Source organism: Amycolatopsis sp. NPDC004625, assembly GCF_040609695.1.
Lineage (GTDB): Bacteria > Actinomycetota > Actinomycetes > Mycobacteriales > Pseudonocardiaceae > Amycolatopsis.
This window is the reverse complement of record NZ_JBEXKX010000003.1, coordinates 56142-111420: the sequence shown is the minus strand read 5'-3', so window position 1 is coordinate 111420 and position 55279 is coordinate 56142. Positions and strand designations below refer to the sequence as shown.

Below are 55279 nucleotides of genomic sequence, written 5' to 3'. Positions count from 1 at the left end.
TCGCGCCCGAGCTGACCACCAACGTGCTGCGCGCGACCCTGCACCCCGACGGCATGGCCCCGCACATCCTCAACCTGGGGGAGTGGCGCGCCCACCTGCTCGGCCGGCTGCGGCGGCAGGTCGGCCAGACCGCGGACGCCGGGCTCGCCGAACTCCTCGACGAGCTGCGCGGGTATCCCTGCGACCAGCCGGTGCCCGAGGTCGAGGTGCCCGGGCCGGGGGACATCTTCGTGCCGTTGAAGTTCCGCCACGAGGGCACCGACCTGGCGTTCTTCAGCACGGTCGCGACGTTCGGCACCCCGCTGGACGTCACCGTGGCCGAGCTGGTCATCGAGTCGTTCTTCCCGGCCGACCCGGCGACGGCGGCGTACCTGCGCGAGCGGGCCGTCGCGGTGGGATGATGGGGGTCCGCGCAGCATCCGAAGTGAGGATCACCGGTTGATGGCCGTCCCGCCTTCGCTCGCCCTGTCCGACGGAGTCCGCATCCCGCAGCTGCTGTTCGGCGTCGCGGGCCTGTCCGCGGCCGAAACCGGCCGGGCCGTCCGCATCGCCCTCGACACCGGGTACCGCGGCCTCGACACCACGCCCGGCACCGAGGCGGCGGTCGGCGCGGTGCTCGAGGCGGCGGACGTGCCGCGCGAGGAGCTGTTCGTCAGCGTGCACGTGCCCGCGCAGGGCTACGACACCGCCCGCCGGGCCGCCGACCAGGCGCTGGCGGCGCTGCAGCTCGAGCGCGTCGACCTGTGCCTGCTGGACGGCACGAAGGGCGCGTTCACCGACACCTGGCGCGCGCTGAGCCGGCTGCGCGCCGACGGCCGGGCCCGCGTGGTCGGCGTGGCCGGGTTCGGCGTCGCCGAGCTGCGCCGGCTGATCGACGCGACCGGCTCGGTCCCGGCGGTGAACCAGGTCGAGCTGCACCCGTGGCTGCAGCAGCTCCCGCTGCGCGAGTTCCACGCCGAGCGCGGCATCGTGACGGCGGCGGCCAGCCCGGCGGCGAACACGGCGCTGCTGTCCGACGAGACGGTGACGGCCCTCGCGGCGAAGTACGGCAAGACCCCGGCGCAGATCGTGCTCCGCTGGCACCTGCAGAACGACACGATCGCCGTGGCGGCCTCGGCCACGACGACCCGGATCCGCGAAAACTTCGGCATCTTCGACTTCGAGCTGGCCGACGACGACATCGCCGTGGTGGCCGAGCTCGACAACGGGACGCGCGTCTAGGCGGACTTGATCCCGGCGGCGGCGAAGTCGGCCTGCTGCGCGGGCTGCTCCAGGTACTCGCGGAACGTCTGCGCGGCGCGCAGCGCGGTGTCGTCGATGCCCGGGCCGGCGAGCCCGATGAACGGGTAGTCCGCCGAGCGCGCGTTCGCCACCGACTGGGCGGGCGAGCCGATCATCTCCGGCTTCTTGGTGGTCAGCTCGCTCACCCAGTACGACGACTCGGGCAGCCAGGCGGCCGGCAGCCCGCCGATGGAGTCGAGGCTGGCCCGGCCGACCAGCGCGTCGAGCACCTGCGCGGAGGGCTTGGGTTCGATCGCGATGCGCACGCACTTGCCGTGCACGACGGTGGCGGCCTGGTTCCACCGATCGGCGGCCGCGGTGAGCGGCTTCTGCACACTGGGCGTGACGACGATCCGCATCTGCGCGGTACCGCCGTCACAGCTGGCGGCCTGCGCCTCGGCGCGGCTGTTGAGCTCGTTGTCGGCCCAGTTCCAGCCGACGATGCCGAGCCCGATCAGGACGGCGAGCACCAGGCAGGCGATCGGCCAGGTGGCGATCCGCCGCCGCGGCGCTTTCTTGCCGACGATCCGGTGCGAGCCGGTGACGTCGCCCTTGCCGAGGACGCGGTGCGAGCCGGTGCCCTCGCTGCGGGCGGCGCGCTGCGGCCCGGTGCTGTCGGTGCGGCCGGCGCGCTGCGGGCCGGTGGAGTCGGTGCGCTCGGCGGTCTTGAGGGCGACGGTGTCGCCGGCGCCGGGAGCGTCATCCTGCCGGGTGATGACCTCGGTCCGTTCGGCGGCGGATTCGGGCTGCCGGGCGGCGGCCCGCTTGCCGCGCCGCCCGGGGCGTTCGGGACGCTCGGGCGCTTCGGTGCCGACGGCGGGGTAGGCGGTGGTGACCTCGGTGCTGGACACCGCGGGGGCGCTTTGCCGACCCCGGCGGCCGGACCGGGCGGCGGTGTTTCCACCACTAGGCGCCTCGGTGACGGCGGGGTAGGCGCCGGAGGCTTCACCTCGGCGGCCGGAACGGGTGGCGGTGTCGGCGCTCGCGGTGGCGTAGGCACCAGTGGTGTCCCCGCGGCGACCGGTGGCGGCGGGGTGCGAGCCGGAAGCCTCACCTCGACGGCCACCACCCGGCACCTCGGCAACGGGATAAGCCCCCGAAGCCTCACCCCGGCGAGAGCCGCGAGGTGCGGCGGGCTCGACCGGAGACGGACCGGCACCCTCGACACGCCGAGGAGCCCGCGTCACCGGCGGCTGAGCCGCAACCGGATGGCCGCCCGAAGGCCGGCCGCGGTCCGGCACCGGATAAGCCCCGGATGCCTCCCCTCGACGGCCGGCCGGCTGCGGGCCGCTGGGCTCGGGCGGCGGGAACCCCGGTGCCTCGGCGCCCTCCGTGAAGAAAGCCGAACCGGATGACTCGCGGGAGTTGCCGGCCGCGCGGCCCGCGATCCCGAAGGCGTCGGAGATGGAGCTGCGCCCCGGGGTGCGGAAGGCGCCGGAGGCCTCGCTGCGGCCCTCACGCGGCGTGCTTTCCTGAGGGTGCGGCACCGGCTCCTCGTCCCGGTAGTGTCGCCCCATCCGTCATCCTTTCGGGGTGAGCGCATGCCAAGCACGCGCTGCTATGCAATCAAACCGTTATCACCCTAACAGGTGAGTATCGGTGAGAGAATAATCTGACTCACAGTGGGCCGCGCTCAGGGTGCTGCGCTGACCAGGCGATGGCAATGCGCAATCAGGCGATGACGCAGCGGCGCCGCCCGGCGGGCGAACTCCCCTTGGGCACGGGCGTATTCGGCCCTTCCCGCGGCCGTTTCGATCCGCACCGGCGGGTAGCCGAGGCCGGCCAGGTCGTACGGGCTCGCCCGCATGTCCAGCGTCCGGATCTCGACCGCCAGCTCGAAGCAGTCCGCCACCAGTTCGGCCGGCACGTACGGGTGGAGCTTGTACGTCCATTTGAACAGATCCATGTTCGCGTGCAGGCACCCCGGCTGCTCGAATGCGATCTGCGTCTCGCGGGCCGGCGTCAGCTCGTTCAACGGCCGCGCGGAGTCGGTGAAGAAGCGGAACGCGTCGAAGTGCCCGCAGCGGATGTCCAGCGCCTCGACGACCGCGTCGGTGCCGGCCGAGCCCAGCCGCAGCGGCACCTGGTTGTGCCGGACCGAATCCGGCGGCTCGCGGTAGACCATCGCCCACTCGTGCAGCCCGAAGCAGCTCAGCCGGGGCGTGCGCGACGCCGTCGCGGTCAGCAGGCCGAGGACGAACTCGGCCGTCCGCACCTTGCCCGCGCCGAACCCGGCGGGGTCCAGAACCACGCCGTCCGGCGTCTCGACGTACCCCTTGCGGTCCAGGAAACGCCGCGCCTCGGGCCCGGCGAGGGCGACGCCGGGCCCGGGCTGCCACCGTTCGAGGTGCGACGGCCGGTACGAGTAGTAGGTGAACAGGAAGTCCAGCACCGGGTGCTTCTCGCCGCGCGAGCGCCGCTCCTGGTGCGGGCCGGTCCACCGGTGCATCCGTGAGACGTGCGCCGCCTCCCGGGCCAGCCATTCCGGCTCGGCCAGCACCTCGACGCCCGTCATGCGCCCACGTGGGTGCCGTCGCGCACCGTGCCCACGTATTCCTCCACCAGGTCCTCGAGCGCGACGACGCCGACCGCGTTGCCGCTCGCGTCGAGCGCCCGCGCGAGGTGGCTGCGCTCCTTGCGCATCGCCGAAAGGGCGACGTCGAGCCGTGCGTCGGCGCGCAGCTCGGTGAGCGCACGCGTCTTCGACGCCGGCACCGTCGTCGCCGGGTCCTGCCCGGCCAGGTCGAGGATGTCCTTGACGTGGATGTAGCCGGTCAGGCGCCCGTCGTCGGTGCACACCGGGAACCGCGAGAACCCGGTGGACGACACGGCCCGCTCGACCTCGCCGACCGTCGGCCCGCAGGGGAGCGTGGTCAGCTCGGCGGTGGGCACCAGCACGTCCGCGACCGTCTTCTGCACCGACGACAGCGTCTGGGCGAGCCGCTGGTGCTCGGACTGGTCGAGCAGGCCCTCGCGCCGCGATTCGCTCAGCAACTCGGCCAGCTCGTCGGAGGTGTAGGCCGTCTCGAGCTCGTCCTTCGGCTCGATGCGGACCGCGCGCAGCAGCGAGTTCGCCACGAAGTTCAGCAGCCAGATGAACGGGTTGGCCACCTTCACCCAGGCGACGTGCGCCGGCACCAGCCACAGGGCCAGCCGCTCGGGCTCGGCGATGGCGAGGTTCTTCGGCACCATCTCGCCGATCAGCACGTGCGCCACGGTGATGAACGCCAGCGCGATGGCGAACGAGATCGGGTGCAGCAGCGCTTCGGGCAGGCCCACCGCGTCGAACGCGGCCGACAGCCGGTGCGCGACGGCGGGCTCGCCGAGGCGGCCGAGCAGCAGCGAGCAGATGGTGATGCCCAGCTGCGCGCCGGCGAGCATCAGCGACACGTGCCTGCTCGCGTTGATGACGATCTTCGCGCGGGTCTTGCCCTGCTCCAGCAGCGCTTCGAGCCTGTCCCGCCGCGAGGAGATCAACGTGAACTCCGCGCCGACGAAGAAGGCGTTGGCCAGCAGCAGGACGACGACGAGGGCGATGTTCAGCCAGTCGCTCACGAGGCCACCTCCGCTTCCGGCGCGGTGCGGACCGGGGCGACCTCGACCTCGGCGATCCGGCGCTTGTCCATCGTGGTCACGGTGAGCAGCCAGCCGTCGACCTCGGTCGCGTCACCCTCGGCGGGGATCTTGCCCAGCCGTTCGAGGATCAGCCCGGCGATGGTTTCGTAGTCGCCGTCGGGCATCCGGAACCCGGTGACACCGGTGACCTCGTCGGCGCGCAGCTGCCCGGACACCAGCCAGCTGTCCGCGCCGACCTGCTGGGACGCCGGGGCCTCACGCTCGTCGTGCTCGTCGCGGACGTCGCCGATGATCTCCTCGACGACGTCCTCCAGGGTCACCAGCCCGGCCGTGCCGCCGTACTCGTCGACGACGATGGCCAGCTGGAAACGCGAGTCGCGCAGGCGCAGCAGCAGGTCGTCGCCGGGCAGGGACTCGGGCACGGTCGGCACCGGCCGCATGACCGAGCCGATCGGCACGGCCGCGCGGTCGGCGGCGGGCACGGCGAAGGCTTGCTTGACGTGCACGGCGCCGCGGACGTCGTCGAGGTCCTCGGCGTGCACCGGGAAGCGCGAGAACCCGGTGCGGCGGGAGATCTCGATGAGGTCCTCGACGGTGTCGTCGACGGCCAGCGATTCGAGCTGCACGCGCGGGGTCATGAGCTCTTCGGCGGTGCGCTCGCCGAACCGCAGCGAGCGGTCGAGCAGCTCGGCGGTGGACGTGTCGAGCGTGCCGCTTTCGGCGCTGGACCGCACGATCGAGCCCAGCTCCTGCGGCGAGCGCGCGGACCGCAGCTCTTCCTGCGGTTCGACGCCGAACTTGCGCACGAGGAAGTTCGCGCTGTTGTTCATCAGGGTGATGAGCCAGCGGAACAGCGCGGAGAACCGCGAGTGGTAGCCGGCGACCGCGCGCGCGGTCGGCAGCGGACGGGCGATCGCGAGGTTCTTCGGCACCATCTCGCCGAGGATCATCGACAGCGACGTGGCGATGACCAGCGCGAGCACGATCGCCGCGCCCCCGGCGAACCCGGCCGGCAGCCCGACCGCGGTGAGCAGCGGCCGGACGAGCTCGCCGATCAGCGGCTCGGCCAGGTAACCGGTGATCAGCGTGGTGAGCGTGATCGCGACCTGGGCGCCGGAGAGCTGGAAGGACAGCGTCCGGTGCGCCTTCTGCACGGTCAGCGCGCGGCGGTCGCCGACCTGGCGGACGTTGGCCTCGACGGTGCTGCGTTCCAGCGCGGTGAGCGAGAACTCGGCGGCCACGGCGAGGCCGGTGCCGACGGTCAGCAGCACGAAGAGGAGGACGCCGAGCACGGCGAAGAGGATCTGGGTCATTCCGCACCCGCCTCGGTGGCGGGGGACGAACCTATCGGACAGCCGGGTCGGTCACCCGGCCCGGTACTGTCACCGGGTGACTGCGCTGCGCGCACGAAACGGTCACTCCTAGCAAGAAATCGGCGTGTACTGCGGATATGGGGACAATCTTAACGTGTCTTTCGCGTCCGGCGCTGGCGCGCGGGGTGTGTCGGAGCGCTCATCCGGCGCCGGGCCGGTGCCGGCGCACCGTTTCTTCGACGAGATCGAGCACCGGACCCAGCCCGGCGGCGGGCAGTCCCATGGCCAGATGGGAGACGAGTCCTTCGAGGACGAGCTCGAGGAAGGCGGTGAGGACGTCGACGTCGACGTCGTCCCGCAGGTTCCCGGCCTCCCGCTGCCGCAGCAGGCGCAGCCGGGTGGCGGTGGTCAGCTGTTCGGAGCGCTCGGCCCACCGGGCCCGGAACTCCGGGTCGGTGCGCAGCCGCCGGCTGACCTCCAGCCGCGTCCCCAGCCAGTCGGCGGGGTGGTCCCCGCCGGCGAGCAGGTCGCGCATGACCTGGACGAGCCCCTGTTCGGCGACGACGTCGGCCATCCGCAGGGCATCGTCCTCGGCGAGGGCGAGGAAGAGCGACTCCTTGTCGCGGAAGTGGTGGAAGATGGCCCCCCGCGAGAGACCGGTGGCTTCCTCCAGGCGCCGGACTGTGGCACCTTCATAGCCGTAGCGCGCGAAGCAGACGCGCGAGCCGTCGAGGATCTGGCGCCGGCGTGCGTCGAGGTGATCCTGGCTTACGCGTGGCATCCTGAAATCCTGGCACCGAGGACCGGCTTCTCGCAATCCGTACGTACGTACTGTGACCCGGAGTGTGCGGGAACCGGGTCCCTGTCCCCACCGTCCGAACGTTGCGGCGTTTCGCTGACACGAAGTGAGACGGTTGGCTAAGGTTTGCCCCATCACGGTGGGTGAGCTGAGGGGAAGGTGCGGCGTGATCATCGGTGAGGCGGGTCAGGCGGTCCAGGCGGTCTGGGGTGGCGACATCCTGGGCGAGGGCGGCCGCGTCTACGGCGGCGGTGGCGGCGGGGGCGGCCGGTTCGAAATGGACCCCGAGGAGCTCGCTTCGGTGATCGGCCAGTGGGAAGCGGAACTGGACAAGATCGCCGACGACCGGGACAAGATCAACTACATCATCGGCCTGATCACGTCGCCCGGGAAGGACCAGGTCAGCAGCGGATACGTCTCGACGACCATGGACTCCCTCGCGGCGCTGCAGACGCAGAACGACTCGATGCTCAAGTACGTGCAGGGCTACGTCAAGAAGCTGAAGGAAGCGCAGACGAAGACCGTCGCCACCGATCACGGGCTGGCCGACCCGTTCCGGACGGTGTGACCGTGCGTCTGCCCGTTCGTGTCGCGGCCGGAGTCACGGCCGGAGTCCTGCTGCTCGCGGGATGTTCTCCCGAACGCACCGGAACCGCTTCACCTGCCCCGAGCAGCCCGGCGTCCTCCGCTCCCTCGGCCGGCTCCGGCGCGCCGAAGGTGGCGGCTCCGCTCGACGTGTCGAAGTACACGGCGAAGCCGTGCGATGTCGTACCCGGTTCGGTGCTGTCCTCCCTGCGCTTCACCGATCCCGGTACTCCGCAGCTGCAGGACAACGGGTTCGGGGCGGCCGGGCCGGGATGCAGCTGGAAGATCTCCGGCGAAGGCGTCGGCATGCAGGTCATCATCGGCACCGGCAACCGCGACCGTGGAACGGGTGGCCTGGCCGGGCTGTACGCGGCGCACGAGAGCGGTCAGTTCCCGTTCCTGGAGCCGGCGGCCGACGTGGACGGCTACCCGGCGGCCTACGTCGACAAGCGCGACCGGCGCCCGAACGGCAACTGCAGCCTCTACTTCGGTGCCGCCGACGACCTGGCGATAGGCGTGTTCGCCGGTGGCTACGAAGGGCAGCAGGACTCCTGTCCGGCGGCCCAGCAGGTGGCGGCCGCCATCATCACCACACTCAAGGGGGCGTGACGAGTGGATGGCAAGCAGATCTACGACAACTTCAGGCAGGGCGACACCTCCGGGCTCCGTGAAGCCGCGGGGAAGGTGACCGAGCTGTCGTCGGCCTACATGTCCCGCGCCCAGGGCATCAAGTCGCTGCAGGACCGGATGAAGGAGACCTGGACGGGGAACGCGGCCGACGCCGCCAACGCCGGTGCCGGGCCGCTCGAGCAGGCCTTCGCCGAGACAGCGGCCCCGCTGGACATGACCCAGGTTTCCGTCGGCACCCAGGCCGACATCTTCGACCACTCGAGCAACGCCGTCGTCGAGGTGCCGCCCAAGCCCGAGAAACCCAATCCCTGGACCACCGGCCTGAAGGCCGCCATCCCGATCGCCGGGCCGTTCATGGCCAAGGACGACATCGACAACTACCAGGAGGGAATGGCCAAGTACAACGCGGCGAACGAGACCAACGTCCGCGTGATGGACCAGTACAGCAACGTCACCAGCGGCACGCGGGCCTCTCTTCCGACCGACTACGGCGTGCTCGAGTCCGACGGCGCCACTATCGCCGTGAACACCCCGGACGGTCCCGGCCGGATCGGCGAACCCACCGACCGCGGCAAGTGGCTGCCCGGCAATCCCGGTGGCGGCGACGACCACACCTCGACCACCGGCTTCGACCCCGGGCGGACCGGCGGCGGGGACAAGCCCGGCGGGACCGGAGGCACCGGCGGCACGGGCGGGACCGGGGGCACAGGAGGCGGCACCGGAGGAACGGGCGGCACCGGAGGCACCGGCGGAGGCGACGACACCCACACCACCGGCTCCGGCCGCCCGACCGTCCCCACCATCCCGACCCGGCCGGGCCAGGCCACCGACCAGCCCGGTAAGACGCCGCCGGGCACCGGGGGGATCGACTTCTACCCCAGCACCACCGGCGGTGGGCAGAACTACGGCCAGAACGCCTTCAACCCCAACGACCCGAACGCCACCACCGGCGGTCGCGGCCCCACCAGCGGCAACGCCGGCGGCCGGCTGCTGGACCCCACCGGCCGAGGCGGGACCGGCACCGGCGCAGGCACGGGCGCGGGAACCGGCGGTGGCAGCGGGGCCGGCGAGCGCGGGCTCGGCGGCGGCCGCGGCTCCGGCATGGGCAGCCTCGGGAACGCCGCCGCCGCGGAGGCGGCCGCCGCGCGGTCGGCCGCGGCCGGGCGCGGTGGCCCGATGGGCCCCATGGGCGCCGGCGGGCGTCGCGGCGAAGGCGACGAAGACGAGGAACACCAGCGGCCGGACTTCCTGATCGAGGCGGATCCGGATGCGATCTTCGGCACCGACCAGCGGACCAGTCCGCCGGTCATCGGGGAATAGGGCGAACGGGCAGGTGGACGTGGCAACAGGCCGGGTGGACGTTCCGGTCGAGGCGCTGGCCGCGCTGGCCGACCGCGAACAGGTCGGCCAGCTGCACCCCACCCTGCGTCCGGAGCCCCGGTGGCTTTCGGACGCCGAGCGGGAGGAAGCCGACAAGCGGGTCGACGCCGCGCTCGCCGAGGCCGGGCTGGTCGACGTCCGCGGGCGGGTCACCGTCGACTTCCTCGACTGGCTTCCGCTGCTGGTCAGCCCGGCGCGCGAGTACTACGGCTGGGTCGGCGCGGACGGCCGGACCTACGGTGTGCTCGCCGCCGCGAAGGGGCTGCAGGCCGTCCTGGCCGTCTCCGACGGGACCCACGTCGGGGTGCGGGAAATCGACCGGAACCGGCTCGCCGAGTCGCTCGTCGAGCAGCTGCCGCCGGTCGGGCCCGGCGGGGGACACCCGCGGACCGTCCGGGTGGCCGACCTGACCGAGGCCGCCCGCCGCGGGCAGTCGGCCTACCCGCTGGACCCGGCCATCGCCGACGTCGTCAGCCTCGTGCAGCGGCCGGTCTCGGGCAGCGGGGAGCTCTACGCCGGCCGCCGTGACGACGTCGGCCGGCACACCTGCCTGCCGCAGCCCCTCCACTACGCCGACACCGACTGGGGCCGCTACCTGAGCTACACGTCCGGCTCGGGGGACGACGCCGTCATCCACATCGGCCCGGCCGGCCCACGGGAACTCGCCGAAACGCTGGCCGAACTGGCCGGCACCCTCGGCTGACGCGCGAACACCCGGTAATCTGACAGCGCTGTTGCATTCCGGGTGGAAGGACGCGCCGATGCTGTACCCCGAGATCGAACCGTACGCACACGGCAGGCTCGACGTCGGCGACGGGCACGAGATCTACTGGGAGACCTGCGGGAACCCCGACGGCAAGCCCGCGCTCGTCGTGCACGGCGGCCCCGGTTCCGGCTGCTCGGCGAACGTCCGCCGGTTCTTCGACCCGGCGCGCTACCGGATCGTCCTGACCGACCAGCGCGGCTGCGGCCGCAGCACCCCGCACGCCGGCGCCCCGGTCGCCGACCTCTCCGCCAACACCACCGACCACCTGGTCGCGGACTTCGAACGGCTCCGCACCCACCTCGGTATCGAACAGTGGCTGCTGTTCGGCGGTTCCTGGGGCTCGGTGCTCAGCCTGACCTACGCCCTGCGCCACACCGGCCGCGTCAGCGAACTGGTCCTGATGGGCCTCGCAACCGACCGCTTCGTCGAGATCGAAATGCTGATCCGCGGCCTCGGCGCGTACTTCCCCGAAGGCTTCGCGAAGTTCCGCCAAGGCGTACCGGAGGCCGAACGCGACGGCGACCTGTCCGCGGCCTACCACCGCCTCCTGATGGACCCGGATCCCGCGGTCCACCGGAAGGCGGCCGACGGCTGGTGCGCGTGGGAGGACGCGATGCTCCCCGGCGTGCCGCCGTCCGACGTCTTCGCGGACCCGGCCTACCGGCTCTGCTTCGCCCGGCTCGTCACGCACTACTTCAGCAACCGCGCGTTCCTCCCGGACGGCGAAATCCTGAGCCGGGCCGGCGAGCTCGCCGGCATCCCGGCCGTGCTGGCACAGGGCGTGCTCGACACGAACAACCTCGTCGGCACGCCCTGGCTGCTGCACCACGCCTGGCCGGGCAGCGAACTGGTGATGCTGGACGACGTCGGGCACACGGTGTCGGCCGCGTCGATGCAGGACGTCCTGATCGGCGCGACCGACCGCTTCGCGCTCAGGGGATGAGCAGCGCCGGCTCGCCCTCCGGGGCGAGCGCGGCCTCGGCGCGCCGGGCCCGGGTGGTCTCGGCCAGCCGCAGCCCGGTGACGCGCAGGGGGAGCCGGTCCATGTTCCACTCGGCCAGCAGGAGGGCCACCTTCGCCTGCATTTCGGTGCGCAGCCGCAGGAACGAGTCGGCCGGGTCCGCGCCGACCTCGCCCAGCAGCAGCCACCACGCCCAGGCCGCGGCGCCCGCGTTGGCGACGAAGTCGGGCACGACCGCGACCCCGCGGGCCGACAGCGCCGCCTCCGCTTCCGGCGTCGTCGCCGCGTTCGCCGCCTCGACGACGACCTTCGCCTTGACCGCGCTCTCGTTCTCCGGCCGCAGCGCGTAGGAGATCGCCGCCGGCACGAAGATGTCCGCGTCGATCCCGACGATCGTCTCGCGCGGCAAGGACCTGACCCCGGCGGGCAGCCGGGACCGGTCGACCTCGCCGAAGCGGTCCCGCAGGTCCAGCAGCGCCGGGACGTCGAGTCCGGCGGGGTCGAACAGCGTGCCCGCGGCGTCGGCCACCGCGACCACCTTCATCCCCGCTTCGTGCAGGTACCAGGCCGCGCCGCCGCCCATGGTGCCGATGCCCTGGATCGCCACGGTCGTGCCGCGCACGTCCCAGTCCCACGCCGCCGCGACGCCCAGGCACGCCTGCGCCACGCCGTAGCCGCCGACGACGTCGCCGAGCAGCAGCCCGCCGGGCACCGGGGCGTTCAGCCCGGCCTGCACGCGGCGCAGGGTGCGCGCCGGGTCGGCCGAACGGCGGATCGCCGCGTGGTACGACTGCTCCAGCCCGAGCTCGGCGAACACCGAGTCGATCAGGTGCTGGGGCACGCCGAGGTCCTCGGCGGTCACCCAGTGCGCGTCCAGCCACGGCCGCAGGAACGCGCAGAAGCGCTTGAGCACGTCGAACGCGCGCGGGTCCTTGGGGTCGAAGTCGATGCCGCCCTTGGCCCCGCCGACCGGCAGGTTGAACGTCGCGGTCTTGTTCGCCATGCCCCGGGCGAGGTCCTCGACCTCGGTCATCGTGCAGCCGGCCCGCATCCGGGTGCCGCCGGTGGCGACGCCGGAGACCAGGCTGTGCACGACCAGGTAGCCGGGCGCGCCGGTAACGGGATCGGTCCACGTGAGCCGCATCAGGGGCTGGGCGGGGGTCATCGGGCCACTCACCTCCAGGGAAGTCCGGGGGCGGTCCTCGTGACCGCCATCACGAGCGTGCGCCCGGGAGGGCCCGCCCGTCCATTTAACGCTGCTGCACGATCTCGTTTAAGTTTTATGTATGGAGCTTTCGTTGCACCGCTTGCGGATGCTGCGCGAGCTGCACCGCCGGGGCACCGTCACGGCGGCGGCCGCGGCACTGCACTACACCGCTTCGGCGGTGTCGCAGCAGCTCGCGCAGCTCGAACGGGACGTGGGTGCGAAGCTGTTCGAACGGCTCGGCCGGCGCGTCCAGCTGACCGAGCTGGGCACCCTGCTCACCGAGCACGCCGAGGAGATCCTCGGTTCGGTGGAACGCGCGACGCTCGCCCTGGAGGAGGCCCAGGAGTCGCGCACGGTCCGGCTGACCGCCGGGGTGTGGGCGTCGGTGGCCTCCGGCCTGCTGCCCACCGCCCTGACCGCGCTGGCCGGCGCGCACCCCGGCATCGAGGTCCGCACCCGCGAACTGGCGCCGGAGGACACCGCCGAGGCGGTCCGCGACGGCAGCCTCGACCTGTCGTTTGTCATCGACTACTCCGATGCGCCGACGCCCTGGGACGCCGGGCTCGAGCGGGCCGTCGTGGCCGTCGAACGGCTGCACGCGGCCGTACCTCGGGGTGCCGTGCCGTCGGGGTCGGCGTCCCTGGACGACCTCGCCGAGCACCCGTGGATCCTGGCCGGCGCCAAGTCCCACTTCGGCCGGGCGATGCGCACGGCCTGCCAGCGCCACGGCTTCACCCCGAAGATCAACCACGAGGTCGAAGAGCAGTCGACGGCGATGGCGATGGTGGGCGCCGGGCTGGGCATCACCCTCGTCTCCGACCTCGGCCTCCGGCAGCTGCGGCCGCCGGGGATCGACGTCGTCACCCTGACCACGCCGCTGCTGCGGACGGTGTCGATCGCCTACCGGCGGACCGCGTTCCGGCGGCCCGCGCTGCACCTCGTCATCGACGCCGTGCGAGCTTCCGCGGCCGAGCTCGGATTGGGTACCGAAGCCGCTTTGCCCTGATCAGGGACTTCTTACAGGGTGGTGAACCCCTCCTACAGCGCAAGATCCGCCCTGATTTTGTCGTACCCCGCGTGTAGCGTCCGAAGGCGAGAAGTTCCACCCCACAGGAACAGGAACGGACATGACAGAGATGTCCACGGTGCACGATTTTCCCGAAAAGTCGGGTAGTGCGTCGAACCGCACCGCGCGGGTCCTGGCGGACCGCGCGGCCGGCGAGGCGTACGTCGCATCGGTGTGTTTCAAGCACGGGCCACCCCGCCTGACCGGCGTGGAGCTGGAGTTCACCGTGCACCATGCCGGCGACCCGGCCAGACCCCTCGATCCCGACGTCCTCGCCGCGGCGCTGGGTCCGCACACCCCGCGGACACTCCGCCCCGGCAGCCCCGCCACCCCGCTCCCGGCCGGCTCACCCGTGAGCCTCGAACCCGGGTGCCAGGTCGAGATTTCCGCTCTTCCCCAGGCCTCCCTGCGTGAGCTCGACGCAGTCGTGACGGCCGACCTCCACCACCTGCGCGACCGCCTCGCCCGCCACGGCCTGGAACTGGGCGAAACGGGCATCGACGCCCATCGTGCGCCGCGCCGGATCCTGCACACCCCGCGGTACGCGGCCATGGAACGCCGGTTCGCGCCGATCGGTCCCGGCGGTCTCACGATGATGTGCAGCACCGCGGGCCTGCAGGTGTGCATCGACGCGGGGGAGCCCGAGCACTACGCCGCGCGGTGGGCCGCCGCGCACGCGATGGGCCCGCCGCTGCTCGCCCTCTTCGCCAATTCCCGCGTCCACGCCGGACGGGACACGGGACACGCCTCGGCCCGCTGGCTGGCGGTGCACGACACGGAAGCGGTGCGGACCCGCACGGCCGCCGTGGCGGGCGACCCGGCCGCGGAGTGGGCCGGGCGCCTGATGGACGTCCCCCTGATGGTGCTGCCCCGCGGCGACCGGCCGTGGGACGCCCCGGAGGGGCTGACGTTCGCCGACTGGATCGACGGCCGGGGCGCGGCCGCGCTGCTGCCGAAGCCGACCGAGGCGGACCTCGACTACCACCTGACCACGATGTTCACCCCGGTCCGGCCGCAGGGGTACCTGGAGATCCGGTACCTCGACGCGCAACCGCCGGACGCGTGGCTGGCCCCGGTGGCGCTGGTGTCGGCGCTGCTGGCCCGGCCGTCCACAGTGGACAAGGTGCGCGCGGTCTGCGCCCCGGTCGCGGACCGGTGGACCACCGCGGCGCGCCGCGGCTTGGCCGACCCGGAGCTGGCGGCCGCGGCCGCGGCCCTGGCCGACCTCGGGTGCGCCGAGCTGGGCGTGACCGGGCTGGCGGCGGAGTCGATCACCGGGATCAGCGAGAGCGTGCAGGGGCGCGCGTACGGATCGAGGAGCGAAGCATGAGCACGGAAGCACTGCACGACCTGAGCGCGCAGGACCTGCGCGCGCGGGCGGCGGAGGCGCTGACCCGGGCCCGGGCGCGCAGCGTCGCGCTGACCGACGCGGTCGACGACGAGGACCTCGTCCGCCAGCACTCGAAACTGATGTCGCCGCTGGTCTGGGACCTGGCGCACATCGGCGTGCAGGAAGAGTTGTGGCTGGTCCGCGACGTCGGCGGCCGGGAGCCGCTGCGGCCGGACATCGACGACATCTACGACGCCTTCCAGCACGCCCGCGCCGACCGGCCGGAGCTGCCGCTGCTCGGGCCGGCCGAGGCCCGCGCGTACGTCAAGCAGGTCCGCGAGAAGGCGTTCGACGTGCTGGAACACGCGCCGATGGAAGGGCGGCGGCTGACCGAGCAGGCGTTCGCCTTCGGCATGATCACCCAGCACGAGCAGCAGCACGACGAGACGATGCTGGCCACCCACCAGCTGCGCAAGGGCGACCCGGTGCTGCACGCGCCGGAGCCACCGCCCGCGCGGTCCGGGGCGCTGCCGCGTGAGGTCCTGGTGCCGGGGGGTGCCTTCACGATGGGCACGTCGGCCGAGCCGTGGGCCCTGGACAACGAGCGCCCGGCGCACGAGCTCGCCGTCGAGGCGTTCTGGCTGGACACCGTGCCGGTGACGTGCGGCGCCTACGTCGAGTTCCTGGACGGCGGCGGCTACGACGACCGGCAGTGGTGGAGCCCGGCGGGGTGGGCGTACCGGCAGGACCACGGCATCACCGCGCCGCGGTTCTGGAAGCGGGAGCAGGACGGCTGGTGGCGGACCCGCTTCGGTGCCTACGAGCGCATTCCCGCCGACGAGCCGGTCGTGCACGTCTCCTACCACGAGGCCGAGGCGTACGCGGCCTGGGCCGGGCGGCGGTTGCCGACCGAGGCGGAGTGGGAGAAGGCGGCCCGGTTCGACCCGGCGACCGGCCGGTCGCGCCGGTTCCCCTGGGGCGACGAGGAGCCGTCGGCCGAGCACGCCAACCTCGGCCAGCGGCACCTGCGCCCGGCGCCCGCGGGCGCGTACCCGGCCGGCGCGTCGCCGACCGGGGTGCACCAGCTGATCGGCGACGTCTGGGAGTGGACTTCGACCGATTTCCACGGCTACCCGGGCTTCGCGCCCTTCCCGTACCGCGAGTACTCGGAGGTGTTCTTCGGCACCGAGTACAAGGTGTTGCGCGGCGGGTCGTTCGGCACCGACTCCGCGGCGATCCGGGGCACGTTCCGCAACTGGGACTACCCGATCCGGCGGCAGATCTTCGCCGGCTTCCGCACGGCCCGCGACGCGGCCCCCGGCGAGGTGGGGTAGGCGCATGTGCCGCCACATCGGCTACCTCGGCGAGCCGCGCCCGCCCGCCGAGGCGCTCTTCCGCGCCCCGCATTCCCTGCTGGTGCAGTCCTACGCCCCGGCGGACATGCGGGGCGGCGGCTCGGTCAACGCCGACGGGTTCGGGCTGGGCTGGTACCCCGGCCCGGGCTCGCCGCCGCTGCGCCACCGCCGTTCGACTCCACTGTGGACGGACGAGACGCTGCCGCCGCTGGCCGCGTCGGTGACCTCGGGCGCGTTCGTCGCCGCGGTCCGCAACGGCACCACCGGCCTGCCGGTGACCGAGGCGGCCGCGGCGCCGTTCACCGCCGGGCCCTGGCTGTTCAGCCACAACGGCGTCGTCCGCGGCTACCCGGACTCGCTGGCCGAACTGGCCAAGACCCTGCCGGTCACCGAACTGCTCACGCTGGAGGCACCGACGGATTCGGTGGTGCTCTGGGCCCTGCTGCGGGCCCGGCTGTCCACGGGCGAGGACCCGCTGACGGCGGTGGCGGAGCTGACGCTCGCCGTCGAAGCGGCCGCGCCCGGCTCCCGGCTCAACTTCCTGCTCACCGACGGCGAGACGCTGATCGGCACGACCTGGACGCACGCGCTGTCCGTGCTGGAGACCCCGGCCGGGGTGCTGCTGGCGTCCGAACCGCTCGACGGCGACCCGCGCTGGCGGCCTGTCCCCGACCACCACGCCGTGCGCGCCACCGCGGCCGGCGTCGACCTGCTTCCCCTGACCCAGGAGACCTCATGACCGAAGTCGATCTCGACCACCACCGCTCCGGCGACGCCGTCACCGCGGAACTGCGCGCGGACGTCGTCGCCGGGCTCACCGCGGCGCAGAAGTGGCTGCCGCCCAAGTGGTTCTACGACGCCGACGGCAGCGAACTGTTCGAGAAGATCACCCAGCTGCCGGAGTACTACCCGACCCGCAGCGAGCGCGAGGTGCTGGCCGCGCACGCCGCCGACGTCGCGGAGCTGACCGGCGCGCACACGCTCGTCGAGCTCGGCTCGGGGTCGAGCGAGAAGACGCGGCTGCTGCTCGACGCGCTCACCGCGCACGGCACCCTGGAGGCGTTCGTCCCGCTCGACGTCTCCGAGTCGGCGCTGGCCGAGGCCGCCGAGGCGATCTCGAAGGACTACCCGGGGCTGACCGTCCGGGGTGTCGTCGGCGACTTCACCCAGCACCTGGACCTGCTGCCGGACGGCCAGCCGCGGGTGGTCGCCTTCCTCGGCGGCACGATCGGCAACTTCCTGCCCGCCGAGCGTGCCGCCTTCCTGCGCTCGGTGCGGGAGGTGCTGGACGAAGGGGAGTGGCTGCTGCTCGGTACCGACCTGGTCAAGGACGCGACCATCCTGGAACGCGCCTACGACGACGCCGCCGGCGTCACGGCCGAGTTCGACAAGAACGTGCTGCGGGTGATCAACGCCCGCCTCGGCGCGAACTTCGACGTCGACGAGTTCGAGCACGTCTCGCACTGGGACGCGGCGAACGAGTGGATCGAGATGCGCCTGCGGGCCCGCCGGGACCTGACCGTCGCCATCCCCGGCGCCGACCTCACGGTGACCTTCGCCGCGGGGGAGCACATCCGGACGGAGATCTCGGCCAAGTTCCGCCCGAGCGGCGTCGAAGCCGAGCTGGCCGCGGCCGGCTTCGCGCTCGAGCACTGGTGGACCGACTCCCAGCAGCGGTTCGGGGTGAGCCTGGCAAAATCCGTGCGTGGCTAATCCTCTCCGGGCGCTGGCCCGGGCCGTCGGCACGAAGCCGTGGCTGATGCGCACGGCACGGTTCGTCGTGTGGGCGGACAAGAAACTGCACCGCGCGTTCGGCGGCCGGGTGAGCCTCGTGGCGCTCGCCGGGCTGCCGTCCCTGCGCGTGACGACGACCGGCCGCAAGAGCGGGCTGCCGCGGAGCACGAACCTGCTCTACTTCCCGCGCGGCGGCGACTTCGTGCTGACCGCGTCCAACTGGGGCCGCCCGCACGACCCGGCGTGGGCGCTCAACCTGCGCGCGAACCCGAAGTGCCAGGTGGCGCTGGCCGGGCGGCCGGTCGACGTCGTCGCGCGGGAACTGCACGGCGAGGAGTACGCCGCGATGTGGCGGGAGCTGCTCGGGTTCTGGCCGGGGTACGCGATGGAGCAGCGCGAGGCCGCCCGGCCGTTGCCGGTTTTCGTCCTCACGCGGACGGCTTGAGAAGATCCCACCATCCGTTCGGCCGGTGCCGGGATTCACCGGTTTGTGCCAGTCTCACCCGGGTAACGCGCCGTGACGTCGCGACCGCGCGAGGGAGCGCGTGACCAAGGGAGGGACGTCTTGCCGAGATCCACACAGGGCCGGGTGCGGTCGTTCGCGCTGGTGGGGGCGCTCGTGGCCGGCTTGGGGCTGGCCGGGCCGGCCGGCATCGCCGGGGCGGCCGAAGACACGGCGGTCAAGCCCGCGGTCGTCGGGGCGACCCCGGCCGTCACCTGGGGCACCTGCGCGAGCGAACTCCTCGCCGGCGTGCCCGAGGACCAGCTCAAGCTCTACAGCTGCGCGCGCTACCGCGTGCCGATCGACCACGACGACGCGTCACTGGGCACCATCGACATCGCCCTGATGAAGCGCGCGGCCCGCACGCCCGAGAAGCGCGTCGGCTCGCTGTTCCTCAACCCCGGCGGCCCCGGCGGCTCGGGCCTGACGATGCCGACCGGCGGCCAGTACTACTTCCGGCCGCAGGTGCTCGACCGCTTCGACCTGATCGGCTTCGACCCGCGCGGGGTCGGCGACAGCAACCCGCTGCGCTGCTTCACCACGCAGGAAGACGCGGACGAGGTCTTCGGCACGATGATCGGCGTGCCGCTCTCGCGCGCCGAGATCTCGGGCACCCTGGCCGGCTACCGCGACTACGGCCGGTTCTGCCGGAACAACGCGGGCGCGCTGCTCGACCACATGTCCACCAAGGACGTCGTGCGCGACCTCGACACCCTGCGGGCGGCGGTCGGGGACCGGAAGCTGACCTACGTCGGCTTCTCGTACGGGACGCTGATCGGCTCGACGTACACGTCGATGTTCCCGAAGCAGTCGCGGGCGATCGTCATCGACGGCAACGTCGACCCGGCGCTGCGCACCAGCGACGGCGTCCAGTACGACCGCGAGCGCGCGCAGGGCTTCGAGCTCTCGCTCGACGGGTTTCTGAAGCGCTGTGACCAGGCGGGCGCGAAGTGCGCGTTCAGCGACGGCAACCCGCGGGCGAAGTTCGACGAGCTCCGCGAGTACCTGCGCAAGCAGCCGATCACCCTCCCGGGTGCCGACCCGCTCGACATCAGCCGGTTCACCGGCGGGGTGTCGAGCGCCCTGTACTCGCCGGCGCGGTTCCCCGGCCTGGCCCAGGACCTCCAGACGCTCTACGCGGCGATCCACCCGGCGGGCGCCCAGGTGCAGGCGCTGCCGGGCAAGCAGCTCAAGGTGCTCACGTCCGGCAAGCAGGGCCTCGCCGACCAGAACCCGGACAGCCCGTACACCAGCGACGACTCGTACTTCGCGGTCAACTGCGCCGACAAGCCGTTCCGGATCCGGCAGGAGCAGGTGCCGGACATCGCCGCGCAGTGGGAGCGCGAGTCGCGCACCTTCGGCCGCTACCAGGCGTTCGCCGACACGGCGGCCTGCCCGGTGTGGCCGGCGAAGAAGCCGGACGCCTACCGCGGCCCGTGGCGGGCCAGGACGGACGTCCCGGTGGTCGTGGTCGGCAACTTCTACGACCCGGCGACCCAGTACCGGTTCGCCCAGCGGATGGCGGCCGAGCTGGGCAACACGCGGCTGCTGTCGGTGGACGCCTTCGGCCACTGCATCCTCGGTGACGCGCTGGGCGTGGACCAGGCCGTGGCCGACTACCTGACCGACCTCAAGGTGCCGGCGAACGGCCAGGTGTTCCAGCCGAACGTCCAGCCGTTCTGAGTGTGAGCCCGGTCCCGCGGCCCTCGCCCGGGCCGCGGGACCGGCTACGCTGGCGTGGTTGATCTTCGACGGACACGGGAAGCGAGGTGAGCGGCACATGCCAGCGGACAGTCATCGGACGGCCGGGCGCGCGCTCACCGGGGGTTTCCCGCTGGGCTGAGTCCGGCCGCCCCCTGTCCGGCAGTGCGCGCACGCCGGAAAAGAGCCGGAAATGACCATCTTCGAAATGCTGCTGCGCGTGGGAGCCGGCGTCGGCCTGGGTGCCGTCATCGGGGTCGAGCGCCAGTTCCGCGCCCGGATGGCCGGGCTGCGCACCAACGCCCTCGTCGCGGTCGGCGCGACGCTGTTCGTGCTGCTGTCCGCCCACGGCTTCGGCGGGCTGGCCTCGAGCGGCGACGCCGACCCGACCCGGGTGGCCGCCCAGATCGTCTCGGGTATCGGGTTCCTCGGCGCCGGGGTGATCCTGCGTGACGGCCTCAACGTCCGCGGCCTCAACACGGCGGCGACGCTGTGGTGCTCGGCCGCGGTCGGGGCCCTGGCCGGGGCCGGGCTGTACGTGGTCGCCGCGGCCGGGACCGCCGTCGTGGTCGGGGTGAACGTGGTGCTGCGGCCGCTGGGTCGCGTCGTCGACCGCCGCCCGGAGTCGGGCGACGAGACGCCGGCGCGCTACGAGTTCCAGGCGGTGACCCGCGACGAGGCCGAGGCCCACGTGCGGGCCCTGCTCGTGCAGGCGTTGACGCGCACGGACTTCCGGCTGCTGTCGGTGCTGAGCACAGACCGGGAGAACCGCACGGTCGAGGTGCGGGCGGAGCTGATCGGCGACCAGCGCGACGACGCCCAGATGGAGGCCGCGGTGTCGCGCCTTTCGCTGGAGCCGTCGGTGTCGAGCGTGCGGTGGGTGGCGGTGCCGGCTTAGGTGAGGAATTCGTCGAGCAGCTCGCCGAACCGGGCGGGCTGCTCGACGTTGACCTGGTGTCCGGCCCCCTCGATCGCGACCCGGCGCGCGTCCGGTGCCTCGCGGGCGATCAGGTCCGCGATCTCGTGGATGTCGGCGGTGTCGAGGGTCCCGGTGATCACCAGCGTCCGGGCCCGGAGCTCGGCGGTGCGGGTCACCGCGGTCAGCTCGTCGCCCAGGGGGAAGCCGCCGTGGCCCTTGCGCACGTTGTCGGCCAGCATGCGGCCGAAGCGGGTTCGGATGTCCGGGTCGACCTGGTCCGGGGTCCGGTGCGGGCCGTCGACGAGCAGGCGGAGCACGCACTCGAACGCGCGCGGGTGGTCGCCGGCCGCGATGGCCTCGCCGGCTTGCCTGCGCTGGTCGAGGGTGAACGGGTCGCGCTCGACCATGCCGCTCAACCCGGGTGAGGCGAGCACCAGGCCGTCGACCCGATCCGGGTGCGCCAGCGCGAAGTCGGCCGCCGTGCGGCTGCCCAGCGAGGAACCCACCAGCACCGCGCGCTCGATCCCCAGCGTGTCCAACAGCTGCCGGAGGTCGCCGAAGTGGGAGAACCCGGGCACCGCCGCGGGCGAGTCGCCGTGCCCGCGGGCGTCGTACCGGATGACCCGGTGGCTCGCGGCGAACCGGTCCAGCTGCTCGTCCCACACCTGCCGCCCGAAGCCGCCCGGGTGCAGGAACACGAGCGGCCGGCCGTGGCCGCGTTCGTCGTGGCGCAGCGATTCCCCCATGGTGGCCACGATAGCGAAAAGGAAAGCCTCCCCGCTCGGCCGAGCGGAGAGGCCTCTCCGAACCGGAAACTCTTACGCCTGCGTCATCTTCCGCAGCACGTACTGCAGGATGCCGCCGTTGCGGTAGTAGTCCGCCTCACCCGGGGTGTCGATGCGGACGTCCGCGTCGAACTCCACCTTCGTGCCGTCGGCCTTGGTGGCCGTGACGTGCACGGTGCGGGGCGTGTCGCCGTCGTTCAGCGCGGTGATGCCCGCGATGTCGAACGTCTCGGTGCCGTCCAGTCCCAGCGACGAAGCCGACTCGCCCTGCGGGAACTGCAGCGGGATGACGCCCATGCCGATCAGGTTCGAGCGGTGGATGCGCTCGAACGACTCGGTGATCACCGCGCGGACGCCCAGCAGCGACGTGCCCTTGGCCGCCCAGTCCCGCGACGAGCCCGAGCCGTACTCCTTGCCGCCCAGCACGACCAGCGGGGTGCCCTGCGCCGCGTAGTTCTGCGCCGCGTCGTAGATGAACGCCTGCGGGGCGCCCTCGACCGTGAAGTCGCGGGTGTAGCCGCCCTGCACGTCGTCCAGCAGCTGGTTGCGCAGGCGGATGTTCGCGAACGTGCCGCGGATCATCACCTCGTGGTTGCCGCGCCGCGAGCCGTAGGAGTTGAAGTCCTTCTTCTCCACGCCGTGCTCGGTCAGGTACTGCGCGGCCGGGGTGCCCGGCTTGATCGCGCCGGCGGGGGAGATGTGGTCGGTGGTGACCGAGTCGCCCAGCTTCGCCAGCACGCGCGCGCCGGTGATGTCGGTGACCGCCGACGGCTCCGGCGTCATGCCCTCGAAGTACGGGGGCTTGCGCACGTAGGTGGACTCGGCGTCCCACTCGAAGGTCTTGCCCTCCGGGGTGGGCAGCGACTTCCAGCGCTCGCCGCCGTCGAAGACGTCCGCGTAGTCCTTGGTGAACATCTCCTGCGTGATCGCGTGGTCGATGGTCTCCTGGATTTCCTTGGACGTCGGCCAGATGTCCTTCAGGAAGACGTCGTTGCCGTCGCCGTCCTGGCCGAGCGGCTGGTTCGCGAAGTCGAAGTCCATCGTGCCGGCCAGCGCGTAGGCGATGACCAGCGGCGGCGACGCGAGGTAGTTCATCTTCACGTCGGGGTTGATCCGGCCTTCGAAGTTCCGGTTGCCCGAGAGCACCGAAACCGCGGTGAGGTCGTTCTCCTGGATGGCCGCGGAGATCTCGTCCGAGAGCGGGCCGGAGTTGCCGATGCAGGTGGTGCAGCCGTAGCCGACCAGGTGGTAGCCCAGCTTCTCCAGGTACGGCCACAGGTTGGCCTTGGTGTAGTAGTCGGTGACGACCTGCGAGCCCGGCGCCATCGACGTCTTCACCCACGGCTTGACCGCGAGGCCCTTTTCGACGGCGTTGCGGGCGAGCAGCGCGGCGCCGAGCATGACCGACGGGTTCGAGGTGTTGGTGCACGAGGTGATCGAGGCGATCACCACGGCGCCGTGGTCGAGGATGAACTCGCCGCGGTCTTCGCTGGAGACCTTGACCGGCTTGCTCGGGCGGCCCGACGCGCCGTTCGCGGCGGAGCTGGTGACCGGCGCGGCGTCGTCCTCGGCGAAGGACAGCGACGGCGCGTCACTGGCCGGGAAGGACTCCTCCGAAGCCTCGTCCATCTTGGTGTGCGGCGTGGTGTCCTCGCCGTCCACGTAGTCGTGGATCGACTTGCGGAACGACGACTTCGCGTCCGACAGCTCGATGCGGTCCTGCGGGCGCTTCGGGCCGGCGATCGACGGGACGACCGTCGACAGGTCCAGCTCGAGGTACTCGGAGTAGGCCGCCTCGCGCGACGGGTCGTGCCAGAGGCCCTGCTCCTTGGCGTACGCCTCGACCAGCGCGACCTGCTCGGCCGAGCGGCCGGTCAGCTTGAGGTAGCGGACGGTCTCGTCGTCGATCGGGAAGATCGCCGCGGTGGAGCCGAACTCCGGGCTCATGTTGCCGATGGTGGCGCGGTTGGCCAGCGGCACCTCGGCGACGCTCTCGCCGTAGAACTCGACGAACTTGCCGACCACGCCGTGGCGGCGCAGCATCTCGGTGATGGTCAGCACGACGTCGGTGGCGGTGACGCCGGCCGGGATCTCGCCGGTCAGCTTGAAGCCGACGACGCGCGGGATGAGCATCGACACCGGCTGGCCCAGCATGGCCGCCTCGGCCTCGATGCCGCCGACGCCCCAGCCCAGCACACCCAGGCCGTTGACCATGGTGGTGTGCGAGTCGGTGCCGACGCAGGAGTCGGGGTAGGCCTGGCCGCCCCGGGACATCACCGTGCGGGCCAGGTGCTCGATGTTGACCTGGTGCACGATGCCGGTGCCCGGCGGGACGACCTTGAACTCGTCGAAGGCGCCCTGGCCCCAGCGCAGGAACTGGTAGCGCTCGCGGTTGCGCTCGTACTCGATCTCGACGTTGCGCTCGAAGGCGTCGGCGCGGCCGAAGACGTCGATGATCACCGAGTGGTCGATGACCAGCTCGGCCGGGGCGAGCGGGTTGACCTTGTCGGGGTCGCCGCCGAGGTCGGTGACCGCCTCGCGCATGGTGGCCAGGTCGACCACGCACGGCACGCCGGTGAAGTCCTGCATGATCACGCGGGCGGGCGTGAACTGGATCTCGATCGACGGGTCGGCGTTCGGGTCCCACGAGCCGAGCGCGCGGATGTGGTCGGCGGTGATGTTCGCGCCGTCCTCGGTGCGCAGCAGGTTCTCGAGCAGGATCTTGAGGCTGTAGGGCAGCCGCTCGGCGCCCTCGACCTTGTTCAGGCGGAACACCTCGTACGAGGCGTCGCCGACCTTCAGCGTGTCTTTGGCGCCGAAGCTGTCCTTGCTGGCAGGTGCGGTCACGTCTAACTCCAGTGGCGTGGACTTCCGCGCCGGTGCGGCGGTCGAGTCCCGGGTCAGTTCGGTCGGGTTCGGTGGTGGCGAGTCTTGCGCACCCCCACCGTAGGACCGGATTCGGGATGGCACACCTCGCGGTGCCTCAAACAGTACGCGTGTCCTGTTTAACGGACAAGCCGACACGCGGTGTGGGCTGCGCCATCTGGTGCAGGGGTCCCTCAATGAGGGGAATTGGTGCCTACGTTGTGTAAGTTTCCGCTGATGCTTGTGATAGTGGTGTGACTGCAGTGACACGCGGTGTGCGCTGGTGAGCGGAGGTGGCGGTCTTGTTAGGACGGTCCCGCGGTCCGAGGGGGCCGCACGCCCGCCGGGGACTGAGCGTGAGCACGCTCACGCTGGTGATCTTGTTCGGCGCGGGTGGCACGGGCCTCGCGGCGCCCCCGCCGCCGCCGAACCCCAGTGACTCCGAGATCCAGGCCGGCAAGGCCAACGCGAACGCGAAGGCGGGCGAGGTCGGCCGGCTGACCAACCAGCTGGCCCAGGCCGAGCAGAAGCTGTCGCAGCTGCAGGACGACGTCGAGCTCAAGCAGGAAGAGGCCAACAAGGCCCTGGTCGACCTGCAGACCGCGCAGGACGACGCAACGCAGGCGGAGAACGACGCCAAGGCCGCCCGGGGCGAGGCGGACGCGGCCTCGGCGGCCATCGAGAAGGCCCGCGCGGACCTGAAGACGTTCGCCGCCGCGAGCTTCCAGCAGGGCAGCACGGTCGGCTCGCTCTCGGCGTACCTGAGCGCGGACAGCCCGAAGGACATGCTCGCCCGCGCGCAGCTGCTCGACGCCGTCGGCGGCGACCGGCTCAACGCCCTCGACCGGCTCCAGCAGGCGCAGACCGAGAAGGCCAACAAGGACGCCGCGGCCCGCAAGGCCGCCGAGATCGCCCGGCAGAAGCAGGACGCGGCGCGCCAGGCCAAGAACAGTGCCGACGTCGCGCAGACGGCCGCCGAGCGGGCCCAGGACGGGCAAGCGGCGCAGAACACCCAGCTCGAGAAGAACAAGTCCGACGTCGAGCAGCAGCTCTACGCCGCCCAGGCCAAGGTCAGCGGGCTGCAGGGCCAGCGGCAGCGCTACGACGACTGGCTCGCGCAGAAGCAGCGTGAGGACGAGGAACGCGCCCGGCAGGCCGCCCTCGCATCGGCCGGCGGCGGCGGGCGTCCGTCGGGTGGCCCGGCGCCCTCGGGCTCGGCCGGCTCGTCGATCGAGGCGGTGATCGCCCGGGCGCTGTCGAAGCTCGGGATGCCGTACGCGTGGGGCGGCGGCAACGCGGGCGGCGCGACCCGCGGCATCCGCGACGGCGGCGTCGCCGACCGCTACGGCGACTACAACAAGATCGGCTTCGACTGCTCCGGCCTGATGATCTACGCCTTCGCCGGGGTCCGCTCGCTGCCGCACTACAGCGGCTACCAGTACTCGTCGGGCCGCCAGGTCCCGCTGTCCCAGATGCGCCGCGGCGACCTGCTGTTCTGGGGCGGCCCGGGCGGCATCCACCACGTGGCCCTCTACCTGGGCGGCGGGCAGATGGTCGAGGCCCCGCAGTCCGGCCTGCGCGTCCGGGTGGCCCCGGTCCGCTACGGCGGGATCATGCCGTACGCGACGCGGCTGGTGGGGTAGGTAGGAGCCTTCGGCTTGCCGGGCGCGGGCCCGGGATGGACACCCGTGGGAGGGTCGCGCGAGGCGGCCGGTGCGGCGGGAGGTCCTCGGCCCGGCGCCGGACTGGCCGGTCTGATCGCCCGCGGCCGGCGGCGTGTCCGGCCGACCCGAGGGCGGAGGGCTGCGGTGCGGCTCGACCTTGGGGGCGAAGCGGCTGGCGGTCCGGCTCGACCTGAGGGCGGAAGCGGCCGGCGGCGGGGCAGCTCCGTGCGGCGTGCTGGGCTTCACCTACCTCGGGCCGCTAGATTCCCCGGATGCGGTACGCGGGGATCGTGGTGGCCGGGGGCTCGGCCCGCCGGCTGTCCGGTGTGGACAAGCCCGCCCTGTCGGTGGGGGGCAAGCCGTTGCTCGCCCGCGCGGTCCACGCCCTCGAAGGCGCCGAACGGGTGATCGTGGTCGGGCCGCGGCGGCCCGGGTTCGACGTCGTGTGGACGCGGGAACCGGTGCCCGGTACCGGGCCCGTCGCCGCGCTGGCCGCCGGGTTGGTGTTCGTGCCCGACGACGTCGAGTCCGTCGTCGTGCTGGCCGCCGATCTGCCGGGGGTCCGGCGGTCCACTGTGGACCGGCTGGTGGCCGGGATCGGCGACGGCGACGGCGCCGTCCTGGTCGACGCGGTGGGGAAGCGGCAGTGGCTGCTGGGCGCGTGGCGGGCGGCGGCGCTTCGCGCGGAGCTGCCGGACGACGTGGCGAACGCGGCCCTGCGCCGCGTCCTCGGCGGGCTCCGGGTCGCCGAAATCCCGGCGGAACGGGGCGAAGCGGACGACATCGACACGCCCGAGGACCTCGAACGGCACCGCTGAACCGGGCCGGACGGAGGTGATCGCGTGCCGCTCAGGCGCGCCCGTCCGGGCAGTAGCCGGAACAGAGCAGGCTCATCCGGGTGATGCGGCCGTCGACGGCGGTGTCGGCGAACGCCTGCTGCTCGACCACGAACCAGCCGTCGCCGAGCCGGGCGGCCCGCAGCCGCGCACGCCACCGCAGGTGCAGCCGCGGGCCGAGCTCCGCCACGGCCGTCTCGACGAGCTCGAAGCCCAGGGTGTCGCCGAACCAGCGGGCGAAGGTCGCCTGGATCTCGGCCGCGCCCTCCACTTCCCGCAGGCCCGGCGGGATCAGGGCACTGAGGTGGGCGTCGCCGGCCAGCGCGGACGCCAGCCGGGCGAAGTCCTGGCCGGCCAGCCCGTCGAAGAAGGCGGTGGTGTGTGTGGTCATGCCCCTGTTCTACGGGCGGCGGCGGCCGGGCGGATCGGGCAACTACCCGACAATCCCGTGCCGCATCGCGAACAGCGCCGCCTGAGTCCGCGTCGAGACGCCCAGCTTCGCGTAGATGTGCTCCAGGTGGGTCGAGACGGTCTTGCGTGACACGGTCAGCGCGGCCGCGATCTCGGGGTTGGACAGCCCGCGCGCCAGCTGCACCAGGACCTCGGTCTCCCGGGCGGTCAGCCCGGCCGGGCCCGGCACCGAACGGCGCACCCGCCGCCCGGCCGCGGCCAGCACGGCGTCGACCGCCTGGCCGTCGAGCCGGCCGGCGCGGGTTTCCGCCGCGAGGACCTTCGCGGCGGCGGCAGCCGGCAGGGCCGCGCGGTGCGGACGGGGCTCGCCCAAGGCGTGGTAGACGTCCGCGGCCGCGAGAACCCGCGAAGTCATGGCGAGGGCGTCGCCGGAGAGGCCGTGGGGGTAGCCGGAGCCGTCGAGCCGTTCGTGGTGCTGCGCCGCGCACCGCGCCACCGAGGCCAGCGCCGGCACCCGGGCCAGCATCCGTTCGGTCAGGTACGGGTGGGTCCGCGCCCGTTCGCGCTGGGCCAGCGACCACGGCTTCGCCGCGTTCCACACCGCGCTCGGCACGCCGATCATCCCGATGTCGTGCACCCACCCGGCCCGGCGCACCACGACGACGTCGGCCGGGGCCAGGCCGAGCCGGGTCGCCGCGGCCGCCGCGAGCCCGGCGACGCCGCGGGAGTGCCCGAGCCGGTCGGGCGACTTGAGGTCGGCGAAGTCGGCGAACGCCAGCAGCGCCCGGTCGAGCTCGGCGTCCGGGAGCGGCTCGCCGAGCCGCGGGTCGAGCGCGATCACCTCGTCCCAGGCCCGGATCTCGTCCAGGCCGGCGAGGATCGGGGCGTGGTGCTCGAGGAAGCAGTCGACCAGCCGCGGGTCGAACTGCGTGCCCCGGCGTTCGCGGGCGACGGCGAGCGCGCCTTCGACCCCCGCCGTGTGGTGGAAGGCTTCGACGTTGTCGGCGAGCTGCACCAGCCGGATCGCCAGGGCGAGCTCGTCGCCGCCCGCGAGGCCGGGGATCCCGCGGCCGTCCCAGCGCTCGAACGCCTGCAGCAGCGGGCGGCGGACGTCGTCGCCGAGGCACAGCCGGTCGGCGAGTTCGCCGGCGCTCTGGCAGTGCGCCTGCATCACCCGCTGGACCGGCTTCCCGGCGGTGGCGAGGAACCGGCCCACCAGCCCGGCCCGCCGCAGCCGCGAGCTGCCGCCGCCGAGGTGGCGCGCGACGAACAGCGCCATCGTGACGCCCGCGAGGTCGCCGTCGTGGCTGTCGGCGTACAGCTGCGTCTCGTCCCCGAACAGCCCGGCCAGCTCGCTGGTGTCCGCCGCGCACCCGATCCACGTCAGCAGCGAGGTGTAGTAGGCGGCGGCCCGGATCCGGTACTCGACGCCGGCCGCTTCGGCCAGCCGCAGCGTGATCACCGTCTGGCGCAGGACGCGCTCCATCGGGCGGCCCATGCCGAGGTCGGCCACCAGCGACAGGGTGGCGACCAGTTCGGCGAGCCGGACGCGGGTCATCTCCGCATCCTCGCTCCTCCCGGCCGCGCTGTCTCGCCGGAGAGTGCTTCACAGGTGCCACACCGGTGACCGTGTTGGCTGATCGTGGGGCAGGCCCGTCCGCGTGCCGGATGAGCCGCACGACCGGGGGCGCAGTACGGTCGCACCGCGTGATCACCGTCGCGGGGGCGGCGCACGAGAATTCGAGGAGGCAGAGTGACCGAGCCCGGCTACGCCGAGGGCGGGAACGGCCAGCAGGCGACACCGGCCCGGGACGCCCAGTTGCTGGAGCGGACCGTGTTCGAGGTCAAGCGGATCATCGTCGGCCAGGACCGCCTGGTCGAGCGGATGCTGGTCGGCCTGCTGGCCAAGGGCCACCTGCTGCTCGAAGGCGTGCCCGGCGTGGCGAAGACGCTCGCGGTGGAGACGTTCGCCCGGGTCGTCGGCGGCTCGTTCTCCCGCGTGCAGTTCACGCCCGACCTGGTGCCCGCCGACATCCTCGGCACCCGGATCTACCGTCAGGGCGCCGAGCGGTTCGACGTCGAGCTCGGCCCGGTCGTGGCCAACTTCGTGCTCGCCGACGAGATCAACCGCGCGCCGGCCAAGGTGCAGTCGGCGATGCTCGAGGTGATGGCCGAGCGGCACGTGTCGATCGGCGGGCAGACGTTCCCGATGCCGGACCCGTTCCTCGTGCTGGCCACGCAGAACCCGATCGAGAACGAGGGCGTGTACCCGCTGCCGGAAGCGCAGCGCGACCGGTTCCTGTTCAAGATCCTCGTCGAGTACCCCTCCGCCGAGGAGGAGCGCGAGATCATCTACCGGATGGGTGTCACCCCGCCCACCCCGCACGAGGTGCTCAGCCCCGGCGAGCTGGTCCGGCTGCAGGGCGTCGCCTCGCAGGTGTTCGTGCACCACGCGCTGGTCGACTACGTCGTGCGCCTCGTGCTGACCACTCGCACGCCGAACGAGCACGGCCTCGCCGACGTCGCCGGCTGGGTCTCCTACGGCGCTTCGCCGCGCGCGAGCCTCGGCATCATCGCGGCCGCCCGCGCGCTGGCCCTGGTCCGCGGCCGCGACTACGTGCTGCCGCAGGACGTCGTCGACGTCGTGCCGGACGTGCTGCGCCACCGGCTCGTGCTGTCCTACGACGCGCTGGCCGATGGCGTGCCCATCGACCACATCATCACGCGCGTGCTGCAGACCGTGCCGCTGCCGCAGGTCTCGGCCCGGCCGCAGGGCGGGGCCGGCCAGGGCGGCCCGGTCCCGGCGGGCGCGCCGGTCAGGTAACCCGGCGATGGCGAAGAACGAGAAGGGCGAACGCCCTTCGTGGGCGCCGCCCGTCCTGCGGGGCGACCGGATGGAGGCCGGGCTGCGCACGCTGGAGCTCGACGTCCGCCGCCGGCTCGACGGGCTGCTGCAGGGCAACCACCTCGGCCTGGTGCCGGGGCCGGGGTCCGAGCCCGGTGAGGCCCGCCCGTACCAGCCCGGCGACGACGTGCGCCGGATGGACTGGGCGGTGACCGCCCGCACCACGACCCCGCACATCCGCGAAACCGTGGCCGACCGCGAGCTGGAGACGTGGGTGGTCGCCGACCTTTCGGCGAGTCTCGACTTCGGCACCGCGCTGTGCGAGAAGCGCGACCTGGTGGTCTGCGCCGTCGCGGCGGTCGCGCACCTGACCGGGGGCGGCGGCAACCGGATCGGCGCGCTCATCTCCACCGGCGCCGACACCGCGCGCATCCCGGCCCGCGGCGGCCTGGCGCACGCCCGCGGGCTGGTGCGCAAGGTCGCCGAGACCCCGCGCGCGGCCGAGGGCACCCGGGGCGACTTCGCCACGGCCCTCGAAGCGCTGCGCCGTCCGCCGCGCCGGCGGGGCCTGGCCGTGGTGATTTCCGACTTCCTGGGCGACGAGTCCTGGGAGCGGCCGCTGCGGGCGCTGGGCGGGCGCCACGAACTGATCGCGATCGAAGTCCTCGACCCGCGCGACGTCGACCTGCCCGAGGTGGGCACCGTCGTGCTGGCCGACCCGGAGACAGGGAAACAGCGCGAAGTGCACGCGTCGGCCTTGCTGCGCAAGGAGTTCGGGGCCGCGGCCCACGCCCACCGGCAGAAGGTGGCGGCCGGCCTGCGCCGCGCGGGCGCGGCGCACCTGACGCTGCGCACCGACGCGGACTGGATCGCCGACATGGTGCGGTTCGTCGTCGCCCGCAAGCGCCGCTGGTCGGGGGGTGTGGCGTGAGGAAGCCTGCGACCGAACCGTTCCACACTGCGCTGCCTGCGCTGCCGGCTGAGGCGGCACCGAGCGTCAGCGGGGTGTGGGCATGAGCTTGACGGGGTTCGCCTCACCCTGGTGGTTCCTGCTGCTGATCGCGGTGGCCGCGGTGGCGATCGGGTACGTGCTCGCCCAGCGGGCGCGCCGGAAGCGGACCATGCGGTTCGCGAACCTGGAGCTGCTGGAGAAGGTCGCGCCGAAGAGCCAGGGCTGGGTCCGGCACCTGCCCGCGGTGCTCATCATGCTGGCGTTGCTGCTGCTCACGGTGTCGCTGGCCGGGCCGACCGCCGAGCAGAAGGTGCCGCGCAACCGGGCGACCGTGATGCTGGTGATCGACGTGTCGCTGTCGATGGAGGCCACCGACGTCGCCCCGACCCGGCTGCAGGCGGCCCAGGAGGCGGCCACGAGCTTCGCGCGGAACATGACGCCGGGCATCAACCTGGGGCTGATCTCGTTCGCGGGCACGGCGACGGTGCTGGTCAATCCGACCACCGACCGCAACGGCGTGATCAAGGCGATCGAAAACCTGAAGCTGGCCCAGTCGACGGCGACCGGTGAAGGCATCTTCGCGGCGCTGCAGTCGGTGGAGAGCTTCTCCAGCGTCGTCGGCGGCGCCGACGGGCCGCCGCCGGCGCGGATCGTGCTGATGTCCGACGGCAAGCAGACCGTGCCCGAGGACCTGTACGCGGCGCGCGGCGGCTACACGGCGGCGCAGGCGGCGAAGCAGGCCGGGGTGCCGATCTCGTCGATCTCCTTCGGCACCACCCACGGTTCGGTCACCATCGACGACAAGCAGCAGCCGGTGAGCGTGGACGACGAGTCCCTGCGCGAGATCGCCCGGCTGTCGGGGGGCGACTTCTACAAGGCCGCCAGCGCCGAGGAGCTGAAGAAGGTCTACGCCGACCTCGGCGAGCAGATCGGTTACGAGCTCAAGGACGCCGACGCGAGCAAGCCGTGGGTCGTGGTGGGCACGCTGATCCTGATGCTGGGCGCGGCGGCGAGCCTGTTCTTCGGGCAGCGATTGCCGTGACTCAGGCTCGGCGGACGCCGTACAGGCTTCCGCCGAGCAGGGTCACCCCGGAGAGCACCCCGCTGACGAACGGCACCCATTCCGGCTCGCTTCCGAGCAGGGCGAGACCGGCGACGCCGAGTCCGGTCAGCACCGCGCCGACCACCAGGATCGAGCGGGTCTTCCACGCGGACGCGAGTGCGACGAAGTGGAGCCCGACGACGGTGGCGATCCAGGCGACGTTGGCCTGGACGGGCGCGTCGAGCAGGCTCAGCACGAAGAACCCGGCGACGAGCAGCACCACCTCGCCGACGACGATCACCCGGTAGCCCGGTCCGAACACCGGCCGGTCTTCCAGCGTGGGGCGTCCACCGGCACGCAGGCCCAGGACGACGACGGCGGCGAGCACGACCACGGCGAGGGCGCGCAGCACCCAGCCGAGCGCGGCGGGCAGCGGGGGACCGGAGTTGACGAGGACGAACACCGTGCCGAACGCGGCGCCGATGAGCACCCCCAGGAACTGCTGTCGCATCCGGCGAACCTACCGGAAGCCGTTCTGGCGCCAGGCTTCGTAGACCGTGATGGCCGCGGTGTTGGCGAGGTTGAGCGAGCGGTTCGACGGCCGCATCGGCAGCCGCACGCGGTCGGTCACTTCGGGCGCGTCCTGCACCTCGGCGGGCAAGCCGACCGACTCGGGCCCGAACATCAGCACGTCGCCCGGGGTGTAGGCGACGTCGGTGTAGAGCCGGCTCGCCGACGCGCTGAACGCGTACACCTTCGCCGGGAGCAGGGCGTGCCAGGCCGCCGCGAGGCCCGTGTGGACGTGGACGCGGGCCAGGTCGTGGTAGTCGAGCCCGGCGCGGCGGAGCTGCTTGTCCTCCAACGTGAAACCGAGCGGTTCGACCAGGTGCAGCTCGCAGCCGGTGTTGGCGGCCAGGCGGATCGCGTTGCCGGTGTTGGGCGGGATTTCGGGGTGGTAGAAGAGAACGCGGAACACGGCTCAGTCCCCGAGCAGGTCCGCGTACACCTTGCGGACGGCGTCGGGCGGCGCGGCGGGCCGCAGGGTGGCCGGGTCGATGAAGACGTACCGGACGGTCGCCGCCGCGATGGCCGTGTCGCCGCGGCGGATCTCGAAGTCGAAGATCAGCGACGTCGTGCCGAGGTGGGTCAGGTACTGCGAGACGACCAGTTCGTCGTCGTACCGGGCCGGGGCGTGGAACTTGAGGTTCGCCTCCGCGACGACGACGTCGGTGCGGTGGGCGAGGAACTCGTCGTGCGAGCCGAAGAGCGCCTTCTCCGCCTCGAAGGCGCACATGTCCACATAGGCCAGGTAGTGGGCGTTGAAGACGATGCCCTGGCCGTCGCATTCGTGGTAGCGCACGCGCAGCGGCATCTCGACGAGCGGGCGGCGGGGTTCGGTCACGGGGTCAATCTAGCGCTCAGCCGTGCAGCGCCCGGTAAGCGGCCGCCGCGCCCGGCTGTAGCGGCACCGGCTCGGTGCCGATCAGCGTCCGCACGTCCAGGAACTGCGTCCCGACCGCCTCCGCGGGTACCAGCGCCGTGGCGCGTTCCACGAGCAGCCGGACCACCGCCGCGGCCACGTCGTCGGGCAGGGAAGGGGCGCACACCAGCAGGTTCGCGACGCCGATCGTGCTCAACGCGCCGACTCCGCGGTACGCGCCGTCGGGGACCTGGACCTGGTCGTACACCGGGCCGTACGCCGCTCGCAGCGGGGGCACCACCGAATCCAGGGCCAGCAGCGCGATCGGCGTCGTCCGGGTGAGGTCCGCGAGCTTCGGCGTCGGCACGCCGCCCGACCACAGCATCGCGTCGATCCGCCGGCCGGCCAGTGCCCGGACCGCGTCGTCGAACAGCAGGTGGCGGGCGTCCACCGCGACGCCCGCCTTCGCGAACACGCGCTCGCCGAGCTGGGCCGCGCCGGAGCCGTTCGCGCCCAGGGACACCGGGCGCCCGGCCAGGTCGGCGAGCCCGCGGACCGGCCCGTCGGCCAAGACCACGAGCTGCAGGTAGTTCTCGTAGACGCGGCCGAGCGCGAGCAGCGGCACCTTCCCGGCGAACGGCGCGTCGCCGCGCACCGCCGTCTGGGCGACGTCGGCGAGCACCAGCCCGAGGTCGGCCCGCCCACGCCGCACCAGATCGACGTTGGCGACGCTCGCCTCGGTCGGCACCGCGGCGGCGTGCAGCCGCGGCTCCGCCCGGCTCAGCTCGGCCGCCAGCAGCTCCGCGAAGGCCAGGTAGAACCCCCCACGCTCGCCCGCGGCGATGGTGACCTCCCGTTCGGGGCCGTCGTAGCCGCGGGCCGAGCACCCGGCGAGGGCGAGGCCGAGGCTGCCGAGCAGGGCGGTGCGGCGGGTGAGGGTCATGCGGGCACCTCCTGCAAGGGCAGCGTGACACGGGCTTCGAGGCCGTGCGGGTGCGCCTGCCGCAGCTCCAGGACCCCGCCGCGGGTGCGGACCTGCTGGTGCGCGATGGCCAAGCCGAGGCCGGTGCCGCGTGGGGCGCCTTCGCCACCCGCGCGCCAGAACCGTTCGGTCGCCCGTGCGCGGTCTGCTGTGGACAGTCCCGGGCCGTCGTCGGCGACGACCAGCGTGGCGGTCGAAGGGCCGGTTTCCCAGCGCGTGGTGATCGTCGCGCCGCGGCCGGCGTAGTGGACGGCGTTGTCGAGCAGGACGTCGAGGATCTGCGCGAGCTCGCCCTCGGGGCAGCGCACGGTGACCGGCTCCTCGTGGCCCGGTGGAGGCACGATCGCCGACCCGGCGTCCTCGGCGGCCGGGCGCCAGGCGTCGACGCGTTCGGCGAGCACGGACACGAGGTCGCAGGCCGCGTCGGTGCCGCCGGCCGCGACGCGGGTGGCCGTGCTCTCCGCCAGCGCCAGGGCGAGCAGCCCGTCCAGCAGCTTTTCGAGGCGTTCCACCTCGGCGACGGTGGCGCGGTAGGTGGTGTCGTCGCCCTCGATGCGCCCGGCCAGGGAGTCGACGCGCAGCCGCAGCGCGGCCATCGGGTTCCGGAGCTGGTGCGAAGCGTCGGCGACCAGCCGGTGCTGCTGGTCGGCGGCTTCGAGGACGGCCTCGGACATCCGGTTGACCTCGGCGGCGAGCAACCGCAGCTCGCGCGGCCCGGCGCGCTCCGGGACGTGCGCGCGGTGCCCGGCGGCCACGGCCAGCACGCCGGTCTCCAGCTCGTGCAGCGGCCGCACCATCCACCGGGCCAGCACCACGGCCAGCAGCACGAACACCACCGCGACCAGCAGGGCGCCGGCGCCGACGGTGCCCCAGCGGGTGGCGACGTCCGCGGCCGCCGCCGTCACCGACGCGCGCAGCACGACCACCCCGGACACGCGCGTGCCGGTGCCGACCGGACGGGCGAAGTAGGCCGGCTCGGCCGACCACGGCGAGAGCCCGTCCACGCGCGGGGCCGGCTCGTTGCGCATGGTCGCCTCGACCAGGGTGTGCACCGCGGGGTCGGCCGCGGTCAGCCCGCCCGCCTGCACCAGCGGGACACGCCGGGCGTCGACGATGACGACGCCTTCGCCGTACAGCTCGGCGTAGCGGGCGGCGTCCGCGGCCAGGGCGGCCGGGTCGCGGGTGTCGACGGCCTGCTGGGCCAGCACGACGAACCGGTCGACGTCGGCGGTGCGGGAGATGACCAGCTGCTGCGTGCGCTGCTCGGCCGTCGAGGCGAGCAGCGGCACCGCGAAGGCGGCGACCACCGCGAGGGCGAGGGCGACCAGGACGACCAGCAGCCGGGTGCGCACGGCCGGTCAGTCCCGGCCGAGGCGGTAGCCGAAGCCGCGGATGGTGGTCAGCAGCCCCGGCCGGTCGAGCTTGGCGCGCAGCCCGGTCAGGTGGACGTCGAGCGAGCGCGACACCGCGAGGTAGGCGTCGCCCCAGACCTCGTCCATCAGCTGCTGGCGGCTCACCGCGGTGCCCGGCCGGACGGCGAGCACGGCCAGGATCTCGAACTCCTTGGTGGTGAGCCCGACGTCGTGCCCGGCGACCAGCACCCGGCGGGCGCCGAGGTCGATCTCGACGTCCTCGACGCGCACGACGTCGCCCGCAGGCGCGGCGCGGGCCACCGCGCGCCGCACGACCGCGTCCATCCGGGCCAGCAGCTCGGCCAGCCGCACCGGCTTGGTCAGGTAGTCGTCCGCGCCGAGCCGCAGCCCGCGCACCACCGAGCGTTCATCGCCGCGGGCGGTCAGCACGATCACCGGGACCGGCGAGACGGCCCGGATCTTGCGCAGGACGTCGAGGCCGTCGAGGTCCGGCAGGCCCAGGTCCAGCAGGACGAGGTCGGCGGCGCGGTGGTGGTGCAGGGCGTCGGCCCCGCGGGCGACGCTGGTGACGGGGTGGCCGCGCGCGTGCAGCGACTCGGCGAGCGCGCCGGCGACACCCGCGTCGTCTTCGACGAGGAGCACGCGCACGGCCATCCCCTTGTCAGTGTTCGTCTTCGCTACGCTCTTCCAGCTCGGACGTCTTCGAGGTTTCCCGCATTGTGCCGTAGACGATCAGGGAAACCAGGACGCAGCCCGCGACGTACCAGAAGAAGACCGGCTCGTGCCCGGCGCTCTTGAGCGCCTGCGCGATCAGCTCCGCGGTCCCGCCGAAGATCGCCACGGTCAGCGCGTACGGCAGCCCGACGCCGATGGCGCGGATCTTCGTCGGGAACAGCTCGGCCTTCACGATCGCGTTGATCGACGTGTACCCGGCGACCACGACGAGACCGGCCAGCACCAGGAAGAACGCGCCCACCGGGTTCCGGGTGGAGCCCATCACCGTCATGATCGGCACGGTGAGCAGCGTGCCCGCGACGCCGAAGAACAGCAGCAGCGGGCGGCGGCCGATCCGGTCGGACAGCTTTCCCGCGAGCGGCTGCAGGATCGCCGCGAGCAGGATCGCGGAGAACAGGATGATCGTGACCGTGCGCCGCGGGATGTGGGCGGTGTTCTCGAGGAACTTCTGGCTGTAGGTGGCGAAGGTGTAGAAGGCCACCGTGCCGCCGAGGGTCAGGCCGACGACGAGCGCGATCTCCTTGGGGTACTTGGCCAGGGTGCGGAGGGTGCCGCGTTCGCCCTTGCTCTCCCCGGCTTCGCGCGTGTAGCTCTCGGACTCGTCCATGCCGCGGCGCAGCCACATCACGGTGAGCGCGGCGACCGTGCCGACGCCGAACGCGATCCGCCAGCCCCACGACGTCAGCTGCTGTTCGGTGAGCAGGGCCTGCAGGACCAGCTGGAGGCCGAGGGCGAGCAGCTGGCCGCCGTAGAGGGTCACGTACTGGAAGCTCGAGTAGAAGCCGCGCTTGCCGGGCGTGGCCACTTCGGACAGGTAGGTCGCCGAGGTGGAGTACTCGCCGCCGACCGAGAGGCCCTGGATCAGCCGCGCGGTCAGCAGCAGGATCGGCGCGGCGATCCCGATCGTGTGATAGCCCGGCGTGACGGCGATGAGCAGCGAGCCGCCGGCCATGAGCGTGACGGAAAGCACCAGGGCCCGGCGGCGGCCGAACCGGTCGGCGAACCGGCCGAGCATCCACCCGCCCAGCGGCCGCATGAGGAACCCGACGGCGAACACCGCGGCGGTCCCGAGGAACGCGGCCGTGGTGTCGGTCGTCGGGAAGAAGGACTTGGCGAAGTAGGTGGTGAACGCCGCGTAGGCGTACCAGTCGTACCACTCGATCAAGTTGCCGATCGAGCCGCGCAGCACATTGCCGATCACGCGCTTTTCGCTGACGCCCCCCGTGGTCGCGGGGCTGATCCGGGTTGTCATCGTCGACCTCCTGTGTTGCGACTCACGGTGACCAACCAGCGGGTAACCAGCAAGGTCGGGAGGCAGTTCCTAACGTGGGCTTAGGACGGTGACACGCGCTCGCGTGGAACCAGGTCCGAGTTCGTTCGCGTTCTCGCGGGTCTGCGAGTTGTCCCAGTCCACGTCGTGCCGACAAAGGCCGCAGGTTCGGAACCGTTCGTTCTGATGCGGTTGAGTTTTGCTTGCTCATTCTGACGGCAGCCGAACAGATGGCGCTGACCATCACCCCTTAGGCGAACCGCGGCGTCACCGCTCAATGCGAACGACCTCGTGTTGCTTCCGGCAGTTGCCGCCGCATGCCGTGGCGTCGATGAGCGCTCTTGCTTTTTCTGCGTCTTCGGCCGTAGCGAACGGGTATACGGTCGTTATGCGCCGGTAGCTGGGTAGACTGTAGTTGCGGGCGCACGTGCTGACCGATGCGAACGGTCCGTCGCCGCTGGCGTCAACCGGTATGCCTTTCTGACTCCACGCGCACTCGGCGAAGGTCTTGTACGTGCGGTGCTTCTTCTCGCACTTATGCTTGCGATACGTCTTCATGCCGATCCTTTCATCCGTGGATTGCCTTTCAGAGTTGCCGAGGCTAGTCAGCCGGCCACTCGTACGACAGTTCGTAGCGGTCGGACGCGAGCACCATGTCGTTCATCTCCAGCGGTGTGCCGTCGCTGCTATAAGCGACGCGGGTAACGGTGATGACCGGGACACCTCCGGCGAGCTGGAGTTGCGTCGCCTCGGCGGGCGTCGGCATCCGCGCGCCGACGTGCTCGGCGAACGATCCGATGGTTCGGCCTGCCTCTTCCAGCCGCGCGTACGTGCCGCCAGGTCCGGTGTCGACGTCCTCGATGGCGGTGCCGCGCGTCAGCTCGCGCGGGAGGCGGGACACCGCAAGCTGGACCACGAGCCCGTCGGCACGCATCACGCGGTCGCGGACGGTGACCTCGGTCCCTTCGTCGATGGCGAGGGGCCCGGCTACGCGCGCGTCGGCCGGCTCGAAGCGGATTTTGACAGACGTCGACGGTGCGAAGTCGCCGGCCGCGGCATCGGCAAGGAACGCGCCGTGGTTGCGCTCGCGTGCGTCGCGGGACAGTCGTGACCGTGCGACCCGCTGGATGCTGGCAGGCGGGCGCACGAAGACACCGCGTCCGTGTTGCGAGGTGACCAGACCTTCACTGCGCAGTACGTCAACGGCTTCGCGGATCGTTGGACGCGAGACGCCGTACGTCCCGACGAGGTCGTGTTCGCTGGGTAACTTCGCGCCGGGCGCGAACCGACCGGAGACGATCTTCTCGCGGAGATCGGCCGCGACCTGGCGGAAGGCTGGGACTCCACTTATTCGATCGACCATGCACTCAATTCTCCCACTTGCTAACTCATCTTGACAAGCTGACGACGCGATGTCACGGTTAGTTGTCAACACGTCATGATAAGTAGTGGTGGGGTAGATGATGGCAGCGGTGATCCACATTGATCCGGAGGCGATTCATCCGGTAGTCGAGGGGGAGTGGCATCGGACCCGGCTGACGGGAATTCCTGCACCGGGCCATGACGTCACCATGCTGTGCGGTCTCACCGCGGTCGCCGAGTTCCGCCCGCTGTCCGACCGTCGGGCGCATGGTGTGCCACATCAGTGCCCGCATTGCGAGGCGGACTACCGCCGAGAGCATGGCATCGCGCCGAGTCCGGTCAGGCGGAGATCGTGATAGGCGGGTGGATTCGCGACGATGGCACGGAGATCCTCGAGAACGACGACGGCGAGTCGATCACGGAGGATCGAGCTGTCTCGTTGAGAACGAGCACCGGATCACGCGCGCGTCTCGACCGGGTGCTCGCGCACGCGGTGTCGCGGTGGGTCGCTGATCCGGGTTGTCATCGTCGACCTCCTGTGTTGCGACTCACGGTGACCAACCAGCGGGTAACCAGCAAGGTCGGGAGGCAGTTCCTAACACCGGCTTAGGACGGTCGCGAAGACGCCAACGCGGGTGCGCGACCCGCGGGCACTGCCGATAACCTCGTGCGCGTCAGCCGCGCAGACGAAGAGTGGAGAGCACAGTGGGACGGTCGGTTCTGGTCACCGGGGGCAACCGGGGCATCGGTCTGGCGATCGCCCGGGACCTCGCCGGGCAGGGGCACCGGGTCGCCGTCACGCACCGTGGTTCGGGGGCGCCCGAAGGCCTCTTCGGCGTGCAGGCCGACGTCACCGACTCCGAGCAGGTCGACGCCGCTTTCAAGCTCGTCGAAGAGCACCAGGGCCCGGTCGAGGTGCTCGTCTCCAACGCCGGCCTGACCGACGACACGCTGCTGATGCGGATGAGCGACGAGCAGTTCGAGCGCGTCCTGAACGCCAACCTGACCGGCGCCTTCCGCGTCGCCAAGCGCGCCTCCCGGGGCATGCTCCGCGGGAAGTGGGGCCGGTTCGTCTTCATCTCCTCGGTCGTCGGCCTCTCCGGCTCGGCCGGCCAGGCGAACTACGCCGCGTCCAAGGCCGGCCTCGTCGGGTTCGCGCGCTCGCTGGCCCGGGAGCTCGGCTCGCGCAACATCACCTCGAACGTCATCGCGCCCGGGTTCGTGCACACCGACATGACCGACGAGCTGCCCGAGGCCCGCAAGAAGGAGATCCTCGCGCAGGTGCCCTCCGGCCGGTACGCCGAGCCGTCGGAGATCGCCGCCGCCGTGCGGTACCTCGCGTCGGACGAGGCCGGCTACGTCAACGGCGCGGTGCTGCCCGTCGACGGCGGCCTCGGCCTCGGCCACTGAATTCCCCTGACCCAGAACCACGACTTGGAGGACCCGTGCCCGGACTGCTCGAAGGCAAGCGCCTGCTGATCACCGGCATCATCACCGACGCTTCGCTCGCCTTCCACGCGGCCAAGATCGCGCAGCAGGAGGGCGCCAAGGTCGTGCTGACCGGCTTCGGCCGCATGTCGCTGGTCGAGCGCATCGCGAAGCGGCTGCCCGAAGAGGCGCCGGTGATCGAGCTGGACGTCACCAACCAGGAGCACCTGGACGGCCTCGCGGACAAGGTCCGCGAGCACGTCGACGGCCTCGACGGCGTGCTGCACTCGATCGGCTTCGCCCCGCAGACCTGCCTCGGCGCGCCGTTCCTGGACGCGCCGGCCGAAGACGTCAAGACCGCGATCGAGATCTCGACGTACTCGTACATGTCGCTGGCGAAGGCGTGCCTGCCGCTGATGGGCCGGGGCGCGTCCTACGTCGGCATGGACTTCGACGCGCGCGTCGCGTGGCCGGTCTACAACTGGATGGGCGTCGCGAAGGCCGGGCTCGAGTCGGTCAACCGGTACCTGGCCAAGGAGCTGGGGCCGCAGGGCATCCGCGTCAACCTGGTCAGCGCGGGCCCGATGAAGACGATGGCCGCGAAGTCCATCCCGGGCTTCGTCGACCTGGAGGACGGCTGGGGCGAGCGCGCGCCGCTCGGCTGGGACAGCACCGACCCGGACCCGGTGGCGAAGAGCGTCTGCGCGGTCCTCTCGGACTGGCTCCCCGCCACCACCGGCTCGATGATCATGGTCGACGGCGGGGTCCACTTCCTCGGCGTCTGAGCCTCACACGGCCACGAGCTCCCGGTCGTCGCTGCGCTGGACGGTGGCGGCGACCGTGAGCGCGGCCAGCGTGGCGACGCCGAGGGCGATGCCGGTCCAGGCGACGCTCGGGAAGCCGAGGCCGGCGTCGATCGCGGCGCCGCCCAGCCACGGGCCGGCGGTGTTGCCGACGTTGAACGCCGCCGTCGTGCTCGCGCCGACGAGCGTCGGCGCGTCACCGGCGGCCTGGTAGGCACGCACGTTCAACGCCGGGTTCGCGCCGAACCCGGCCACCCCGAAGACGAACACGGCCGCGACGGCGACCAGCGCGTCGGTGGTCAGGGCGAGCACGAGCAGGGCGGCCAGCGCGAGCGCGAGGCAGCTGTAGAGCGTGGCGAACGGCCGCCGGTCGGCGAGCCGGCCGCTCGCGCTGATCCCGATCAGCGCGCCGACGCCGAACAGCGCGAGGACACCGGGCACCCAGCCCTCGGGGAGCCCGTCGGTCTCGGTCAGCAGCGGTGCGAGGTAGCTGAACGCGGCGAAGATCATGGCCTGCGCCAGCGCGATCACGCCGAGGGCGAGCCAGACCCGGCCCCGCCGGTACAGCCGCAGTTCGGTGCGGACGCCGACCGCGTCGCCGGTCGTTTCGGGCACCAGCAGGGCCACACCCGCCACCGCGACCAGCGTCACCGCGGCCACCGCCCAGAACGCCGCCCGCCAGCCCGCGTGCTGGCCGAGGAACGTCCCCGCCGGGACGCCGGCGATGTTCGCCACGGTCAGCCCGCCGACCAGCACCGCCATCGCCCGGCCGCGCCGGTCCGCCGGCACGAGCGCGATCGTCGTCGCCAGGGCGACGGCCCAGAACCCGGCGCAGGCGAGGGCGGCCACGACCCGCGTCGCGAAGAGCAGCGCGTAGCTGCCGGCGAGGGCGCCGACGACGTGCGCCACGACGAACACGCCGAGCAGGGTGAGCAGCGTCCGGCGGCGGGGGAGCCGCAGCGTCCCGATCGCCAGCAGCGGTGCCCCGACGACCATGCCGACGGCGAACGCCGAGATCAGCAGGCCGGCGTCGGGGATGCTGACGTGCAGGTCGGCGGCCATGCCGGGGAGCAGGCCGGTGATCATGAACTCGGACGTGCCCAGCGCGAACACGCTGAGCCCGAGGACGAAGACGGCCAGCGGCATAACGGTCCCTCCAGTTATGTATCGGTCAGTTCAAAATCAGGGCGTGCGTGATCGCGCGGTCGGGCGGTGGTCAGCGCGTGATGGCCGAAAGCGCGAGGTCGGCGACGGCGTGCATGCTCCGGCGGCTCGTGCCCCGGCGGGCCATCACGCGCAGGCCCGAGGTGGTGCTGAGCAGGAACTCCGCCACCTCGGCGGGGTCGAGGCCGTCCCGGAGGCTGGCGTCGAGCACGCCTTCCCGGACGCACTCGGCGAACATGGTGAGATTCCGGTCGGTGTCCGCCTGCAGGGCGGTGCCGACCTCGTCGTCGGGGACGCCCAATTCGGCCAGGGTGTTGACCACCAGGCAGCCGCGGCGGCGCTCGTCGGCGTCGTCTTCGATGGCGCTGTCGAGCACCGCGGCGAGTCGCTCGGCCGCGGTGCCCGGGCCGTCGAGGATCGCCTGCCGCTTGTCCAGCCGGGTGCCGGTGTAATGCTCCAAAGACCGCCGGAAGAGCGCTTTCTTGCTGCTGAAGGTGTTGTAGACGCTGCTGCGGCCGAGTCCGGTGGCCTCGCACAGGTCCTGCGTCGACGTCGCTTCGTAGCCGTGCGCCCAGAAGGCGTGCATCGCCTTCTCGACGGCGGCGGTCTCGTCGAACTCCCGTGGCCTGGCCATGCGAGGACCGTACCACGGTTTTGGACTGGTCGATTCATAACGGGTCCGGGTCAGCGTGCGGGCGGCCACAACGGCAAGATGGCGGGGTGGGATACGACGCGTTGCTGTGGCTTTCGTTCGGCGGTCCGGAAGGACCCGACGACGTCATGCCGTTCCTCGAAAACGTCACCAGGGGCCGCGGCGTGCCGCGCGAACGGCTGCTGGAGGTCGCCGAGCACTACCGGCACTTCGGCGGGGTTTCGCCGATCAACAAGCTGAACCGCGAAGCGATGGCGGCGGTCGAGAAGCGGCTCGCGGGCGCCGGCATGGACCTGCCGGTGCACTTCGGCAACCGCAACTGGCACCCGATGGTCGAGGAGACCCTGGCCGCCCTGACGGCGGAAGGCGCGAAGCGGGTCCTGGTGTTCCCCACGAGCGCGTACGGCGGCTACTCGGCGTGCCGCCAGTACGACGAGGACATCGAGCGCGCCCGCGCGGCGGTCGGCGACGGTGCGCCCGAACTGGTGAAGATCCGCCAGTTCTTCGACCACCCGCTGTTCGTCTCGGCGGTGGCCGACGGCGTCCGCGCGGCCCACGCGTCGCTGGGGGACGAGCCGGGGATCCGCACGGTCTTCACGGCCCACTCGGTGCCGGAAAGCGCGGACCGCGCCTCGGGTCCGCCGCCGGAGGGCGGCCACCGCTACTCGCGCCAGATCGCCGAAGCGGCCCGCCTGGTGGCGGCCGAGGCCGGCATCGCGGAGTACGACGTCGTCTGGCAGTCGCGGTCCGGGCCGCCGCAGGTGCCGTGGCTGGAGCCGGACATCGTCGACCACCTCGACGCGCTGCACGAAGCCGGGGTGCCGGGCGTGGTCGTCTCGCCGATCGGGTTCGTGTCCGACCACCTCGAGGTGATCTGGGACCTGGACAACGAGGCCGCGGAACGCGCGGCCGAGCACGGGATGAAGTTCGCCCGCGCGGCGACGGCGGGGTCCGACCCGCGGTTCGCGGAGCTGGTGGTGGAGCTGATCCGCGAGCACACGCACGGGGTGGCGCCGCGGAAGCTGTCCCCGTTCCCCGCGGCAGGGTGCACGGTGAACGGCGCGCCCTGCGCGATCGGCTGCTGCGAACCGGCGAAGCGCCCGGCCCGCTGACGCGGACGAGCGCCCCAAGGCGGCCTTGGGGCGCTCGGACCCTCAGCCCTCGCGGGCCGTCTGCTCCGCGAACACCCGCACCGCCTCGTTGATCGCCGCGCAGCGGGCCGTGCGGACCGCGTCCGACAACGGCCGCAGCGCCTGGGCCCGCAGCGTCGACGCCGAGGCCGACAACGCCCCGCCCGGCTCGTCCGACAACGCGATCACCAGGATCGCCGCGATCTCCTCGGCGCGCTGCAGCACCCGCAACGCGCGCCCGGGCGTCCCGGCCGGCCAGTCGACGTCCGGCCGCGACCGCAGGTGCGCCGACAGCTCCGCGCGCACGCCCGGCCGGTCCGAAGCCACGTCCAGGGTCTGCAACGCCCCGGCGCTGGCGCGGATCGCGTCCGTCAGCCCGTGTTCGGCCTCGCCGAGCGCCACGTACTCCGGCGCGGTCGGGGTGGCCAGCGAGTAGACCGTCCAGCGCACCAGACCTTCGGCGATCGGCTCCGGCACCACGCCGAACCCGAGCTCGGGCAGCACCAGCGCGTCACCCGCGCGCAACGCCGCCTCGGTGAACGGGCCACCGCCGCCGAGGCCGCGGACGTCGCCCGGGACCGGGAGCACCAGCTGCAGGGATTTCGCTCCTTGCGAACGCAGCGCCATCAGCAGCTGCACCGGCGTGGCCGCCCGGTTGAACGCCAGCGGGAGCGCGAACGCTTCGGCCGCGGGCGCGTCGGCGGCCACGACGTCGTGGGCCTCACCCCACGCGAGCAGGGCATCGAGGACATCGTCGGACGCGGCGGCCCCGTTGAGCCACGCGCTCGACCAGACGGCGAAAGTCGCACTGGGACGGCACACAGCCGCTATTTTACTGCCCCATTTTACCGGACCGTCCGGCATGCCGGGAGCGCGCCCACGCTGGAGCCGCTCCACGTCGACGCACCGCCGATCCGGCAGTAGCGTCGATCGGGTGAACGCTGTTCCAGACGCTCTTCCCCGCACCGCCGGGGCCCTGCGCGCGGCGGGGTACGAGCCGCGCCCGATCGCGCAGGAGATCCACGACAACCTGCTGACCGCCCTCAAGCACGGCGAGGACGCCTGGCCCGGCATCGTCGGGTTCTCGCGCACGGTGCTGCCGCAGCTCGAACGCGCGCTGCTGGCCGGCCACGACGTCGTCCTGCTCGGCGAACGCGGCCAGGGCAAGACCCGTCTGCTGCGCACCCTGGCCGGCCTCCTCGACGAGTGGACGCCCGTTATCGAAGGCTCCGAGCTGGGCGAGCACCCGCTGCAGCCGATCACGCCCGCGTCGCTCCGCCGCGCGGCCGAGCTCGGCGACGACCTGCCGGTCGCCTGGCGCCACCGCTCCGAGCGCTACACCGAAAAGCTCGCCACGCCGGACACCTCCGTCGGTGACCTGATCGGCGACGTCGACCCGGTGAAGGTCGCCGAAGGCCGCAGCCTCGGCGATCCCGAGACCATCCACTTCGGGCTCGTCCCGCGCGCCCACCGCGGCATCGTGGCCATCAACGAGCTGCCCGACCTCGCCGAACGCATCCAGGTCGCGCTGCTCAACGTGATGGAGGAGCGCGACATCCAGGTCCGCGGCTACACGCTGCGGCTGCCCCTGGACGTCCTGCTCGTCGCGACCGCGAACCCCGAGGACTACACCAACCGCGGCCGGATCATCACCCCGCTCAAGGACCGCTTCGGCGCCGAGATCCGCACCCACTACCCCCTGGACGTGGAATCGGAAGTGGCGGTGGTCCGGCAGGAGGCCCACCTCGTCGCCGAGGTCGGAGAGCCGCTGCTGGAGGTGCTCGCCCGGTTCGTCCGGAACCTCCGCGAGTCCACGGTGATCGACCAGCGCTCCGGCGTCTCGGCGCGGTTCGCCGTCGCCGCGGCGGAGACCGTGGCGGCCGCGGCCCTGCGGCGCTCGGCGCTGACCGGGGAGGAGCCCGCGGTGGCGCGCCCGGTCGACCTCGACGCCGTCCCGTCGGTGCTGCGCGGCAAGATCGAGTTCGAGCCCGGCGAAGAGGGCCGCGAAATCGAGCACCTCGTGCACCTGCTGCGCCTGGCGATCGCCGAAACCGCGCGCGACCGGTTCGCCGGTCTGGACCTGCGGCCGCTGGCCGACGCGGTGGGGGACGGCCACCTGGTGGCCACCGGCGAGCGTGTGCCGGGCAAGGACGTCCTCGAAGCCCTGCCGGAACTGCCGGTGCTGCACGAGGTCGCCCGGCGCGCCGGGGTCGCCGCCGACGAGCCCGCCGGGCGGATCGCGGCCGCCGTCGAACTCGCCCTCGAATCGCTGTTCCTGTCGCGAAGGCTCGCGAAGGACTCCGACGACGCGACGACCGTCTACGGCCGATGACCGCGGTCCCGCTTCCCGACGGCTACTCCTACGGCCCGTGGCACGACGGGCCGGACCCCCTGGCGCCGCCGGCCGACCTGCGTGACGCGCTCGACGAGATCGGCCGGGACGTCATGGCCGGTGCCTCGCCCCGGGCCGCCCTGGAGGAGATGCTGCGGCGCGGCACCGACCGCACCTCGGGCCTCGACGAACTGACCCGGCAGCTCTGGCGGCGCCGGTCGCAGATCCAGCGGCGCAACAACCTCGACGGCACCCTGCAGGAGGTCCAGCGCCTGCTGCAGGAGGCCCTCGACGCCGAGCGCCGCGACCTGTTCCCGGACCCGGACGACGACGCCCGGTTCCGGGAGGCCCAGCTCGACGCGCTGCCGCCGGGCACCGCCGCGGCCGTCAACGAACTGGCGAACTACGACTGGCGGTCCGAGCAGGGCCGGGAGAACTACCAGCAGATCCGGGACCTGCTCGGCCAGGAGCTGATGGAGTCCCGGTTCCAGGGCATGAAGCAGGCGCTGCAGAACGCCGGGCCCGAGGACGTCGAGCGGATCAACGAGATGCTCTCCGACCTCAACGACCTGCTCGCCGCGCACGCCCAGGGTGCCGAAGACATCCAGGAGCGCTTCGAAGACTTCATGGGCAAGCACGGCGAGTTCTTCCCGGAGAACCCGCAGAACGTCGAAGAGCTGATCGACGCGCTCGCCGAGCGGTCGGCGGCCGCGCAGCGGATGCTCAACTCGATGTCCGCCGAGCAGCGCGCGGAACTCGCGGAGCTGACCCAGCAGGCCTTCGGCGACCCGCGCCTGGCGCAGCAACTGTCCCGGTTGGACGGTCAGCTGCAGGCGGCGCGGCCGGGCGAGGACTGGACGGGTTCGGCGCGCTTCCGCGGCAACAACCCGCTGGGCATGGGGGAAGGCGCCCAGGCCATGCAGGACCTCGCCGAGCTGGACGCGCTGGCCGAGCAGCTCGGCCAGTCCTACCCGGGCGCGCGGCTGGAGGACATCGACCTCGAGTCCCTCGAACGCCAGCTCGGCAAGGACGCCGGCGTCGACGCCAGGAGACTCGCCGAACTGGAGCGCGAGCTGCGCCGCCAGGGCCTGTTCGAACGCGCCGCCGACGGCTCGCTCCGGTTGTCGCCCAAGGCGTTGCGGCGCCTCGGCGAGACGGTGCTGTCCGACATCGTGAACGCGCTGCGCGGGAAGACCGGCGAACGCGAGACCGAGTCGGCCGGCGCGGCCGGTGAGCCCACCGGCGCGTCGCGGCCGTGGCGGTTCGGGGACATGCAGCCCTGGGACGTGCCGCGGACCATCCGCAACGCCGTGCTGCGGTCGGTTTCGGTGGGGGAGCGGCAGGTCCGGCTCGACGTCGAGGACGTCGAAGTCGTCGAAACCGAGCACCGGACGCGTGCGGCGGTGGCGCTGCTGGTCGACACGTCGTGGTCGATGGTGCAGGAAGGCCGCTGGCTGCCGATGAAGCGCACGGCGCTGGCGCTGCACCAGCTGATCAGCACCCGCTTCCGCAACGACGCCCTGCAGCTGATCACCTTCGGCCGCTACGCGCAGTCGATGGAGCTGCCGGAGCTGGTCGGCCTGGAGGGCGCGTGGGAGCAGGGCACGAACGCCCACCACGGGCTGCTGCTGGCCGGGCAGCACCTGCGGCGGCACCCGGACGCCCAGCCGGTGGTCCTGATGGTGACCGACGGCGAGCCGACGGCCCACCTGGAACCCGACGGCGAGGCCGTCTTCGACTACCCGCCCCAGCCGCGGACCCTCCACAAGACACTGTCCGAAGTGGACCGGCTGGCCAAGCTGGGCGCGTCGATCTCGGTGTTCCGCCTCGGTGACGACCCGCGCCTGACGGCGTTCGTGGACCTGATCGCCCGCCGCTCGGGCGGCCGGGTGATCGCCCCGGACCTCGACGGCCTGGGCGCGGCGGTGGTCGGCGACTACCTGCGCACGCGCCGCTAATCGCCCGGAGGTCTACCGCGGCCGGGGGGGGGTGGGGGACCCGCGGGCACTCGCGCCCAAGCCCCAACCCCACCCCGCACGCCCCCCACCCCCCCCGCCCGCGGGCGGGGCGTTGTTCCTGCGTCGCCACCACCCCGACCCCCCCCCCACGACCTGGGGAGGTGCGGACGTTGCGGGTTTGGGCGGCGCGGGCGGCGAGGTCGGCGTCGGGCGGGTAGTCCACGCCCAGCAGGGTGAGGCCGTGGGCCGGGGCCACCGCGCTGTCGCGGATGCCGCTCTCCAGGACCTTCGACGGCCACCCGTCGGTGCGGCGGCCGTCGCCGACCAGCAGCAGTACTCCCACCAGGCTGCGGACCATCGAATGGCAGAACGCGTCCGCCGAGACGCGCACCTCGAGCAGGTGGTCGTCGATCCGGGTCCACTCCAGGCGTTGCAGCTCGCGGATCGTCGTGCCCGTCTCGCGCTGCTTGCAGTAGGCCGCGAAGTCGTGCAACCCCAGCAACTCCGCCGCCGCCGCGTTCATCGCGTCCGTCGAAAGTGGACGGTTCCACGCAAGAGTGTCGTTGCGGCGCAACGGGTCCACGCCCCAGGGCGCGTCGGAGACCCGGTAGCGGTAGTGCCGGCGGATCGCCGAGAACCGCGCGTCGAAACCCTCGGGGGCGAGCCGGGCGCCCAGCACCCGGACGTCGGCCGGCAGGAGGCGGTTCCAGCGGCCCGTCATGCGCGTCAGGTCCGGGATGCCCGCCGGGGACACGGGGATGCGGCCGGACGGCTCGGAAAGGGGCACCACGTCGACGTGGACCACCTGGCCGGTCGCGTGCACACCGGCGTCCGTGCGGCCCGCCACGACCACGGACTTGGGCACCGCGGCGCCCGGCGGCTGCCGCTGCAGGGCCTCCTCCAGGACGCCCTGGACCGTCCGGCGGCCCGGCTGGCGGGCCCAGCCCGAGAAGTCCGTGCCGTCGTAGGAAACGTCCAGGCGCAGACGAACGAGCCCGCCCTCCCCCTGGGGAGTGGCGGGCTCGTCCGGTGTCGAATCGGCCGTCAGGACGTCAGTCCTTCTTGGCGTCCGCGTCCGCGTCTTCCGAGGCCGGGGCCTCGGTCTCGGCGGCGGCGGTGTCCTCGGCCGGAGCCTCGTCGGCGGCGGGCGCCTCGGTGGTCTCCTCGGCAGCCGGGGCGGCGGCCTTCTCGTCCTTCGCGAACTTCGTCTTGCGAGCGCGCTCGGCTTCCGAAGTCACCGTCTTCTCGGCCACCAGCTCGATGACGGCCATGGCGGCGTTGTCGCCCTTGCGCGGCATCGTCTTGGTGATCCGGGTGTAGCCACCCGGACGCTCCGCGAAGTGCGGACCGATCTCGGCGAACAGCTTGTGCAGGACGTCCTTGTCACGGACGACCTTGTGCACCTGACGACGGTTGTGCAGGTCGCCCCGCTTCGCCTTCGTGATCAGCTTCTCGGCCAGCGGGCGGACCCGGCGGGCCTTCGCCTCGGTGGTCGTGATCTTGCCGTGCTCGAACAGCTGCGTGGCCAAGTTGGCCAGGATCAGCCGCTCGTGCGCGGACGACCCGCCGAGCCGGGCTCCCTTGGTAGGGGTGGGCATTGGTTCTCCTAGTTCAGCTCACAGCGTCCAGGCACACGGCCTCAGAGCTGCTCGGTCTCTGCGTAGTCCTGGCCATCGTCGTGGCCGTCCGAAATCCCGTCGGCGATGCCACCGACACCCTCCGACCAGCCTTCACCGTCGTAGCTGGCGGCCGCCGCGGTCGGGTCGAACCCGGGCGGGCTGTCCTTCAGCGCGAGACCGAGGCCGACGAGCTTCAGCTTGACCTCGTCGATCGACTTGGCGCCGAAGTTGCGGATGTCGAGCAGGTCCGCCTCGCTGCGCGAGACGAGCTCGCCCACCGTGTGGATGCCCTCGCGCTTGAGGCAGTTGTACGACCGGACGGTGAGGTCCAGGTCCTCGATCGGCATCGCGTAGGCGGCGATGGTGTCCGCTTCCTGCGGCGACGGGCCGATCTCGATGCCCTCGGCGTCGACGTTCAGCTCGCGGGCGAGACCGAACAGCTCCACCAGCGTCTTGCCGGCCGACGCGACCGCGTCGCGCGGCGTGATCGACGGCTTGGTCTCGACGTCCAGGATCAGCTTGTCGAAGTCGGTGCGCTGCTCGACACGGGTGGCCTCGACCTTGTACGTCACCTTGAGCACCGGCGAGTAGATCGAGTCGACCGGGATCCGGCCGATCTCCGCGCCCGCCTGCTTGTTCTGCAGGGCCGGAACGTAACCGCGGCCGCGCTCGACGACGAGCTCGATCTCGAGCTTGCCCTTGCCGTTCAGCGACGCGATGTGCAGATCCGGGTTGTGCACGGTGACACCCGCCGGCGGCACGATGTCGGCCGCCGTGACCTCACCCGGGCCCTGCTTGCGCAGGTACATGGTGACCGGCTCGTCCTCTTCCGAGGACACCACGAGCTCCTTGAGGTTCAGGATGATGTCGGTGACGTCTTCCTTCACCCCCGGGACGGTGGTGAACTCGTGCAGCACGCCGTCGATGCGGATGCTCGTCACGGCCGCGCCCGGGATGGACGACAGCAGCGTACGACGCAGCGAGTTGCCGAGCGTGTAGCCGAAGCCGGGCTCCAGCGGTTCGATGGTGAACCGGGAGCGGGTCTCGTTGACCGTCTCTTCGCCGAGAGCCGGCCGCTGGGAAATCAGCATTCTTCCTAGTTCCTTTCCAGACGACGCCCGCCATATGACGTCGAAGGGATGGCGCGGCGGCGGCGCACCTGTCGCGCCGCCGCCCTGTCCGACAGGGCCGGACTACTTCGAGTAGAGCTCGACGATCAGCTGTTCCTGAACCGGAACGTCGATCTGCGCACGCTCCGGCAGCTGGTGGACCAGCACGCGGAGGTTGGACTGGACGACCTGCAGCCACGCCGGGATCGGGCGGTCGCCGAAGGACTCCTTCGCCGCGACGAAGGGCAGCATGCCCATCGACTTCGGGCGCACGTCGATGATGTCCCACTTGGTGACCTGGAACGACGGGACGTTCACCTTCTGGCCGTTGACCACGAAGTGGCCGTGGCTCACCAGCTGACGCGCCTGGCGGCGGGTGCGGGCGATGCCGGCGCGGTAGATCACGTTGTCCAGACGGGACTCGAGGATCTGCAGCAGGTTCTCACCGGTCTTGCCCGGACGCCGGACGGCTTCCTTGTAGTACCGGACGAACTGACGCTCGAGAACGCCGTAGGTGTAGCGAGCCTTCTGCTTCTCCTGCGACTGCAGGAGGTACTCGGACTCCTTGATGCGCCCGCGGCCGTGCTGGCCCGGCGGGTAGGGGCGACGCTCGAAAGCCTGGTCGCCGCCGATGAGGTCAACCTTGAGGCGACGCGAAATACGCGTCGCGGGGCCGGTGTAACGAGCCATTTCTTCTTACTCCTCCCCGTTCCTCAGACCCGGCGCCGCTTGGGCGGGCGGCAGCCGTTGTGAGGCTGCGGGGTCACGTCCTGGATGGTGCCGACCTCGAGGCCGGCCGCCTGCAGCGAGCGGATCGCCGTCTCGCGGCCCGAACCCGGGCCCTTCACGAAGACGTCGACCTTCTTCATGCCGTGCTCGGCGGCCTTGCGGGCAGCGTTCTCGGCGGCCATCTGCGCGGCGAACGGGGTGGACTTGCGCGAGCCCTTGAAGCCCACGTGACCACTCGACGCCCACGCGATCACGGCACCGGTCGGGTCCGTGATCGAGACGATGGTGTTGTTGAAGGTGCTCTTGATGTGCGCGTGACCGTGCGCGACATTCTTCTTTTCCTTGCGGCGGACCTTCTTGGCCCCGGCCGCAGTACGAGACTTCGGTGGCATGTTCTGAGGGTTCTCCTGTTAGCGCGCGTTCTCTTGGTGAGCGGCGACCGCTTCGGCCTGGCCGCGCCGGATGATCGAACCGGCGTCGGTGTACAGGTTGCGGAGCGCCATCGGGCGGGCGTAGAGCGCCTTGGGCGAGACACAAGCCGAGCCGCGGCGCTGAACGCCACCCATCTGCACGACCTTCTTGCCCTGGACGCTCACTTCTTGCCAGCCTTCTTCTTGCCGGCGACCGTCTTCTTCGGACCCTTGCGGGTGCGGGCGTTCGTCTTCGTGCGCTGACCACGGACGGGAAGTCCGCGGCGCCAGCGAAGGCCCTCGTAGCACCCGATCTCGATCTTCCGACGGATGTCGGCGTTCACCTCACGGCGAAGGTCACCCTCGACCTTGAAGTTCTCTTCGATGTACGTACGCAGCTTCGCGAGGTCGTCATCGCTGAGGTCCTTGACGCGGGTGTCCGCGTTGAGCTCGGCAGCCTTGATGAGCTGCTTGGAGCGGGTACGGCCGATGCCGTAGATGTAGGTAAGCGCGATCTCCAACCGCTTCTCGCGGGGGAGGTCTACGCCAGCGAGTCGTGCCATTGGCGCTGATGCTCCTTCATTGAATTCATCTTCAGGTCTGCTCCCCGTCCGGTTCCGGGACCGACTCGCCTGTCGTGCCCTCGGCTTGCGCCTCGGGTGTCCCAGCCCCGGCCTGAAGTCCGGGGGTGAACCGGTTCACTCGCGTGACCCGGCAGGTGCGGGGAGGTTGTGTAGCCGTCAATCCACTCTGCTCGAGTGCTTGGCGATCAGCCCTGCCGCTGCTTGTGCCGCAGGTTCTCGCAGATCACCATGATCCGGCCGTGACGGCGGATCACCTTGCACTTGTCGCAGATCTTCTTGACGCTCGGCTGGACCTTCACGTCTTCTGCTCTCCTGCTGTTAGCTGCTCTTCGTGATCACTTGTAGCGGTAGACGATGCGACCACGAGAGAGGTCGTAGGGCGAGAGCTCCACGACAACCCTGTCCTCCGGCAGGATGCGGATGTAGTGCTGCCGCATCTTGCCGCTGATGTGAGCCAGGACCTTGTGACCGTTCTCCAACTCGACGCGGAACATCGCGTTGGGGAGCGGCTCGACTACGCGGCCTTCGACCTCGATGGCCCCGTCTTTCTTCGCCATGTCCTCCGCTTTTCCCTGTCGGTATCGTCTGTCGCCACACCTGATCAACTCGAGCACTAGTGCTGGGTCGGGTGTTGCGTGGCACACTGGTGCCCGGTTCCCCTAGAGACCGTGAATTCACGAGCGCGCAGGATCCGGGCGCGATAAGTGCGCCGACTTGACAGTGTACGCATGTCGTGTCGCGACCCCCAAACCGGGGGTGACCATGCTAAAGGCGCGTGCAGGTGGACGTGACGGCGATCACCACTTGTGGGTGAATGCGCAGGTCAGGAGTCCTCGGGGGCGGTGAGCACCCAGGGGCCGTCTTCGGTGATCGCGACGGTGTGCTCCCAGTGGGCCGCGCGGGAGCCGTCGGCCGTGACCACGGTCCAGCCGTCGTCCAGCTCGCGGGTCTCGCCGCCGCCGCCGGTCAGCATCGGCTCGATGGCCAGGGCCATGCCCGGCTTGAGCCGCGGGCCCTTGCCCGGCTTGCCGACGTTCGGCAGGAACGGGTCCATGTGCATCTGGCGGCCGATGCCGTGGCCGCCGTACTCGAGGATCATCCCGTAGTCGATGCCGTCGTCGCGGCCCGCGCGCTCGGCGGCGGACTGGACGGCGAAGGAGATGTCGGTGAGCCGGCCGCCGGGGGCGACCGCCTCGATGCCGGCCCACATCGCCGCCTCGGTGGCCGCGGACAGCGCGAGGTCGGCGTCGGCGACCTGGCCGATGGCCAGCGTGACGGCGGAGTCGCCGTGCCAGCCGTCGAGGATCGCGCCGCAGTCGACGGAGATGATGTCGCCGTCGGCCAGCACCTGGGTCTTCGCCGGGATGCCGTGCACGATCTGCTCGTTCACCGACGCGCAGATCGACGCCGGGAAGCCGTGGTAGCCCTTGAACGACGGCACCGCGCCGGCGTCCCGGATCGTCTGCTCGGCCAGCTCGTCGAGCTCGGCGGTGCTGACACCCGGCTTCGCGATGGCGCGGACCGCGGCGAGCGTGCGGGCGACGACCAGGCCGGCCGCCCGCATCGCCTGCAGCTCGTCCGGGGTCTTGACCTCGATCATGCGTCCGCGCCGGAGCACTTGCAGAACACGCAGTCCTCCGAGGTTCACGTGCGGTCGCGCAGGGCGGCCAGCACCCGCCCGGAGATCTCTTCGACGCTGCCGACCCCGTCGACA

General features: G+C 72.0%; 58 protein-coding genes and 1 pseudogene (2 of these 59 only partly in view). 26 read left to right on the top strand and 33 right to left on the bottom strand.

From position 1 onward, the window contains the following. Together ABZW17_RS04255 and ABZW17_RS04250 are read left to right on the top strand one after the other, a co-directional pair. Nucleotides 1-401 carry the 3' portion of a helix-turn-helix transcriptional regulator gene (locus tag ABZW17_RS04255; protein WP_354809894.1) on the top strand. Its footprint begins 388 nt before the window's first position, so only the last 401 of its 789 coding nucleotides appear in the window; its start codon lies off the left edge, out of view; the stop codon is at nucleotides 399-401. A 40-nt stretch (nucleotides 402-441) separates the two neighbouring features. Beyond that, nucleotides 442-1221: an aldo/keto reductase gene (locus ABZW17_RS04250; RefSeq protein WP_354809473.1), complete on the top strand. Its 780-nt coding sequence runs from the start codon at nucleotides 442-444 to the stop codon at nucleotides 1219-1221. Here the strand turns inward: ABZW17_RS04250 and ABZW17_RS04245 are convergent. After that, entirely contained in the window at nucleotides 1218-2132 is a 915-nt protein-coding gene (locus ABZW17_RS04245; RefSeq protein ID WP_354809471.1) for a hypothetical protein, read from the bottom strand. The genes ABZW17_RS04250 and ABZW17_RS04245 overlap by 4 nt on opposite strands. A gap of 481 nt (nucleotides 2133-2613) precedes the next feature. On the opposite strand from ABZW17_RS04245, the gene ABZW17_RS04240 reads away from it, so the two are divergent. Then, entirely contained in the window at nucleotides 2614-2757 is a 144-nt protein-coding gene (locus tag ABZW17_RS04240) for a hypothetical protein (protein WP_354809469.1), read from the top strand. Nucleotides 2758-2914: 157 nt separating this feature from the next. Here ABZW17_RS04240 and ABZW17_RS04235 read toward each other — a convergent pair whose 3' ends face one another. The 4 genes from ABZW17_RS04235 to ABZW17_RS04220 form a co-directional block, all read right to left on the bottom strand. Continuing rightward, nucleotides 2915-3796: a 3-methyladenine DNA glycosylase gene (locus tag ABZW17_RS04235; RefSeq protein WP_354809467.1), complete on the bottom strand. Its 882-nt coding sequence runs from the start codon at nucleotides 3794-3796 to the stop codon at nucleotides 2915-2917. Further along, the gene (locus ABZW17_RS04230; protein ID WP_354809465.1) at nucleotides 3793-4836 is read right to left on the bottom strand and encodes a hemolysin family protein; all 1044 of its coding nucleotides are present in this window, start codon (nucleotides 4834-4836) and stop codon (nucleotides 3793-3795) included. The genes ABZW17_RS04235 and ABZW17_RS04230 overlap by 4 nt, the downstream gene beginning before the upstream one ends. Beyond that, a complete protein-coding gene (locus tag ABZW17_RS04225) occupies nucleotides 4833-6170 on the bottom strand; it encodes a hemolysin family protein (RefSeq protein WP_354809463.1) in 1338 nt (445 codons plus the stop codon). The genes ABZW17_RS04230 and ABZW17_RS04225 overlap by 4 nt, the downstream gene beginning before the upstream one ends. 199 nt (nucleotides 6171-6369) lie before the next feature. Then, nucleotides 6370-6951 (bottom strand): TetR/AcrR family transcriptional regulator, encoded by a 582-nt coding sequence (locus ABZW17_RS04220; protein WP_004562600.1) that lies wholly within the window; start codon nucleotides 6949-6951, stop codon nucleotides 6370-6372. A gap of 184 nt (nucleotides 6952-7135) precedes the next feature. On the opposite strand from ABZW17_RS04220, the gene ABZW17_RS04215 reads away from it, so the two are divergent. The 5 genes from ABZW17_RS04215 to pip are packed head-to-tail and all read left to right on the top strand — an operon-like array spanning nucleotide 7136 to nucleotide 11273. Next, on the top strand, nucleotides 7136-7537 hold the full coding sequence (locus tag ABZW17_RS04215; protein ID WP_354809461.1) for a hypothetical protein: 402 nt from the start codon (nucleotides 7136-7138) through the stop codon (nucleotides 7535-7537). Beyond that, the gene (locus ABZW17_RS04210; protein WP_354809459.1) at nucleotides 7534-8163 is read left to right on the top strand and encodes a DUF3558 domain-containing protein; all 630 of its coding nucleotides are present in this window, start codon (nucleotides 7534-7536) and stop codon (nucleotides 8161-8163) included. Before ABZW17_RS04215 ends, ABZW17_RS04210 begins: the two co-directional genes overlap by 4 nt. 3 nt (nucleotides 8164-8166) lie before the next feature. After that, nucleotides 8167-9504, top strand: a complete 1338-nt coding sequence (locus ABZW17_RS04205) for a WXG100 family type VII secretion target (RefSeq protein ID WP_354809457.1) — start codon at nucleotides 8167-8169, stop codon at nucleotides 9502-9504. 34 nt (nucleotides 9505-9538) lie between these two features. Beyond that, nucleotides 9539-10267 carry an ESX secretion-associated protein EspG gene (locus ABZW17_RS04200; protein ID WP_354809455.1) on the top strand — a complete coding sequence of 243 codons (729 nt, stop codon included), beginning with the start codon at nucleotides 9539-9541 and terminating at the stop codon, nucleotides 10265-10267. A 58-nt stretch (nucleotides 10268-10325) separates the two neighbouring features. After that, complete coding sequence (gene pip, locus ABZW17_RS04195) at nucleotides 10326-11273, top strand: prolyl aminopeptidase (protein WP_354809453.1); 948 nt, start codon at nucleotides 10326-10328, stop codon at nucleotides 11271-11273. Here pip and ABZW17_RS04190 read toward each other — a convergent pair. Then, nucleotides 11263-12456, bottom strand: coding sequence for a Glu/Leu/Phe/Val dehydrogenase dimerization domain-containing protein (locus ABZW17_RS04190; protein ID WP_354809451.1), 1194 nt, complete (start codon nucleotides 12454-12456; stop codon nucleotides 11263-11265). The genes pip and ABZW17_RS04190 overlap by 11 nt on opposite strands. A gap of 121 nt (nucleotides 12457-12577) precedes the next feature. On the opposite strand from ABZW17_RS04190, the gene ABZW17_RS04185 reads away from it, so the two are divergent. The 8 genes from ABZW17_RS04185 (at nucleotide 12578) to ABZW17_RS04150 (ending at nucleotide 21084) form a co-directional block, all read left to right on the top strand. Continuing rightward, nucleotides 12578-13504: a LysR substrate-binding domain-containing protein gene (locus ABZW17_RS04185; RefSeq protein WP_354809449.1), complete on the top strand. Its 927-nt coding sequence runs from the start codon at nucleotides 12578-12580 to the stop codon at nucleotides 13502-13504. Between the two features lie 130 nt (nucleotides 13505-13634). Further along, entirely contained in the window at nucleotides 13635-14894 is a 1260-nt protein-coding gene (locus ABZW17_RS04180) for a glutamate-cysteine ligase family protein (protein ID WP_354809892.1), read from the top strand. After that, the gene (gene egtB / locus ABZW17_RS04175; protein ID WP_354809447.1) at nucleotides 14891-16228 is read left to right on the top strand and encodes an ergothioneine biosynthesis protein EgtB; all 1338 of its coding nucleotides are present in this window, start codon (nucleotides 14891-14893) and stop codon (nucleotides 16226-16228) included. Before ABZW17_RS04180 ends, egtB begins: the two co-directional genes overlap by 4 nt. A gap of 4 nt (nucleotides 16229-16232) precedes the next feature. Beyond that, nucleotides 16233-16988, top strand: a complete 756-nt coding sequence (gene egtC, locus ABZW17_RS04170; RefSeq protein WP_354809445.1) for an ergothioneine biosynthesis protein EgtC — start codon at nucleotides 16233-16235, stop codon at nucleotides 16986-16988. Further along, on the top strand, nucleotides 16985-17962 hold the full coding sequence (gene egtD / locus ABZW17_RS04165) for an L-histidine N(alpha)-methyltransferase (protein WP_354809443.1): 978 nt from the start codon (nucleotides 16985-16987) through the stop codon (nucleotides 17960-17962). Before egtC ends, egtD begins: the two co-directional genes overlap by 4 nt. A gap of 46 nt (nucleotides 17963-18008) precedes the next feature. Continuing rightward, nucleotides 18009-18428, top strand: coding sequence for a nitroreductase family deazaflavin-dependent oxidoreductase (locus ABZW17_RS04160; RefSeq protein WP_354809890.1), 420 nt, complete (start codon nucleotides 18009-18011; stop codon nucleotides 18426-18428). A gap of 144 nt (nucleotides 18429-18572) precedes the next feature. After that, on the top strand, nucleotides 18573-20168 hold the full coding sequence (locus ABZW17_RS04155) for an alpha/beta hydrolase (protein ID WP_354809889.1): 1596 nt from the start codon (nucleotides 18573-18575) through the stop codon (nucleotides 20166-20168). A gap of 211 nt (nucleotides 20169-20379) precedes the next feature. Next, entirely contained in the window at nucleotides 20380-21084 is a 705-nt protein-coding gene (locus ABZW17_RS04150) for an MgtC/SapB family protein (protein ID WP_354809442.1), read from the top strand. Here ABZW17_RS04150 and ABZW17_RS04145 read toward each other — a convergent pair. Both ABZW17_RS04145 and ABZW17_RS04140 read right to left on the bottom strand, forming a co-directional pair. Beyond that, a complete protein-coding gene (locus ABZW17_RS04145) occupies nucleotides 21081-21851 on the bottom strand; it encodes an alpha/beta fold hydrolase (RefSeq protein ID WP_354809441.1) in 771 nt (256 codons plus the stop codon). The two genes, ABZW17_RS04150 and ABZW17_RS04145, sit on opposite strands and share 4 nt — an antisense overlap. Before the next feature lie 72 nt (nucleotides 21852-21923). Beyond that, a complete protein-coding gene (locus ABZW17_RS04140) occupies nucleotides 21924-24737 on the bottom strand; it encodes an aconitate hydratase (RefSeq protein WP_354809440.1) in 2814 nt (937 codons plus the stop codon). A 374-nt stretch (nucleotides 24738-25111) separates the two neighbouring features. Between ABZW17_RS04140 and ABZW17_RS04135 the strand changes: the two genes are divergently transcribed. Both ABZW17_RS04135 and ABZW17_RS04130 read left to right on the top strand, forming a co-directional pair. Next, on the top strand, nucleotides 25112-26398 hold the full coding sequence (locus tag ABZW17_RS04135; RefSeq protein ID WP_354809439.1) for an NlpC/P60 family protein: 1287 nt from the start codon (nucleotides 25112-25114) through the stop codon (nucleotides 26396-26398). Nucleotides 26399-26691: 293 nt separating this feature from the next. Next, the gene (locus tag ABZW17_RS04130) at nucleotides 26692-27237 is read left to right on the top strand and encodes an NTP transferase domain-containing protein (protein ID WP_354809437.1); all 546 of its coding nucleotides are present in this window, start codon (nucleotides 26692-26694) and stop codon (nucleotides 27235-27237) included. Nucleotides 27238-27268: 31 nt separating this feature from the next. Here ABZW17_RS04130 and ABZW17_RS04125 read toward each other — a convergent pair whose 3' ends face one another. Next, the gene (locus ABZW17_RS04125; protein WP_354809435.1) at nucleotides 27269-27646 is read right to left on the bottom strand and encodes a nuclear transport factor 2 family protein; all 378 of its coding nucleotides are present in this window, start codon (nucleotides 27644-27646) and stop codon (nucleotides 27269-27271) included. Nucleotides 27647-27688: 42 nt separating this feature from the next. Further along, complete coding sequence (locus ABZW17_RS04120) at nucleotides 27689-29224, bottom strand: HD domain-containing phosphohydrolase (RefSeq protein ID WP_354809433.1); 1536 nt, start codon at nucleotides 29222-29224, stop codon at nucleotides 27689-27691. Nucleotides 29225-29419: 195 nt separating this feature from the next. On the opposite strand from ABZW17_RS04120, the gene ABZW17_RS04115 reads away from it, so the two are divergent. The 3 genes from ABZW17_RS04115 (at nucleotide 29420) to ABZW17_RS04105 (ending at nucleotide 32505) form a co-directional block, all read left to right on the top strand. Beyond that, complete coding sequence (locus ABZW17_RS04115; RefSeq protein ID WP_086673929.1) at nucleotides 29420-30490, top strand: AAA family ATPase; 1071 nt, start codon at nucleotides 29420-29422, stop codon at nucleotides 30488-30490. 7 nt (nucleotides 30491-30497) lie between these two features. Further along, on the top strand, nucleotides 30498-31442 hold the full coding sequence (locus ABZW17_RS04110; RefSeq protein WP_354809431.1) for a DUF58 domain-containing protein: 945 nt from the start codon (nucleotides 30498-30500) through the stop codon (nucleotides 31440-31442). An 82-nt stretch (nucleotides 31443-31524) separates the two neighbouring features. Next, nucleotides 31525-32505, top strand: a complete 981-nt coding sequence (locus ABZW17_RS04105) for a VWA domain-containing protein (protein WP_354809429.1) — start codon at nucleotides 31525-31527, stop codon at nucleotides 32503-32505. 1 nt (nucleotide 32506) lies between these two features. On the opposite strand, the gene ABZW17_RS04100 is transcribed toward ABZW17_RS04105, so the two are convergent. The 9 genes from ABZW17_RS04100 to ABZW17_RS04060 form a co-directional block, all read right to left on the bottom strand. After that, nucleotides 32507-33016: a hypothetical protein gene (locus tag ABZW17_RS04100; RefSeq protein ID WP_354809427.1), complete on the bottom strand. Its 510-nt coding sequence runs from the start codon at nucleotides 33014-33016 to the stop codon at nucleotides 32507-32509. A gap of 9 nt (nucleotides 33017-33025) precedes the next feature. Beyond that, nucleotides 33026-33481, bottom strand: a complete 456-nt coding sequence (locus ABZW17_RS04095; RefSeq protein ID WP_354809425.1) for a tRNA (cytidine(34)-2'-O)-methyltransferase — start codon at nucleotides 33479-33481, stop codon at nucleotides 33026-33028. A gap of 3 nt (nucleotides 33482-33484) precedes the next feature. Further along, nucleotides 33485-33907, bottom strand: a complete 423-nt coding sequence (locus tag ABZW17_RS04090; protein WP_354809423.1) for a thioesterase family protein — start codon at nucleotides 33905-33907, stop codon at nucleotides 33485-33487. A 16-nt stretch (nucleotides 33908-33923) separates the two neighbouring features. Continuing rightward, nucleotides 33924-34868 (bottom strand): TAXI family TRAP transporter solute-binding subunit, encoded by a 945-nt coding sequence (locus tag ABZW17_RS04085; RefSeq protein ID WP_354809421.1) that lies wholly within the window; start codon nucleotides 34866-34868, stop codon nucleotides 33924-33926. Next, nucleotides 34865-36259, bottom strand: a complete 1395-nt coding sequence (locus tag ABZW17_RS04080; RefSeq protein WP_354809419.1) for a HAMP domain-containing sensor histidine kinase — start codon at nucleotides 36257-36259, stop codon at nucleotides 34865-34867. The genes ABZW17_RS04085 and ABZW17_RS04080 overlap by 4 nt, the downstream gene beginning before the upstream one ends. 6 nt (nucleotides 36260-36265) lie before the next feature. Next, a complete protein-coding gene (locus ABZW17_RS04075; protein WP_354809417.1) occupies nucleotides 36266-36934 on the bottom strand; it encodes a response regulator transcription factor in 669 nt (222 codons plus the stop codon). Nucleotides 36935-36941: 7 nt separating this feature from the next. Beyond that, nucleotides 36942-38267, bottom strand: a complete 1326-nt coding sequence (locus ABZW17_RS04070) for an MFS transporter (protein WP_354809415.1) — start codon at nucleotides 38265-38267, stop codon at nucleotides 36942-36944. A gap of 285 nt (nucleotides 38268-38552) precedes the next feature. Continuing rightward, nucleotides 38553-38843, bottom strand: a complete 291-nt coding sequence (locus ABZW17_RS04065) for a hypothetical protein (protein WP_354809413.1) — start codon at nucleotides 38841-38843, stop codon at nucleotides 38553-38555. 43 nt (nucleotides 38844-38886) lie between these two features. Beyond that, complete coding sequence (locus tag ABZW17_RS04060) at nucleotides 38887-39648, bottom strand: GntR family transcriptional regulator (RefSeq protein WP_354809411.1); 762 nt, start codon at nucleotides 39646-39648, stop codon at nucleotides 38887-38889. Nucleotides 39649-40352: 704 nt separating this feature from the next. On the opposite strand from ABZW17_RS04060, the gene ABZW17_RS04055 reads away from it, so the two are divergent. Further along, nucleotides 40353-41057 carry a beta-ketoacyl-ACP reductase gene (locus ABZW17_RS04055; RefSeq protein ID WP_354809409.1) on the top strand — a complete coding sequence of 235 codons (705 nt, stop codon included), beginning with the start codon at nucleotides 40353-40355 and terminating at the stop codon, nucleotides 41055-41057. A 35-nt stretch (nucleotides 41058-41092) separates the two neighbouring features. Next, nucleotides 41093-41860, top strand: a complete 768-nt coding sequence (gene fabI / locus ABZW17_RS04050) for an enoyl-ACP reductase FabI (protein ID WP_086853898.1) — start codon at nucleotides 41093-41095, stop codon at nucleotides 41858-41860. Nucleotides 41861-41863: 3 nt separating this feature from the next. On the opposite strand, the gene ABZW17_RS04045 is transcribed toward fabI, so the two are convergent. Beyond that, nucleotides 41864-43024 carry a Cmx/CmrA family chloramphenicol efflux MFS transporter gene (locus tag ABZW17_RS04045; RefSeq protein WP_354809407.1) on the bottom strand — a complete coding sequence of 387 codons (1161 nt, stop codon included), beginning with the start codon at nucleotides 43022-43024 and terminating at the stop codon, nucleotides 41864-41866. Nucleotides 43025-43094: 70 nt separating this feature from the next. After that, on the bottom strand, nucleotides 43095-43676 hold the full coding sequence (locus ABZW17_RS04040; protein ID WP_354809405.1) for a TetR/AcrR family transcriptional regulator: 582 nt from the start codon (nucleotides 43674-43676) through the stop codon (nucleotides 43095-43097). An 86-nt stretch (nucleotides 43677-43762) separates the two neighbouring features. On the opposite strand from ABZW17_RS04040, the gene ABZW17_RS04035 reads away from it, so the two are divergent. Beyond that, a complete protein-coding gene (locus ABZW17_RS04035; RefSeq protein WP_354809403.1) occupies nucleotides 43763-44806 on the top strand; it encodes a ferrochelatase in 1044 nt (347 codons plus the stop codon). A 42-nt stretch (nucleotides 44807-44848) separates the two neighbouring features. On the opposite strand, the gene ABZW17_RS04030 is transcribed toward ABZW17_RS04035, so the two are convergent. Continuing rightward, nucleotides 44849-45646 (bottom strand): hypothetical protein, encoded by a 798-nt coding sequence (locus tag ABZW17_RS04030; protein ID WP_354809401.1) that lies wholly within the window; start codon nucleotides 45644-45646, stop codon nucleotides 44849-44851. A gap of 112 nt (nucleotides 45647-45758) precedes the next feature. Between ABZW17_RS04030 and ABZW17_RS04025 the strand changes: the two genes are divergently transcribed. Continuing rightward, nucleotides 45759-47156: an ATP-binding protein gene (locus ABZW17_RS04025; RefSeq protein WP_354809399.1), complete on the top strand. Its 1398-nt coding sequence runs from the start codon at nucleotides 45759-45761 to the stop codon at nucleotides 47154-47156. Continuing rightward, the gene (locus ABZW17_RS04020; protein ID WP_354809397.1) at nucleotides 47153-49114 is read left to right on the top strand and encodes a VWA domain-containing protein; all 1962 of its coding nucleotides are present in this window, start codon (nucleotides 47153-47155) and stop codon (nucleotides 49112-49114) included. Before ABZW17_RS04025 ends, ABZW17_RS04020 begins: the two co-directional genes overlap by 4 nt. A 157-nt stretch (nucleotides 49115-49271) precedes the next feature. Here ABZW17_RS04020 and truA read toward each other — a convergent pair. From truA to ABZW17_RS03965, 11 genes and pseudogenes are all read right to left on the bottom strand, one after another. Further along, nucleotides 49272-50093 (bottom strand): annotated as a pseudogene (truA, locus tag ABZW17_RS04015) (tRNA pseudouridine(38-40) synthase TruA); the annotation flags it as partial. A 73-nt stretch (nucleotides 50094-50166) separates the two neighbouring features. Next, nucleotides 50167-50712, bottom strand: a complete 546-nt coding sequence (rplQ, locus tag ABZW17_RS04010; protein ID WP_354809395.1) for a 50S ribosomal protein L17 — start codon at nucleotides 50710-50712, stop codon at nucleotides 50167-50169. A 41-nt stretch (nucleotides 50713-50753) separates the two neighbouring features. After that, nucleotides 50754-51824, bottom strand: coding sequence for a DNA-directed RNA polymerase subunit alpha (locus ABZW17_RS04005; RefSeq protein WP_004558887.1), 1071 nt, complete (start codon nucleotides 51822-51824; stop codon nucleotides 50754-50756). 102 nt (nucleotides 51825-51926) lie between these two features. Next, entirely contained in the window at nucleotides 51927-52532 is a 606-nt protein-coding gene (rpsD, locus tag ABZW17_RS04000; protein ID WP_086853095.1) for a 30S ribosomal protein S4, read from the bottom strand. 23 nt (nucleotides 52533-52555) lie between these two features. Next, entirely contained in the window at nucleotides 52556-52963 is a 408-nt protein-coding gene (gene rpsK, locus ABZW17_RS03995) for a 30S ribosomal protein S11 (RefSeq protein WP_004558885.1), read from the bottom strand. An 18-nt stretch (nucleotides 52964-52981) separates the two neighbouring features. Next, a complete protein-coding gene (locus tag ABZW17_RS03990) occupies nucleotides 52982-53167 on the bottom strand; it encodes a hypothetical protein (RefSeq protein WP_013222623.1) in 186 nt (61 codons plus the stop codon). Next, nucleotides 53164-53544 carry a 30S ribosomal protein S13 gene (gene rpsM / locus ABZW17_RS03985; protein WP_004558883.1) on the bottom strand — a complete coding sequence of 127 codons (381 nt, stop codon included), beginning with the start codon at nucleotides 53542-53544 and terminating at the stop codon, nucleotides 53164-53166. Before rpsM ends, ABZW17_RS03990 begins: the two co-directional genes overlap by 4 nt. A gap of 206 nt (nucleotides 53545-53750) precedes the next feature. Further along, the gene (gene rpmJ / locus ABZW17_RS03980) at nucleotides 53751-53864 is read right to left on the bottom strand and encodes a 50S ribosomal protein L36 (RefSeq protein WP_004558882.1); all 114 of its coding nucleotides are present in this window, start codon (nucleotides 53862-53864) and stop codon (nucleotides 53751-53753) included. A 36-nt stretch (nucleotides 53865-53900) separates the two neighbouring features. Beyond that, nucleotides 53901-54122 carry a translation initiation factor IF-1 gene (gene infA / locus ABZW17_RS03975; RefSeq protein ID WP_004558881.1) on the bottom strand — a complete coding sequence of 74 codons (222 nt, stop codon included), beginning with the start codon at nucleotides 54120-54122 and terminating at the stop codon, nucleotides 53901-53903. Between the two features lie 266 nt (nucleotides 54123-54388). Then, nucleotides 54389-55165, bottom strand: a complete 777-nt coding sequence (gene map / locus ABZW17_RS03970; protein WP_354809391.1) for a type I methionyl aminopeptidase — start codon at nucleotides 55163-55165, stop codon at nucleotides 54389-54391. Nucleotides 55166-55209: 44 nt separating this feature from the next. Further along, a protein-coding gene (locus ABZW17_RS03965; protein ID WP_354809389.1) for an adenylate kinase crosses the window boundary here: on the bottom strand, nucleotides 55210-55279 show its final stretch. Its footprint extends 485 nt past the window's final position; the window shows 70 of its 555 coding nt (coding positions 486-555); its start codon lies off the right edge, out of view; it ends in the stop codon at nucleotides 55210-55212.

Excerpts from the sequence above, each read along its gene's own strand:
- ABZW17_RS04120 (WP_354809433.1), bottom strand. The coding sequence starts at position 29,224 with ATGACCCGCGTCCGGCTCGCCGAACTGGTCGCCACCCTGTCGCTGGTG.
- rpsM (WP_004558883.1), bottom strand. The coding sequence starts at position 53,544 with ATGGCACGACTCGCTGGCGTAGACCTCCCCCGCGAGAAGCGGTTGGAG.
- ABZW17_RS04105 (WP_354809429.1), top strand. The coding sequence starts at position 31,525 with ATGAGCTTGACGGGGTTCGCCTCACCCTGGTGGTTCCTGCTGCTGATC.
- ABZW17_RS04110 (WP_354809431.1), top strand. The coding sequence starts at position 30,498 with ATGGCGAAGAACGAGAAGGGCGAACGCCCTTCGTGGGCGCCGCCCGTC.
- ABZW17_RS04185 (WP_354809449.1), top strand. The coding sequence starts at position 12,578 with ATGGAGCTTTCGTTGCACCGCTTGCGGATGCTGCGCGAGCTGCACCGC.
- ABZW17_RS04250 (WP_354809473.1), top strand. The coding sequence starts at position 442 with ATGGCCGTCCCGCCTTCGCTCGCCCTGTCCGACGGAGTCCGCATCCCG.
- ABZW17_RS04150 (WP_354809442.1), top strand. The coding sequence starts at position 20,380 with ATGACCATCTTCGAAATGCTGCTGCGCGTGGGAGCCGGCGTCGGCCTG.
- ABZW17_RS04225 (WP_354809463.1), bottom strand. The coding sequence starts at position 6,170 with ATGACCCAGATCCTCTTCGCCGTGCTCGGCGTCCTCCTCTTCGTGCTG.
- rpsD (WP_086853095.1), bottom strand. The coding sequence starts at position 52,532 with ATGGCTCGTTACACCGGCCCCGCGACGCGTATTTCGCGTCGCCTCAAG.
- infA (WP_004558881.1), bottom strand. The coding sequence starts at position 54,122 with ATGGCGAAGAAAGACGGGGCCATCGAGGTCGAAGGCCGCGTAGTCGAG.
- egtB (WP_354809447.1), top strand. The coding sequence starts at position 14,891 with ATGAGCACGGAAGCACTGCACGACCTGAGCGCGCAGGACCTGCGCGCG.
- egtC (WP_354809445.1), top strand. The coding sequence starts at position 16,233 with ATGTGCCGCCACATCGGCTACCTCGGCGAGCCGCGCCCGCCCGCCGAG.
- ABZW17_RS04125 (WP_354809435.1), bottom strand. The coding sequence starts at position 27,646 with ATGACCACACACACCACCGCCTTCTTCGACGGGCTGGCCGGCCAGGAC.
- map (WP_354809391.1), bottom strand. The coding sequence starts at position 55,165 with ATGATCGAGGTCAAGACCCCGGACGAGCTGCAGGCGATGCGGGCGGCC.
- ABZW17_RS04020 (WP_354809397.1), top strand. The coding sequence starts at position 47,153 with ATGACCGCGGTCCCGCTTCCCGACGGCTACTCCTACGGCCCGTGGCAC.
- ABZW17_RS04075 (WP_354809417.1), bottom strand. The coding sequence starts at position 36,934 with ATGGCCGTGCGCGTGCTCCTCGTCGAAGACGACGCGGGTGTCGCCGGC.
- ABZW17_RS04160 (WP_354809890.1), top strand. The coding sequence starts at position 18,009 with ATGCGCACGGCACGGTTCGTCGTGTGGGCGGACAAGAAACTGCACCGC.
- ABZW17_RS04005 (WP_004558887.1), bottom strand. The coding sequence starts at position 51,824 with ATGCTGATTTCCCAGCGGCCGGCTCTCGGCGAAGAGACGGTCAACGAG.
- ABZW17_RS04040 (WP_354809405.1), bottom strand. The coding sequence starts at position 43,676 with ATGGCCAGGCCACGGGAGTTCGACGAGACCGCCGCCGTCGAGAAGGCG.
- ABZW17_RS04145 (WP_354809441.1), bottom strand. The coding sequence starts at position 21,851 with ATGGGGGAATCGCTGCGCCACGACGAACGCGGCCACGGCCGGCCGCTC.
- ABZW17_RS04065 (WP_354809413.1), bottom strand. The coding sequence starts at position 38,843 with ATGAAGACGTATCGCAAGCATAAGTGCGAGAAGAAGCACCGCACGTAC.
- ABZW17_RS04190 (WP_354809451.1), bottom strand. The coding sequence starts at position 12,456 with ATGACCCCCGCCCAGCCCCTGATGCGGCTCACGTGGACCGATCCCGTT.
- ABZW17_RS04045 (WP_354809407.1), bottom strand. The coding sequence starts at position 43,024 with ATGCCGCTGGCCGTCTTCGTCCTCGGGCTCAGCGTGTTCGCGCTGGGC.
- ABZW17_RS04070 (WP_354809415.1), bottom strand. The coding sequence starts at position 38,267 with ATGACAACCCGGATCAGCCCCGCGACCACGGGGGGCGTCAGCGAAAAG.
- ABZW17_RS04235 (WP_354809467.1), bottom strand. The coding sequence starts at position 3,796 with ATGACGGGCGTCGAGGTGCTGGCCGAGCCGGAATGGCTGGCCCGGGAG.
- ABZW17_RS04085 (WP_354809421.1), bottom strand. The coding sequence starts at position 34,868 with ATGACCCTCACCCGCCGCACCGCCCTGCTCGGCAGCCTCGGCCTCGCC.
- rpsK (WP_004558885.1), bottom strand. The coding sequence starts at position 52,963 with ATGCCACCGAAGTCTCGTACTGCGGCCGGGGCCAAGAAGGTCCGCCGC.
- ABZW17_RS04130 (WP_354809437.1), top strand. The coding sequence starts at position 26,692 with ATGCGGTACGCGGGGATCGTGGTGGCCGGGGGCTCGGCCCGCCGGCTG.
- pip (WP_354809453.1), top strand. The coding sequence starts at position 10,326 with ATGCTGTACCCCGAGATCGAACCGTACGCACACGGCAGGCTCGACGTC.
- ABZW17_RS04100 (WP_354809427.1), bottom strand. The coding sequence starts at position 33,016 with ATGCGACAGCAGTTCCTGGGGGTGCTCATCGGCGCCGCGTTCGGCACG.
- ABZW17_RS04180 (WP_354809892.1), top strand. The coding sequence starts at position 13,635 with ATGTCCACGGTGCACGATTTTCCCGAAAAGTCGGGTAGTGCGTCGAAC.
- rplQ (WP_354809395.1), bottom strand. The coding sequence starts at position 50,712 with ATGCCCACCCCTACCAAGGGAGCCCGGCTCGGCGGGTCGTCCGCGCAC.
- ABZW17_RS04220 (WP_004562600.1), bottom strand. The coding sequence starts at position 6,951 with ATGCCACGCGTAAGCCAGGATCACCTCGACGCACGCCGGCGCCAGATC.
- ABZW17_RS04060 (WP_354809411.1), bottom strand. The coding sequence starts at position 39,648 with ATGGTCGATCGAATAAGTGGAGTCCCAGCCTTCCGCCAGGTCGCGGCC.
- egtD (WP_354809443.1), top strand. The coding sequence starts at position 16,985 with ATGACCGAAGTCGATCTCGACCACCACCGCTCCGGCGACGCCGTCACC.